We start from the raw sequence: 55,242 nt of genomic DNA, 5'->3' as shown, positions 1-55,242 counted from the left end.
TCGACACGTACGTCGAGCCGTTCTTGGGCGGCGGAGCGGTTCTTTTTTCTTTGGCGCCCACCCGCGCCCGGGTCAATGACCTCAACACCGAGCTCATCACCGTCTATGAAGTCGTCCGCGACGATGTGGACGAGCTCATCGCCCTGCTCAAGGGCTATCCGAATGAGTCGGATTTCTTCTACGAGATGCGCGCCCGCGACCGTTCGCCGGAGTTTGCGCACTTGAGCCCCGTTGAACGTGCTGCGCGCACGATTTACCTCAACAAGACCTGCTACAACGGCCTGTACCGCGTGAATAACGCCGGCCAGTTCAACGCCCCGTTTGGCCGCTACGCTAATCCCACGATTTGTGATGAGCCCAACCTGCGGGCGGTGTCGGCGTACCTTAACGCCAATGACGTGGTTTTTTCCAACGGGGATTATGCCGCGTTGGAGGCGAACGAGGGGGATTTCGTTTACTTCGACCCGCCCTATGATCCGGTGAACCCGACGAGTAATTTCACCGGTTACCAGTCCGGAGGGTTCGGCCGCGCGGACCAAATACGCCTCAAGGAGACCTGCGATGCGCTGGATGCACGCGGGGTGAAGTTCCTGCTCTCGAATTCTGCGACGGATTTCATCAAGGAGCTCTACGCGGATTATCGCATCGAGATTGTGGGGGCTACACGCGCGGTGAATTCCGTGGCGTCGAAGCGCGGCAAGGTCGATGAGGTGCTCGTGCGCAATTATGCTTAATGACACCGCCTGGGACCTCGTCTTCCCCCACCTCGAGACCGAACTGGCCACGTTTGGCTACGCCATCCTCGAGGCCCCACGGCTCAAAGCGCTGTCCGGGCGCGAGCCGCGGCTCATGGCTAAGCACGATTTCTCGGCCGCTCGCCCGGCGGTCTTTCGCGAGCATGGTTTGTCGATGCTACCCATTCGCCGCGACGCGTACTTCATCGGCCACTTCGACCTGTATCAGCCTTTCCCGGACGACGCAGGGCCACTGACGTCGGTGCCAGTGCCGGAGGATATTGAGTCGATCGATTTTGAGAATGTGACCTCGGAAAGCGCGGCGCTCACGACGGCGCATTTGAGCGGCATGCTCCGTGATTTTCTCGGCGACGAGCTCGTGCCGACGGTGAGCGGGCGGATGTCCACGCAGCGCCTGCCTATGAAGGTGGGCGGCCAGGACATCGTGGTGGATCGCGCGCAGATGGAAATTGATGCGGGCTTCGAATCTGCGGAGCACCTCGTGCTCGTTGAGGCGAAGAACCACCTCTCCCCCGACTTCAACATCCGCCAGCTCTACTTTCCTTTCCGCCGTTTTTCGCTGGCGCTTAAGAAGGAGGTGGTGCCGGTGTATCTGGTGTATTCCAACGGCGTGTACCACTTCTATCGCTACGCGTTTAAGGACCCGGCGGACTTTCGGAGCATTGAGCTTATCGACGCCCACCGCTACACCCTCGGCCCCTCCACCCTCACCCCGGCCTTGGTAGCGGGTGTCCTCGCACGCACCCGCGTGGAGCGTCCAGAGATTCCCTTCCCCCAGGCGGATTCTTTTGCGCGCGTCATCAGCTTGCTGGAGAACCCCGTGGCGAAGGCAGACATGCCGGAAACCTTTGGTTTTAGCCCGCGGCAGGCGGATTATTACACCAACGCCGCCCGGTATCTGGGACTGGAGGAGCTGCGCGGCAACCGCGATGAGCGCAACCTCACGCTCGTGGAGGCGCTGGCCGCCCGGCCAGTGTTCCGGGAGATGCTGGAGAGCGTGGCGCAGTCGGAGCGCGCGCTGACGGTGGATGAGGCGATGGCGCTCATGCGCGCGGCCGAGCTAGGGCTGGGCGATAGCACCCTGCGACGCCGAGCCGGGACCGTCGTGGCATGGTCGCAGTGGGTCGCGGAACTTATCGCGCACAGCGCAGGCTAAGCAGCCTGGATGCCGGCCCACGCCAAGGCACAGCCGGCCACGACAAAGAAGACACCGGAACCGATGTCGATCCACGGTCCCGCGGCCAGGAGGCGGCGGCGAATCGGGCGGGTAGAAATCACCGTTGAGAGCACCACAAAGAGCACGTAGCTCGACAGTGACAGGCTCAGCACCAGCACCAACGACAGCCACAGCGGCGGGTGCGGCGGCAGCAGCGGGGCAACCATGGCCGCGAGGAAGAGCACGATCTTGGGGTTGGACAGGTTGGTGGCCAGTCCGGTGCGAAAGACTTTGCCCACCGACCCCAGTCGGGCCGCTGCGTCGTCCTCATCCTGCGGCGGCTGCGTGCGCAATTCCAGGCCGGACCGAACGGAAAGCACGCCCATGAAGACCAAGAAGCAGCCGCCGACGACCTGAATCAGGGACATGATCCCCGGAAAAGCCGTGAGCAGAGCGGCCGCGCCAAAGACGGTGAGCGAGCACCAGAAGAGCACGCCCACCTGAATTCCGGTGGCTGCAGCGATGGCATGGCGGCGCGAGCGCGTGGCATAACGCGTGATCAGCACGATGTCGGGGCCGGGCGCGGACGCCCCCACGAGGTTCATGAGAATAATGGCCGCAAACGCGGACCAGCTCATGACAGTCGCTCGAGCAGATCCTCACGGCCGAACATGCGGGCCGAGTCAACGGCGTTGGGGTGGCCCGCGGTTGGGTCGGCGCCGGCGTCCAGGAGGGCGTCAATAACCGCGTCCTCCTTTTTGAAGATGGCCCCGGCCAGCGGGGATTGGCCGCGGTCGTTGAGGAGGTTGACGTCGGCGCCGGCGGCGGCCAGCAGGCGCACCAGCTCGGCATGCCCGTGGTAGGCGGCAAGCATGATGAAGGACTGGCCGTCCTGGTTCACCATGTCCACGTTGACGCCTTGGGAGATGTACTCAAGGAGGGTGGCGTCGCCGTCGCGGGCGAGGTCAAAAAGCTTGGTTGCGAAGTCCTGGATCTCATCCATGGTGGGATAGTTTAGCGTGCTAACTCCGCCACCCGGCGCACGGCGGCCTCAATGGCAAACTCCTCTTCGCCGCCCTGGCCTTTGACTGCGCCGTCGAGCTCCGCCATGAGAATGACGGCCTTGGTGATATTCTCCCCCGACCAGCGGCGCGCCACCGGCTGGGTGAGCTTGACCGCATACGGTGCCATGCCGGCTTGGGAGGCCAGCGAATACTGGTCACCGCGTGCGGAGTACAGGCGTGCGATGTTGCCCACTTTGTTGGCCAAGGCCGCGGCAATCGCCACGGGGCTCGCGCCGAGTTGTAGGGCGCGGCGGCACGTCGAAACCGCCGCCTCCACGCGCCCAGCCACGGCGGCGTCCGCGATATCCCAGTTGGCCACCTCAGCCACGCCGACGTAGTACGCGTGGACGGCCTCGCGGGTAACCTTGCCGCCGGTATCGAAGACAAGCTGGGAGATGGCAGAGGCGAGTTCGCGGAGGTCGGAGCCGACGCCGTCGAGAAGCGCCTGCACCACATCCGGGGTCGGCCGCACGCCGTGGGAGGCGAACTCACGCGTGGCCCAGGGGCCCAGCTCGTTGGAGTACAGGGAGAAGACCTCGTGGACCTCACCGGTCTTGCGCAGGGCGGCGACGATTTCCGGCGGCTTCTTCTTTTTCTTCAGTGTTTTGGCCGTGATGGAGTAGATGAGTACCAGGGTGATGCCGGGCATGGGGTTGGCGGCGGCGTCGAGAAGAATGCGCGTGACCTCTTTGCCGGCCTTCTCGACATCACTGATGACGATGCAGCGCTCATCACCGAACAGGGAGGGGCTGGTGGCCTCGAGGATTTCGCCTTCGCTGACCTCGGAGGCCTTGAGTTTGGTGACATCGCCCTGTTGGACGGAGAGGCGGGCGCGCTCGGCAAGGAACTCGTCATCGCCGAGGATGAGGTGCACGGACATGCCTGTCATCTTAGCAACGCGGCGATGAGCCACCCGCCGAGGAGCAGCACGGCAATGGGCCCAGCTTCCACCGTGGTCAGAGGCATGGCAGCGGCGACGGCGTGGATCCAGTCTGCGAGGGGTTCGATGAGGATGACAAGCGGGCGGCCGAGGCCTATTTGGGCGAGTGCGGCGGCGATGAGCCCCACAACGGTGATGATGGGCACCACGGGTGCTGCCAGCACGTTAGCGATGACGGAGACCACCGAGACGCGCCCGGTCATGAGCGCAATGAGTGGCATGGTGACGATATCCGCGGCGATGGCCACCGCAACCGCACGCGCAATGATGCCGGTTCCCAACACGCGCAGCAGCAGCGGGGTCAGCGCCACAATGCCCGCGGTGGCGGCGACGGACAAGGCGAAGCCGTAGCTGACTGCGAGGTCGCTATCGCAGGCCAGCAGGAACAGCACGCCGAGGGAGAGCGCGTGGAGCGGTTCCATCTTGGAGGAATTGAGCACGGCGAGCAGCCCAGCCACGCCGGCGACGGTGGCGCGCTGGACGGAGGGCTCCCATCCCACCAGCGCCACAAACAACGCCAACGCGCTTGCCGACGCCCCCACCCTCACCCTCTGCCCCTTCACCAGCAACGCTGCCGCGGCACACACGATGGCGACGTTCGACCCGGAGACCGCGCTGAGGTGTGAGAGCCCAGTGTCGATGTAGAGCTGCTTGTCTTCAGGGCTTTGCAGGCTGGTGTCTCCCAGCACCATTCCGGGGATGAGCCCGTTGTCACAGATGGCACGAAAGTTCGCCGCCACAGCGGCGGTCCAGCTGTGGGTATGGGCGGTGAGATCGCCGCTGAAAACGGTCTGGCCTACCCCGACGCGGTTGGCCGGGCCAGGCTGGCCGTGAATCGTGACGAGCGAGCCGGACCAGGCCTCGGGTTGTTCGCTAAGGAAAACCGGAAGCTGGGCCGGGTATCCGGGAACGGACAGGCGCACCATCCACCCCGAGGCGGTCTGGATGGGATCCGCAGTGAGGCGTCCGGTAACCTCGGCGCCGAAGCGGAACTGCCCGGCGCGGTGCATGCGCACAGCGGCCACCGTGGCGAAGAGGGCACCGCTGGCGGTGCAGAGGATGGCCTGCCCAGGCGCGCGCTGGCGCACAAGGACAAAGGCGACAAGCCCCACCAACAACCACGGCTGGCCGAAGAGCACCGCGAGAGTGGCCAACCACGCCACCGCCGCCGCAGGCACGAGCCGCAGCTCCCTCACGGACGCACCTTGTCCTTGAGCTGCGCGAACTTTGCCGGACCGATACCGGAGACGTCCATGAGTTGGTCCACCGAGGAGAAGTGTCCAGCCTCCTCGCGGTGCGCGATAATGGCCGCGGCGGTGGCCGGGCCTATTCCTGGCAGGGCTGTGAGCTCCTCGGCGGTAGCGGAGTTAAGGGAAACGGTACCGTCACCAGCTCCCGCCGCGCCGCCGTCGTCGCCGGGAGGAGCGCCGACGGTGATCTGTTCGCCGTCGTTAAGCTTCTGCGCCAAGTTGAGGTTATCCGTGGGCACCTTCGGCCCCGCGACCGCCAGCGCATCGTTGACGCGCGCGCCCGGAGCCAGGGTGACCAGGCCGGGCGAATCCACCTCCCCGACCACCGACACCACGATGTCCGCCGGCACCTCGCTGCTGAGCGCGGGCACCTCATAAGGATTAGTGGACTCGCGGGAGGTGCCCAGCCACGCGAGCAGACCCACCGCAGCCAGCCCCGCCGCCACGAGCGCCAGTCGCGGGGGCACGCGTAGCCGTGGGCGCGGGTAGTCAACGTTGAGCAGCTCTTCTTCCCCGGTCGGCCGGGTGAGGTCACGAAGACGGTCAGCAATCGCAGTCATGCCCGCGACGCTACGCAGCCCCTCCCTACCCGTCGAGTGCTTGCGCCGCTGCCTGTGGATAACTTGTTGAAGGCGTCAACAGCTAACTGAACACGACGGAGACGCCGATGGCGCCAGGGCCGACGTGGACAGAGAGGACGTCGGTAAGCGCAACGCGCATAAACGAAGACTCCGGCAGCGCCAGACGCAACAGATCCTCCAGGCGGCGTGCGGCGGCCTCATTGTCGTTGTACTGCACGGCAACGAAGGCCGGCTTGCCCTCAGCGCGGGAGGCCACAAGGTCCACAAGCTTCGTAAAAGCCTTAGTCTGCGTGCGGGTCTTGCCCACCATTTCGAGCTTTCCGGCCTGCACAGCCATGATGGGCTTCGTGGCCAGCAGGGCTGTGGATAACATCGCCGTCGCCGCGGACATGCGCCCAGAGCGGCGAAGATCCTCCGTAGAGTTGAGATAGACCCATGTGTGGCTGCGCTCTAGGGTGTCGCGGGCGCCGTCATAGCATTCCTTCAGCGACGCGCCTTCTTGGGCCAGCTTCGCAGCGGTCATTGCGGCCGCGCCCATCACCATGCCGGCGGTGCCCGAGTCGATGACGCGCACGGTATCGGGAAACACGCCCGATGCCGTGACCGCCGCCGACCACGTCGACGACAACTCCTTGGACAGGTGGATGGCCAGCACGCCGTCATCACCGGAGCGTTCCATCTCGCGGCCATACAGCGCCGCGAGCTCCAGCGCAGTCAGCCCCGATGTGGACAGCTCTGCGCCGTCCTTGCCGTGGCTTTCCATGACGTGGAGGTCCACCACGCTAATGCCGAGCTCCTCCACGATGTCCGCAGGCAGACCCGCGGCGGAGTCGGTGACGACGCGAATCACTAGACGTCCGCCCCCGCGCCGCCAACGACGGCACCGCCCATGTTCCAGCCGTCGAAGTACCACTGGGCACTATCCACGTTGTCGGGCGTGAATTCCAGCGGAGACAGCGGCTGGGAGGCATCGAATTCGGGGCGGGCGGTCAGCTGCGACCAATGCGTGTTTTTCAGCCCGGAGAGGATGCCGTATTGGTGGTGCTCCAGGCCCAACAGGTGGCAGGTCAGCGCGGAAATAGCGCCGCCGTGCGCAACGACGAGCACCGCGCCTTCATCCCAGTCAGGCAGCTCGCGCATAAGCTCATCGATCACTGGGCGGGCACGGCGGGCCACGTCAACGCGGCTTTCGCCCTGCGGCGGGGCCCACGTGGGATCGTGGCGCCACAGAGCGCGCGCACCGGGGTACTGTTCATCGACTTCGGCGGAGGTCATGCCCTGCCAGTCACCGAGGTGGGTCTCACGCAGGCGCTTATCGACGCCCACCTCAATCCCCAACTGCCGCCCGATTACGTCCGCGGTATCGAGGGCGCGGATGAGGTCGGAGGCCACGATGGCCGTAATCTCTTTGTCCTCGAGCAGCTCGGCGGCGGCCCGGGCTTGGGCATAGCCAACTTCAGACAGCTCGGTGTCGAGGTGCCCCTGCATCCGGCCGGTGGCGTTGTAGGTGGTTTGACCGTGGCGGATGAGGAGGAGGCGGCGGGTCATAATTCGTCGTCTTCCGGCTCCGGCTGGGCCAGCGGAATCTCATCAATGGACTCGACCTCGCGGGGGTTGACCTCGGTGGCCCACTCGCCGGGGCGCTCCGGGGCCTCAATGCCCGGGATCTCGATGAGCGGGCAGTCGTGGTAGAGGCGGTCGAGTCCGTAGAATTCGCGCTGATCATTGCGCTGAACGTGGACGACGATGGGGCCATAATCGAGCAACACCCAGCGGTTTTCGCGGTTGCCCTCACGACGCTTGGGCTCGAAGCCCTTCTTGGTGAGCTCGTCCTCTACCTCTTCGACGATGGACGCCACCTGGCGCTCGGTATCGGCGGAGGCCAACACAAAGACCTCGGTGATGGCGAGCACGTCGGAGACATCGATGGCGGCGATGTTGGTGGCCAACTTTTCATCCGCAGCCAAGGCGGCGGTTTCCGCCATGAGGCGTGCTTCATCAGTAATCGACATGACTATCCCTACACAACGCGTACAGTACTAAGACCTCTAGTCTTACACGTCGGGGGCGTGATTTCCTAGTTAGGTGCATCCCAGCGCAAGAATCCTACAGCGGCTTTTCCGGACGCGGGCCATACAGGTGATTCTTGGCGATGTACTGCACGACCCCATCCGGCACCAGGTACCACACCGGCTGGCCTTGTTCGGCGCGGGCGCGACAGTCGGTGGAGGAAATAGCCATGGCAGGGATCTCGATGAGCTCGATGGATTCTTGAGACTCCTGCGGCAGCATGTCCTTGCTGAGCTCGTAGCCGGGGCGGGTCACGCCGACGAAGTGCGCCATTTCCAGCATCTCTTCCCAGTCCCGCCAGCTCATGATGGAGGCGAGCGAGTCTGCGCCGGTGATGAAGTAGAGCTCCGCGTCGAGGAAGACGGCGCGCAAATCCCGCAACGTGTCGATGGTGTAGGTAGGTCCCTCGCGGTCAATGTCCACGCGGGAGACGGTGAAGCGCGGGTTCGACGCTGTGGCCACCATCGTCATGAGATAGCGGTGTTCTGCGGCGGTGACCTGTTTGCCGGCCTTGTGCCAGGGCTGGCCGGTGGGCACGAAGACCACTGTATCGAGGCGGAAGCGGTGGGCTACCTCGCTGGCGGCCACGAGGTGGCCGTTGTGGATGGGATCAAACGTGCCACCCATGATTCCGATGCGTTGCGGACTAGTCATGGGTGGTGAGTATACCGGCCACGGCGTCGATGACCTGCACGTCCTGCCCGGAGAGTTCCCCTAAGAAATAGGACGCATGACGCTGCGCCTTGGTGGCCAAGGCATCGCCGGCGGCACCGAGGGAGAAATCGCAGGCAAAGTCACCGGGGAGGCAGTAATCCACGTATCGGTCCGCGGGAAGTCCAGCGCGGTTGCGCACCCCCGGCAGCTGGTGCAGCGGGTTGCCCATTGTGATGACTCCGTGGAGGCGCCCGCTCTTGGCGAGGTGAGCCTCCACACTCGTGGTCACCACAGCTCCCTGCGAGTAACCGGCCACAACCCAGCGCGGGTGGCAGCCGGTGGAGTCCTCATAGTCTGCCACCACCTTCGGGGCGTTGGTGATGCCCGTACGCACGCTCTGGATGGCGCCCCACGTGACTGAGCGGACCAAATCCCCGACTGGGTACTCCTGCACTATCTCAGCCACGCGCAGCAGCATGTGGCGCGGGCTGAGCTCCTCCCCCTCGCGCGCGAGGGGTGGGAGGTTCATGGTGGCGGGATAGGAGACATCATCAAGCGCGAGCACAAAGACATCATCCATTGTGCCGGGATGCCGGCGCTCCACGTGGTGGAAGAGTGCTGCGAAATTTCGCCCCTCGAAGCCGGTGGACGCCGGTGCATGCTCGGCGTAGCGCTGCGGACCAACGTGTTCGCCGTGGGCCTCGTTCTGGTCCGATCCGCGCGCGACAAGCACCACGGTGCCTGGGCAGGTGTCGATACCACCTGCTGCAGCAGGCGGGTTCGCCGTCACGGCCAGTGCTGCGCTGAACAGCGCAAGGAGCGAGAGAAAAGGCTTCACTCTTTCTTGTTTAGCGGAAACGAACCCCATCCACCATGCGGCCGATAGAATCGTAGACCTGATTATCCCACTGGTGGGGGGCGAAGAAGTACTGACCATGAGAGCCACCAGTGGGCTCTGCGGCGTACAGGGTGCCTACGGAAAGGTCGCATACGGCATCGAGCGGCAGGCAGTAATCAACGCGGTTACCGGTAGCGCGCGGGTAGGGCATGAAGCCCATCGGGCCGCCAGCACCCTGGGTATTGCCCACCACAGAGGGATCGTTCTTGCGGGTCAGCGGGTTGCCAAAGGTAACCACACCAGCGAGTTGGCCGCGGTTGGCCAGTTCCTTCTCATGGCTAGCGATGACCATCGCACCCTGGGAGTAGCCGGACAAGATGTACTGCGGGTGGCAGCCAGTAGCACCTTCGTAGTCGTTGATGGCGCTCATGACGCCGCGCTTGCCGGTCTGCACGGAGTGCGAGAACTGATCCAGGGCCGAGACAGCAGTGTTCACGACCGGCTTAGCGTACTGCAGAACCACGCCTAGCGCCTGCGCCGCAGTGGTGGGCAGCCCCACGTTCGGCACGGTGTACTCCGGGTACGTCGCCGGGTAGTACTTGGGTTCCAGACCGAGGACGTAGACGTCCTTCATCATCGAGTTACCACCGTGCGTGGCCTGGTAGTGCGATTCGGCGTTGCGCAACATGGCGCGCATGGATTCACCTTCCCACCCATTGGAGGCACGGCCTCCCTGGTTGGAATACTGCGTCGGGTAGATCTGGCCGTTTTGCCCGGAGCCACGAGCGGCCACGAAGACCACTGCGGGGCAGTGCTCATCGGCGCTGGCAGCGGGCGCGGACACGGTATGAGGGACGATGAGGGCGGACACGGCCATGACGGCGGCGGCCATAGCGGAAGCAAAGCGGGACAACACTAGACACCTATCAGGTTGGATTTATTATCGCGCTTCAGATTACCTAGTACTGCCCCAGCGCGCAGCACGCCCCCCCCGGGGCAAAGGAGGGCATCCTACTCGAAAACTTTTCGAGTAGGATGTTTTGCGCAGGTCAGACTCGAAAATTTCCTTTCGAGTAGCTTTCGAGTAGCTTTTCTAGCTCTACTCAGCTCATCCAAAAGGCCTCTCAACAAACCACACTGCCCGTGGATCACGCGGGCCATTACCCCTCCATTTCACAAGCCCCTTGTCACGCATGACTTGCAATGCACGACGCACTGACGGAATTGACACACCAAGAGCTTCCGCCACTTCCCCCGTAGACATTGGACGTGTGCTCGTTTCCAACGCCGCCAACGCCCCTTCGGCATGTCGGGGCAAGTCCTTCAGAACGTGCTCGTTCAATCGTTGAATTGCCTTCAATGTCAGAACAACGCTGCCGCTCGTCTGCGCATAAGAGGGATCAGCAAATCCGACACGACGCATACCAGCGAACATGCGGCGGATCCCCTCTCCCAGTTCTTGGCCGATGCGAAGCTCAGCAGTAACGCGTGCAATGAGGGGATTGCGCGCGAAACGTGCTATCGATTCAGGCTTAGCAGGATCAACAAGACCTGGAAACCGTCCGGGGCTAGAAATCTCAATCCGATTGGGGTACACCTCGAATCGAATATGGTCACCAGACATGCTGTATGAACGGTGCACAACTGCGTTAACTAGTCCTTCTAACCACACATCATGTGGAATGAGGTTTTCCTCCTCAAATAACCCCGCCCCAGACAGTCTACGAACTGTCGGTAGCATCCTGCCGATTGCCTCTTGTGCTGCACGAATCTGCTCCGGCACAGGACCATCAAAGCGACAATCTTCCATCAACTGTTGTTGCTGGCCTGGCAGGCGCTCGTTCTCCGCGAAGCGAAGTACCCGGATGTGAGCATTCGGGAAAAACTCCTGCGGATTCTTTCCAAACAGCAAGAGCGCAGCGGCCCGCGGCCTCCCCTGACGGTCAATCAGATTTCGCGCTCGGAGTGAATCCACACCGGAGGCCGAACCAATAGTGTCAGCATAATCTTCGACTAAGGACATATCGAGGTCCTCCGGACAAGCCTGCGCCAGCACAGTAGCGTCGTACTGCTGCTCGCCCTTGGTATATCGAAGCTCAAGGATGTCATCGGCCTTGAGATGCCTAGACTCGTCACCGACCCGCAGGTAACACTCCCCTGACTTTAAATAGTGGACCCGCTCGCTGGGTAGGACATGAAAGAGGTACACCTCGATATCCCCGTCAATGTCAAGCGTTTCGATGCGAACTCTAACGGTCGGATCCGTGTGATCCAACGCGGTCTGCCGCAGATCGTTGCCCTGCCCTGCTGTGGGACGGCCATCAAAACCACGATCAGTAATCCCCACGGCAACAACACCCCCCTCGGCATTTGCCATTCCGACGATTGTCTTGGCCAAATCCTTGGGTTTGATTCGGAACGATTTACGATCGAACCACTGATCTTCGGGCACGCTCAAGAGCAGCTGCGGCTCTTCGTGAAAGTTTCGCTGTACGCTCACAGAGCAACATCCTACTCGAAAAGTTTTCGAGTAGGATGTTTTGCGCAGGTCAGACTCGAAAATTTCCTTTCGAGTAGCTTTCGAGTAGCTTTTCTAGCTGTCCTTAGGGGCGGGTCTGGCCGGTGCCCTGAAGGATCCACTTGGTGGAAGTCAGCTCCGGCAACGCCATCGGGCCGCGCGCATGTAGCTTCTGGGTGGAGATGCCGATTTCGGCGCCCATGCCGTAGACCTCACCATCGGTAAACGCGGTGGAGGCGTTGAGCATCACGGCGGCTGCGTCGACCTCGTTGGCAAAGGTCAGGAGCACATCGGCGTCCTGGGCAGCGATGGCCTCTGTGTGGCCGGTGGTGTACTCGGCGATGTGTGCGATGGCCCCGTCGACGCCCTCAACGACCTTGGCGCAGATATCCATGGAGAGGAATTCCTCGCGCCACTCTTCATCAGTAGCCTCCACGGCGTCCTTGACGCCGAAGGCCTCGAGTTCCTTCACATCGCCGTGGATGGTGACCCCCGCCTCCTGGAGGGAGGTGATGATGCGGCGCTTGGCATCGTCGGCAAGCGCGGCGTCGATGAGCACGCACTCGGTGGAGTTACACACGGAGGTACGCCGGGTCTTGCCGTTGATGACCATGTCGATCGCTTTGTCCAGGTCCGCGGAAGCATCGACGTAGAAGTGGCAGTTACCGGTTCCGGTCTCGATAGCAGGAACGGTGGCGTTTTCCACCACCGCGTTGATGAGACGGGCGCCGCCACGCGGGATGACCAAGTCCACAAGCCCACGGGCGGTGATGAGGTCCTGAACGGAATCATGGGTCTCGCACGGCAGCAGCTGCACGCCTTCGCGCGGCAAATCAAACTCCATCAAGGTGTCCTGGAGCAGCTCCACGAGCTTGGCGTTGGAATTCTTCGCGGACTTCGAGCCGCGCAGCAGCGGCACATTGCCAGACTTCAGCGCTAGGCCGAAAGCATCGACGGTGACGTTCGGGCGGGCCTCGTAGACCATGCCCATGACACCGAGCGGCACGCGCACCTGCTTCATCTGGATGCCGTTATCCATGGTGCGGCCCTGCAGGATCTCCCCCACCGGGTCCTGGAGGGAGGCTACCTGGCGCAAGCCCCCGGCAATGCCCTCGATGCGGGCGGCGTCAAGCGAAAGGCGATCGATGAGGGACTCAGACATGCCGTTAGCACGGCCGGCCTCAATATCGCGCTGGTTGGCGGCGAGGATGTCCTCAGTGTGCGCGATGAGATTCTCCGCCGCACGGTTGAGGATCTCATTCTTGCGCGGGGTAGGCAGCTGCGCGAACTGGGGTGCTACCGCCTTGGCGGCGCGGGCTTGGGACAAAACTTCTTCACGTTCGGTAGTGCTCATGCCATACCAGCGTACGGAAGAAGCGCGAGCCCGTCAGGGTTTTCTTGTGAAATAGACCAAGGATCCTACCAGCGCGAAGACAGGAAAGACGAGCCACGCCTGCGACCAGTGCGCAAGAGAGTCGAGCAGGAGGAATGCAAGGACCGCAAGGATGCCGACGATGACGAAGATATTACCGTTTCTTTTATTCATAAAATGGAATATACAACGATTTATTACTATGCGCAGCGCACGAGGGGTTTAGACCCCATGGTCGCGGCGGTGCTCGGCGCCAGCTTGGAGAAGATTAGAACACGTGACCGATTCCTCGGTCCGGAACGAATATCTAATATCCGGCGTGCGGATCCACGAGGGTGGGCAGCTGCTTCCCCGCCGCAAAAGCCGTAGCCACCTTAATAGTGTGCGCTCCGATCTTTTCGCGCACTGATCGCTGCGTATTAGCAATGTGCGGGGTGATGACCACGCGCTTATCCTGCCACAGCGGGTGATCGTCTGGGAGCGGCTCTGGGTCGGTGACGTCGAGCGCAGCACCAGCAATCTCCCCGGAGTCCAAAGCAGCAACGAGGTCCTCGGTATTGATGAGCGGGCCACGGCCGACGTTGACCACCACGGCATGTGCTGGCATCTGCTTGAAGGCTTCCCTATCCACCATGTGGTGGGTTTCCGGGGTCAGCGGCGCAATGAGGACGAAGTAGTCCGCTTTCGGCCAGACTTTCTCCACCTCGGCGATGGGGTAGGTTTCGTCCGCGCCCTCAACCGCGTTGCCGGAACGGTTGACCGCGATGATGTGCGGACCAAAACCGGACAGCATGGTAATAAGCCGCTTGCCAATGCCACCGGCACCAATAATGGCCACCGTTTTATCGTCATAGAGGTACGAGGTGTGGGCCTCCATGTCGGCATAAGAGTCGAAGGTGCCGTTGACGCGGCGGTGCGCATGCAGCTGCGCAAGCAACAACGCGATGGTGGATTCCGCCACCGTGTTGTCATAGACCCCAGCCGCATTCGACCACGGCACCGTGCTGTCCTTCATCACGTCAAGGACATGGTCCACGCCCGCTGATGGAATCTGGACGAAGCCGATGTTCTCCGGGAGTGGGTCCGGGAAGTCGGTGCCGTCGCCGGTGTAGATGAGGAAGGAGGCGTCGGAAAGCGCGGCGCGTTCAAACCCCGCAGCGTCCAACACCGCCATGGTCTCCTCCCACGGCTTCGGTTCAATGGCGTACTTCATGAAAGGTCCTCCCTTAGTATCCGGCATCCGGGTCCACGCGCGTGGGCATGGGCTCGCCGTGCTCCCACGCAGCGGCATTGGCATTGAAGATAGCACCCATGTGGTGCTGGGCCACCTGGAAAGACGCCCCCATGTGCGGGGTCATTGTGGCATTCGGAAGATCATAGAGCGGGTGGCCATCCGGCAGCGGCTCCGGGTCCACGACCTCCAGGCCCGCGCCGGCAATCTGGCCTGTGCGCAGGGCCTCCACGAGGTCATCGGTGACGACCGTGCTGCCGCGGCCGACGTTAATAAAGAGCGCCGAGTCCTTCATGGCACGGAAAACTGAGGCATCGAAGAAGTGCTCCGTCTGCGCCGTCGCCGGCAGAATACTCACCACGAAATCCGCGTCGCCCCACACCTCATCGACGCGCTCGATGGGGATGGTGGCATCAGCGCCGTCAACCACGCGCCCCGAACGGTTAACCGCGGTAATACGCACACCGAAAGGCTTCAAGTACGCAATGAGCTGCTTCCCGATGCCTCCCGCTCCCACAATCAGCACATGCTTCGGCCCCTGCTGGTCATAGAGCCAGGCCTGGGACTCATCAAGCTCTTTCGACACCGACCACGATTTCGCCAGCGCGAAGGCTTTGTGGTGATGTGCTTGGGAGAGCAGAAGTCCTAACGCGGACTCCGCCACCGGCTTGGCAAAGGCCCCTGCCGAGTTGCACCACGGCACTCCACCGTCCCGGATGATGCCGGCCTCGATGAGGTGGTTAACCCCCGTGAAGCAGTACTGCACCCACTGGATATTCTCCGGCAGGTCCGGAACCTCCGACGCATCGGAAGAGGTGTTGATGAAGACCTCGGCCTCAGCAAGGCTCTCCACACGCTCATGTCCGGCAGCGTCAATGTCCCGAACTGTGGACTCCCACACGTCCGGCCCCATGTAATAACGCATCAGATTCGGGAGGCGAAGTTGGACAGGTAATCTGCGTGCACCACGGGGCGGCGCAGTTCCTCAGGAAGTTCGTCCGTGTGCTTGCCCATGAGTCCGCGCAGCGTCGTCGAGTCATAGCCCACCTCGCCGCGGCCAATGACCTGGCCCTTCGGGCCCATGATGTCGACGATCTCGCCTGCGTTAAACTCGCCCTTGATATCGGTCAGGCCCACAGCCAAGAGGGAATTGCCGCCGCGCACCACGGCCTCCATCGCGCCTTCATCGAGACGCAGGGATCCGCCCGCATCGGCACAGTAGAGCGCCCAGAACTTCCAGGCGGACAGACGGCGCTCCTCACGGGTGTGGAAGACGGTGCCCACGGAGGCGTCGTCAAGCGCCTGGCCGATGTTGTCCGTCGACGTCAGCAGCACCGGAATGCCGCCGCGGGTGGCCAGGCGAGCAGCGGACACCTTGGTGGCCATACCGCCGGTACCGACCTTGCCGCCGTCACCGGCCACAACTGCCTTGAGGTCCTTACCGGTGCGCACCTCTTCCACGAACTTGGCGTCCGGCTCCGCCGGGTTCTTGTCATAGAGGCCATCCACGTCGGAGAACAAGAAAAGCGCATCGGCGCTCACGAGATTGGCCACGAGCGCAGACAGGCGGTCATTATCACCAAAGTGCATCTCGGAGGTCGCCACGGTGTCATTCTCGTTGACGATGGGCACCGTGCGCATCTGGCGCAGGCGGTCAATGGTGCGCTGGGCGTTGCGGGCACGATCGCGCTTGCCGACGTCCGACGCCGTCAACAGCACCTGTCCAATGGTGCGGTTGTAGCGTGCAAAAGACACGCCCCACTCGTACGCGAGGTGGACCTGGCCGACTGCCGCCGCTGCCTGCTTGGTGGCGAGGTCAGTTGGGCGCTGTGTCAGGCCCAAGGGGCCCATGCCGGCGGCCACAGCACCGGAGGAGACAATGATGATGTCAGAGACATTCATGCGGGCACACACAGCATCCACGATCTTGTCGATTTTCTCCGTGGAGGTGACGAAGTCATCGCGCGTGAGCGAGGAGGAACCGATCTTGATGACGATGCGCTTGGCTTTCGAAATCTGTTCACGCAGCGGAGAGGAGAAGCCACTGGATTTATCCGAGAGCGTGGGAGTCTCCGGATAATCCACGTCCGGAGTCGGCCCCTCGAAAGGTTCGAGAGGGAGAGGATAGTCGAGCTGGTTGTCTGGTTCAGTTGACATAAAAGCTCAGTATACCGGCCTAACCCTGCCAGCGATCGCGGTTCGCGGACTCGCGCGTGACCTCCTCATCCGTGCCGTAATCGAACTCATCCACCAAACCACGGCGCGCCTGGGAAGCGCGCTTGCGCTCTGCGGCCGAGACGCGCTCGGTGCCCATGAGGCGACCATCCTGGCCGCGGCCGGCATCCGTGGCACGGCCGCCCGCCATCGGCTCGTACTCGAAGGTGATATCCCCGATGGTCACCGGGCAGCCTTCCTCCGCGCCCATCTTGTGCAGCTCCGCCTCCACGCCGGCCTTGGCCAGGCGGTCGGCGAGGTAGCCCACGGCCTCGTCGTTCTCGAAGTCCGTCTGGCGGATCCAGCGGTCGATCTTCTCGCCCTCAACGATGAAGCCGCCCTCCACCTCTGGGTCCTTGGTGATGGTGAAGTCGGCGAAGCGTCCCTTCTTCTTGCCCACGGACTTCGGCTGGATGATGGTGTGGTTCTTATCTGCCTTAGCCTTCGGCTGGGCCTTGCGGTGCTCGTTGACCATCTCCATGAGCTTGTACTTGAGCGGGTCCAATCCCTTGCGCGCCACCGCGGAGATAATGAAGACCGGCCAGCCGAATTTTTCCTCAAGGTCGTCCTTGACAAACTCCGCCAATTCCTCTGCTTCGGGGACATCGGCCTTATTGAGGATGATGACGCGCGGGCGCTCACGCAGGTCACCGAGGCCGTTGTCTTCCTCCAGCAGCTCCTGGTACTTGGCCAGCTCGTTCTCGAGAGCCTCAATATCGGAGACGGGGTCGCGGCCAGGCTCAATCGACGCGGTGTCCACCACGTGCGCCAGCACCGCGGTGCGCTCAATGTGGCGGAGGAAGTCCAGGCCTAGGCCCTTGCCTTCGGCTGCGCCTGGAATAAGCCCCGGCACATCGGCCATGGTGAAGGACTCGTTTCCCATGTCCACCACGCCCAGGTTGGGTTGGAGGGTGGTAAAGGGATAATCACCAATCTTGGGCTTTGCCGCCGAGAGCACCGAAATCAGCGAGGACTTACCTGCCGAGGGGAAGCCCACGAGTCCCACGTCCGCCATGGATTTCAGCTCGAGGACCAACTCGCGGACCTCACCCGGTTCGCCCTGCAGTGCAAACCCCGGGGCCTTGCGCGCGGCTGACGCCAGCGCCGCGTTGCCCAGACCGCCATAGCCGCCCTCGGCTGCAACAAATCGGGTACCGGGAACAGTGAGGTCCGCGAGCATCTCGCCGTCCTCGGTGTACACGACGGTGCCGGCTGGCACCTCGAGGATCAGATCCTTACCGCGTGCTCCGTTGCGCATGTCACCGGCGCCGTTGCCGCCGCGCTCCGACTTGATGTGCGGGCGGTAGTGAAAATCCATGAGGGTGTGGATCTGGGTAGAGACCTCGAGGAGAATGTCTCCGCCATGACCGCCGTTGCCGCCATCGGGGCCGCCGAGCGGCTTGAACTTCTCGCGGTGGACGGACGCGCAGCCGTGGCCGCCGTCGCCTGCCTGCAGGTGCAATACCACTCGGTCAATGAATCGTGCCATGCCCGCTAGTGTAATGGTTCCAACCATGCCAGCCTAGTCGGCCTCCTCCACCGAGCGGCGGAAAACGCGACAATCCCGAGCCCCCTCTATCGGGATGCTCGGGATTGAAACTAAAAGCTCTTAAGCGGTGGCCTCTGCAGCGACCTCTTCGGCCGGCACGATGTTAACCATGCGGCGGCCGCGCTTGGTGCCAAACTCAACGGAGCCGGCAGCGAGAGCGAACAGGGTATCGTCGCCGCCGCGACCAACGTTCTCACCCGGGTGGAACTTGGTGCCGCGCTGACGCACGATGATCTCGCCGGCCTTAACCTGCTGACCACCGAAGCGCTTGACGCCGAGGCGCTTGGACTCGGAATCGCGACCGTTGCTGGAGCTGGAAGCACCCTTCTTGTGTGCCATGTGGTTTCCCTCCTTCAGGGATGGATTAGAGCCGGTTAAGGCTTACTTGATACCGGTGATCTTCAGCGTGGTCACCGGCTGACGGTGGCCCTGACGCTTCTTGTAACCAGTCTTGTTCTTGTACTTGAGGATGTCGATCTTCGGGCCCTTGCCCTGCTCGACAATTTCTGCGGAGACAGAGACCTTCTCCAGGTCAGCTGCCTTCGACTTGACGGTTGCGCCATCGACGAGCAGAACCGGGGTGAGAGCAACGGAGGAACCCGGCTCACCCTCGATCTTCTCGACCTTGACGAGGTCACCTTCAGCAACCTTGTACTGCTTGCCGCCGGTCTTGACGATCGCGTACATAGAGGGCTACCCCTTATCTAAACTCGGCTCGTCAGTAGCTGGGTGATGCCACCGACGAATGGACATTGGACAATTGCGTTCAGACCACAAGCCGCGAGAGACGCGCGAAAACCGCATTCGTCCCGTCCAGCGCATTCATGGTCTAAACAGCGACTGTCAAAGACTACCCCGTCAGGTGCCGAAAAGGCAAAACGCTCCTTTCTAGCGCGAGCTGCGGCGGGTGACACGGCGCCTACCACGCCCACCCCTGCGGCTTGCCGACGCCCCCTTGGCCCCACCTTGCTTCTCCCGCGCGGTGGTCTCATCGCGCTGCTGGAACTTCGGCGCCTGTGCTGTCTTCTCCACGACAACCGGCTGTTGGGATTTCATCGAGCGACGCACCGCACGACGACGACCACGCCCGCGCGAGCTGCGCGCCGTTGTGTGTTCGCCCTGTCCAGATTTCTGGGACTTGGCAGCTTCCTTGGCCGGGGCGGTGCTGCTGCCCTGCTCGTCTGCTGCCTTCGAGGTGTGCGGCTCGTGCTCGAAGTCTTCACGCTTCGGGCGGACGTCAGAACGCGAGTTGCCGCGTGTGCGACGCTTGCGGCGCGGTGACTTCTCGAATTCCTCGACGGCCTCCTCGTAGGTCTGGCGTGAGCGCTGCTTCGGCTGCTCTTCGTGCGACGTGCTCTGCGCCTCGGCCTTCTTCTCGGACCTGCGTGAGGTGCGCGTTGCCCGGCGCGGCTTGCGGGAGCGCTTCGATTTCTTCGGCGCCATGTTCTCTGCCACGGCGTAGCCGATGGACGCGCTGTCCGGTGTGCCGGCGTCGACCTCATCACCACCGTCGCGGCCATCGCGGCCGGGGGCTTCGTCGTCTGAGTCGACGACCACCACGTTGGCCACAAGATCCTCGAGCGCAGAATCCTTATCGTCTACTGCATCCACGTCATCTGCGTCGACACCAGCAGTGTTCTCGTAATCATCATGACGATGCATTCGTACCGCAGCCGGGTGCTGCTTCGGATCACGGTGTGGCGCGCGGCGCTCCTTGCGGCCTCGGCGCTGCGGCTTGGAGTTCTCCTCCTCCGGTTCCTCATCCACTGGGTACTCATGGATGATAATGCCGCGGCCGTTGCAGGCTTCGCACTCGGTCGAGAAGGTCTCAACCAGGCCGGTTCCCACGCGCTTGCGAGTCATCTGCACCAGGCCCAGCGAGGTCACCTCGGAAACCTGGTGGCGAGTGCGGTCGCGCCCCAGAGCTTCCTTGAGTCGACGCAGGACGAGGTCCTGGTTTTCCGGCAGAACCATGTCGATGAAGTCCACGACGATCATGCCGCCCATATCGCGCAGGCGCATCTGGCGCACGATCTCCTCGGCCGCCTCGAGGTTGTTGCGCGTGACAGTTTCCTCAAGGTTGCCACCGGAGCCCGTGAACTTACCGGTGTTGACGTCAATAACCGTCATGGCCTCGGTGCGCTCAATAATGAGGGTGCCGCCGGAGGGCAGCCAGACCTTGCGGCTGAGCGCCTTGTGCAGCTGCTCGTCGATGCGGTAGGTGCTGAAAGCATCCTCGCCATCGTGTTCACGGGCGTCGTAGCGCACGACGCGATCCGCCAGGTCGTGCGCCATGGAATCCACGTAGGCGCTCACTGTGTTATAAGAACGTTTGCCGTCGACGACAAGGGTGCTGAAGTCCTCGTTGAAGAGGTCACGCACGACCTTGATGAGCAGATCCGGCTCCTCATACATCGTCACCGGTTTGGCACCCTTGGTGGCTTTCTCATGTGCCGCGCGGGCGCTGATGTCCTCCCACAGGGAGTGCAGACGGTTGACGTCGGTAGCAATGTCTTCTTCCGGAACATTCTCTGCCGCCGTACGGATGATGGCGCCGCCATCGCCCGGAATGACGCGCTCCAGAATGCCCTTGAGGCGCTTGCGCTCTGGGGCCGGGAGCTTTCGGGAAATACCTGCGCTGCGCCCGCCCGGAACATAAACCAGGAAGCGACCAGCCAGGGAAATCTGGGTAGTCAGACGTGCGCCCTTGTGGCCGATCGGGTCCTTGGCCACCTGGACCAGAATCTGATCACCGGACTTCAGGGCGTTTTCAATCTTGCGGCCACGCCCACCAATGCCGAGCGCGCGCCAATCGACGTCTCCCGCATACAGCACACCATTTCGCCCCTGTCCGATATCAACAAAGGCGGCCTCCATCGAGGGCAGGACGTTCTGCACACGGCCGAGGTAGATGTTGCCAATCTGGGAGGGGTGCGATTCGGTCGTGACAAAGTGCTCGACAAGGAGGTCATCCTCCAAGACACCGACCTGGGTAATAATTCCGGCACCGTCGGTGCGCTGCTTGTCACGCACCACCATCGTGCGCTCCACCGATTCCCGGCGAGCCAAGAACTCCGCTTGGGACACGATGTGCTGGCGCTCGCGACCCTTCTCGCGCAGCTCAGCGCGGCGGCGGCGCTGGGCTTCGATGCGGGTCGAGCCCTTGATGGCCTTGGGTTCGTCGATAAGCTCAGCCCCACGGCTGTCACCACTGTGTCCCTCGGCACCGCGCCCACGCGAAGTACCGCGACTGCCTCGGCGGCGACCACGCTGCCGCGTCGACGGTGCCGCGTCCTCACCAGAATCATCGGCGTCATCCAGGTCCTCAGGCTTCTGACGCTTCGGCTTCGGGGTGACCTTCGGCGCCATGAACACTGGTGCGTACTCGTAGACCTCCGGTTCCTCCTCCGGCATCGGCGTAATCAGCGGAGTGAGGTCATCCTCGTCGAAATCATCGCCGGATTCGGCGAGTGCCTCGTGCAGCATCTCAGCGTCAACCTTGTCCACGATCTGGGAGATTTCATTGTCAACGTTCTTGCGCACGCGTTCGCGCAGCTTTTCCTCGTCCTCGCTCAGCTGCTCGGGCTGCTCGGGCTGCTGTGGCTGTTCCGCAACGTTATCCGCGGAGTCCTCCGGCTGGCTGAACAACTCCTCCTTCGCGGGCTCCTGCTTCTGCGGCTTATCCTTTTGAGGCTTATCCTTCTGGGGCTTTGCGGTCTCAGCTTCTTTCGCTGCATTCTCCGTCTTGTCGGCCTTGGCAACGCGCTTCGCCGCGCGCTTGGCCCGCTTCTTCGGGGCAGTCTTCGCTGGCTTTTCCTCGGCCGATGACTCTGTGGCTGCGACCTCTTCGTCGGTGACAGTCTCAGCCTTGGTGTCGGTGGTGGGGGCGAGGGACTCGATGAGTTGGCCAATCTCCTCTGGTGAGGCGGAGGACTGCGCGGACTTCTTAAGACCCAGCTCCGCAAACTGCGCCACCAACTCCTTGGAGGCCACGCCTATTTGCTTGGCCAAAGCGTAGACCCGCGTTTTGGGGGCGAGCGCTTCGCGGTCAATCCCCGCTACCGCCGCTGCCAAAGCTGATTCACTGCGTACTTCTTCTTTTTTCTTGGATGCCATTAGTGGCTTAACTCCCGACGTCTGCTCACCCCGGGCGCAGGTTGCCGCCACACGGTGGTGAGACTTTTTAAAAACTCTTTGCTTCCGTATTCAGTTATATGAGTATCTGTGCCTTCCATTCTGGCACAGGTTTCAGTGTAAGCCACATGTTAGTATCGCCGCTATGTCCGAACTGGAGCACGCTAACACACCCGCTACCCCAGCACAGCGTGAATTAGCGCCGCGCACGGTGGCTCAAGCACGCGCCCGCAATGAGATTGCAATGCGGGATATCGTCACCGTGGCCGTGCCGGCCGGCATCGCGTCCGGCCTTCGCGCCGTTGACTTCCCCTACCCCTATGCAGTTCCGGTTTACGCAGTGTTGTGGATCGCCATGATTTACGGTGCCTTTCGCATCATCCGCAGCAAGCCGAAGTTCGTCCAAGCCGGGCAAGGAGAGTTCCGGGCGGGCGACTACCCCCTGCTCGCCTACTTTCTGCCGGTGATCGCTGTCTTCTCCCCGATGATCACCGCGGGAATCGAGTCGACCGGAATGTTTGACACTGTGTCCCTCAACCCCATCCTTGTCGCCGCCGGCCATACTGCCTTCGCCATCCCGGCGTTTATCATTGGCGGCCGTGCGTTCGGCACGACCGCGTTTCGCGTTGGCAGGCGGCGCATCAAGGCCATCACCGAACAAGGAAGCCTCGAGGGTGTCACTCAAGAGAGCATCGCAGCGGTTCAGAACCATCCGGAGGTGCTGAGCGGCCTCGTGGCCGCCGGCGCCGTCACGGGCAATACAACGACTATCCCAGCGCTGGGTAAGTTGCTCGGCTATGACGAGGGGCTCGAGGAGGAACTGCGCGAGCTCGAGAAGGCCGGCGTGGTGAAGCTGCCTGGTCTCATCCAGTGGAGTGGTGAGCGGACCTTTAACATCACTCTGACCGAAGCTGGCGTGCGCAGCATCGACGCCGCACGCACGCGCTAGCGCGGAAGAGTGGCATCTCCCGGGAAGAGTTTCGGCCCAATCCACAGCATGAAATAGACCAGACCAACGAGGACTGGGATCTCAACAAGGGGACCAATCGTTCCGGCAAGGGCTTGAGCAGACACCGCTCCGAAGGTGCCGATGGATACTGCAATGGCAAGTTCAAAGCTATTTCCTGCTGCGGTAAACGCCACGCTGGCAGACTGCGCATAGTTCATACCAACAGCCTTTGCCACGCCCAGCGACAGCACAAACATGCCCACGAAGTAGATCACCAGCGGCACGGCCACGCGTACTACCGCTACTGGCTGCTCCACAATGTGCTCGCCCTGCAGGGAAAATAGCAACACAATTGTGTACAGCAGACCAATCATGGCCAGTGGTGATACGGCCGGGAGGAAGCGGTTCTCAAACCATTCCCGTCCTTTTACCTTTTCGCCCCATACGCGAGACAGCACACCCAACAGGAGCGGGATGCCCAAGAAGACGAGCACGGACTTAACAATGGCCCAGAAGGAAAAGTCAACACTTGTAACATCCAGTCCCAACCAGCCGGGGAGGACGCGAAGGTAGAACCAGCCCAGAACACCGAACATGGCGACCTGGAAGATGGAGTTGAGGGCGACAAGCACAGCCGTTGCTTCGCGGTCAGCGCACGAGAGGTCCGACCACACAAGCACCATGGCAATACAGCGCGCAAGGCCCACAATGATGAGGCCGGTACGCAGCTCCGGCTGGTCTGCCAAGAACAGCCACGCCAGGGTAAACATTAACGCCGGCCCCACCAGCCAGTTGAGGACAAGCGATACCGCCATGAGGCGGCCATCCGTGGCAATTTCCTTGGTCTTCTCGTAGCGGACCTTGGCCAAGGGCGGATACATCATGACGAGGAGGCCAATGGCGATCGGGATGGAAATCCCGTCCACTTCAACGGCCCCTAGGGCTTGGCCAATTCCGGGAATGAAGTGGCCAATGAGCAGTCCGGCGGCCATCGCCAGAATAATCCACACGGGTAAAAATCGGTCAAGAAAAGACAACTTCGGGCGCTGCGCCACAGCCATGTCTCTCCCTCCTTCGACGTCGAACAAAGCACAATACGAACACGCAATCTACAGCACATATTGATGGGCGTCAATATAACGTAGGGAGGCAAGGATAGTCCCTATACTGATCACATGGCTTCCTCTTCCACGCCCGAGACCAGTGTGCCCGGCACTGAGTGCTGCTCCTTAAGCATGGGCCCACTCAGCGACGCCGAGGCGATGCATTTTTCGCAGCAATTCAAAGTCCTCGCAGACCCAGCCCGCCTTCGTCTGCTGTCCATTTTGTGCGAGGAAGGCTGCGGTCCAATGAGCGTCACGGAGCTCACCGAGCTCACTGCGCTGAGCCAGCCCACGGTCTCCCACCACTTAGCACGTCTGCGGGAGGCCGGCCTGTTATCCAAACAGCAACGCGGCCGCACCGTCACCCACCAGGTGCACAAAGACGCTTTTGCGGCCTTGCGCACGCTGCTGTCGTTCGACTAACCGGTGCCCGACCTGTTCTGCGCTCTTGCACGCAGGGAGTGTTCAGTAGCAGAAATGACAAAAGCCCGAGCGATACGCTCGGGCTTTGGTGCGCGCTAGACGCGGTGAACTTCTTTAGAGGTTCGGGAACCAGATGGAGATCTCGCGCTCAGCGGACTCCGGGGAGTCGGAACCGTGGACGACGTTCTCGCCGACGGTCAGAGCGAAGTCACCGCGGATGGTGCCCGGGGTGGCCTTCTCTACTGGGTGGGTGCCACCGGCAAGCTGGCGCCATGCGGCGATAGCGGACTCGCCCTCGACGATGCCAGCAACCAGCGGTGCGGAGGTGATGAAGTCAACGAGCTCGCCGAAGAACGGCTTGTCCTCGTGCTCGGCGTAGTGCTTCTTGGCGGTCTCCTCGTCGGCGACGCGCAGATCCATGGCGACGAGCTTCAGGCCCTTGCGCTCAATGCGGGAGATGATCTCGCCCACGTGGCCGTTCTTCACGCCGTCCGGCTTGATGAGAATGAGTGTACGTTCAGTCATACGGCACATAGTACAGGTAAGCCGTGCTCGCGTCCGCGCAGAGGGCTATTAAGTGAGGCGTCGCACGATTTCTTCGGCGCGCTCATGGCTGGTGCCGCGGAACCACATCTGAACCTGGCGCACGGCGGTGCCGAACTGACCGTTATCAAGCAGGCCCTGTAACTCGTCGCGGTGCCAGCCCTCGAGATCCTCAAACTGCACAGGGCGCTGTTCGCTCTGATGCTTAAGCATTCCGACGACAAGGAAAATGAAAGCTGGGACGAGCAAAGCGAGCGGGAGTGCAAAGCCGCCATAGAAAATCTTGGCCCCGACTGCCGCGAGACAAAGAAGTGCAGAGAGACCGTAGAGAAGGTAGCGCATGCCCGCTAGTCTAGCGCGTCGAGCGTCGAGGACAGCCACATCCGGGAGCTCATGAGCAGGTGTTTTGCTGCAGCCGTATGCGGGGCCCAGAGTTCAAAAGCGTGAACGCCACCTTCGACGACCTCGCACTGCGTAGGCACGCCAGCTGCCTCAAGGCGCTCGGCATAATCCAGAATTTCGCCGTAGAAGAGCTCGCTGTGGCCGGCGTAGAGCCACGCGGGCGGAAGGCCGGTGAGGTCCTCACGGCGGCCGGGCACAGCATAGGGCGCGTTCGGGTCATCCTGGACGTAATAGCGCCAGGCCTGCGCATTGGAATCCGCATCCCAGATGACGTTGCGCTCATCGGACGCGGCGCGGTCATCGAGCATCGGGCAGAAAAGCCACTGCCCCACTGGCTGGATCCCGCCCTCGTCATACAGCCGCTGGCACAGGGCAGCAGCGAGACCACCGCCAGCACTTTGACCGCCAATGACGATGCGGCCGGGGCGCACCCCAAGCTCGTCGGCATGGGTGAGGAGCCAGCGGTGGGCCGAGTGGACGTCGTCAAGCGCGGCGGGGTACGGATGTTCCGGGGCGAAGCGATAATGCGGCGCGACCACCGTCACGCCCAGCTGCGCGGCGGTGTCCTTGAGGTGCTTCACATCCTGGCGGGGGTGACCCATGAGCAGACCACCGCCGTGAATCCACAGCACCACGGCGCGGGGATTCTCCGGCTCGTAGATGGTGGCACGGATGTCGCGGCTTTTCACGCGGCGAGTCCGCACACCGTAGATGTAGGGCGCAGGCCACAGCGCCGGAACGACGCGGCCAGCGCGGCGGATGAGCGGATTCGTCGGATCGAACAATGACATAACTGCCGCACCCGCGCGCAGCTCCGGCCGGATATACACCGTGTTCGCCCCCTACTTTTCGTTGAGGTGCTGCGTGGTGAGGTAACCGCGCTCCATGCGCGCCACAATAACGGAGCGCATATAGGCCGCCAGCGCCCAGAGAAGGGCAAAGATGATGAAGATGGTGGCTACCGACCAGTGGATCATAAAGCCCAGCACGATGCCGATGATGTGGAGAACAATCTGCGCGCCCACAATCCACGGCTTGTTCATGAACGGGAAGGACGCCAGCAGAAGCACCATGAAGCCGATGACCACACCGTAGTTGAACGGGGTCCACAGGGTGCCGTCATAAAGCTTGTACAGCATGGGCAGAGCGAGGACGAGTGTGAGCAGCTCCAACGTGAGGGAGCTGGCTACGACCATGCCGCCGAATTGCTTGAGCGGGTCCTTCGTGGGGGCTTGGCCAAGGCCGAGTGGGCCGATCTCATTCTCGGGGACGGGTTTGCGGGGGCTCATGCGGGCTCCTTTCCAAAGAGTGCGCGGGCATCGCCGGCGGTAACGACGGAGCCGGTGATGATGATGCCGGAACCGGACTGGACGTCGGCGTCCTCGGCCAGCTCGACAGCCTGGGCATAGGCGCTGGGCAGATCGGGGTCGACGAAGACGCGTTCCTCACCGAAGATATCGCGGGCGAGCTCCGCTAGCTCATAGGCGTCGCGGGCGCGTGGCGAGGCATTCTGCGTGATGACGACCTCCGTGAGCACGGATTCTAAGGCGGTGAGGATGCCAGCAGCATCCTTGTCCGTGAAGATGGACACCACGCCGATAAGGCGCGCGAAATCAAAGTCGCGGTCGAGCGCCGCGGCCAGCGCCTTCGCGCCGTGCGGGTTGTGGCAGGCATCGAGGAAGGTCGTCGGGCTCGTGCGCACACGCTCCAGGCGGCCAGGCGACATGGCCTTGGCAAAGCCGGTGCGCACGGACGCGATGTCGATGGGGTTGCCTGATGACGCCCCGAAGAACGCCTCCACCGCCGCCAGTGCCACGGCCGCGTTCTTGGCCTGGTGCTCGCCGTGTAGGGGCAGGAAAATGTCCTCATAGAGGCCACCCAATCCCTGGATGGTGAGCTGCTGGCCGCCCACCGCAATGCGGGATTCCAGCGCGGCGAACTCGGAGCCCGCGCGGGCCACGCCCGCGCCAACGTCGACGGTGCGCTGCAACAGCACACGCATAGCCTCGGGTTCTTGTTCGGCGATGATGGCGATGTTCTCCCCCGGCGTGAGGACGTCGTCCGCATCGTGCTCACGGGCCTTGATGATGCCGGCCTTCTCACCGGCAATCTCCGTGATGGTGTCGCCCAGGTAGTCAGTGTGGTCCAAGCCCACTGGCATGACTACGGCAACTTCGGCGTTGACCACGTTCGTGGCATCCCACGTGCCGCCGAGGCCTACCTCAACCACGGCGACGTCGATAGGCGCATCAGCAAACGCCGCATAGGAAATACCCACGAGTACCTCGAAGGTGGACATGGGAATATCCGAGCGCGCATCGACCATCTCGACATAAGGCTTGATTTCGCGCCAGATACGCACGAAATCGCGCGGGTGGATGGGGTGACCATCGATGCCGATGCGCTCGGTCACCAACTGCAGGTGCGGGCTAGTCACCAGGCCGACGCGGCGGTGGAAAGAACGCAGGAGCGAGTCGATCATGCGCGCGGTCGAGGACTTGCCGTTGGTGCCTGCGACCTGGATGACGTGGAAGGAGCGCTCCGGGTGGCCCAGGAGATCCATGAGCATCTCGATGCGCTCCAGGCTCGGCTCAATGATGGTCTCCGGGGCGCGGGAGTTGAGCTCCGCGGTGACCTGGGCCAGCTCGGCGAGTTCCTCTGGGGAGGCTTGCTCCGGGGCAGCTTCCTCGTAGTCCTCTTCTCCGCCGAGGTTGAGGGTCAGGCCGGAGTCGGTGATTTCGACCGGCCCGCCGTCGGTGCCCTCCGCGAGGGCATCGACAATTTCGTACTCCTCGCGGTTGTTGTCCTCCGCCACTACTTGAGTCCCTCCAGACGTGCGGTGATACGCTCGACCTCTTCTTGGGCCACCTGCTGACGGGTGCGGATCTTCTCCACCACGGCCTCCGGGGCCTTGGACAGGAAGGCCTCGTTGCCCAGCTTCTTACCGGTCTGATCCAGCTCCTTCTGTGCCTTGGCCAGGTCCTTCTCCAGGCGCTTGCGCTCGGCTTCCACGTCCACGGCACCGGACGTATCCAGGGTGACCTCCACGGTGGCCTGGGACAGGCGCACCTCGATGGAGGCAGAGGCGGTAAAGTCCTCGCCCGGCTCGGTGGTGTTGGCCAGGTTGCGGATGAGGCCCTCTTGGTTCTGCAGATCAGCGGCAGCAAAGTCGAGGCGGCCCGGAACCTTCTGGGAAGGCTTCACGCCCTGGTCGGAACGGAAGCGGCGTAGCTCAGTGATGAGCTTGTCGGCATCTTCGATGCGGCGCGCGGCTACCTCGTCCTTCTCCGCGCCACCATTGGTGTGCTCCTGCGTCGGCCACTGGGCGGTGACGATGGTCTCCCCACCGGTGAGCGCCTTCCACAGAACCTCGGTGACGAACGGCATGGTCGGGTGCAGCAGGCGCAGCACAAGGTCGAGAACGCGGCCCAGGACGATCTGGGTGGTGCGGCCGCGAGCGCGCTGCTCGTCGCTCGCCTCAGCCTCGTCGCGCGGGATCTGGGTCTTAGCAATCTCTAGGTACCAGTCACACAGCTCATCCCATACGTAGTGGTAGAGCAGCTCATTGGCCTTGGCAAACTGGTAGTCATCCAGGTAGGCGTCTACCTTGACGCGGACTTCTTCGGCGCGGTCGAGGATCCAGCGGTCGGCGTCGGAAAGCTCCTCGCGTGCCGGAAGCTCTGCCACGCCTGCGCCGTTCATGAGCGCAAACTTGGTGGCGTTAAACAGCTTGGTGGCGAAGTTGCGGCCAGCGGCAGCAGCATCGACGGCCAGCGGCAGGTCCACGCCCGGGTTAGCACCACGGGCCAGGGTAAAGCGCAGGGCGTCCGCGCCATAATCGCGCACCCAATCCATCGGGTCAATGCCGTTGCCCAGGGACTTCGACATCTTGCGGCCCTGCTCATCGCGGACCAGGCCGTGGAGGTAAATGTCCTTAAAAGGAACCTGCGGGCGGCCGTCCTTTCCTTCACCGAGCAGCTCCGGGGTGTGGGCGCCGGCGAAGGTGCCGAACATCATCATGCGTGCCACCCAGAAGAACAGGATGTCGTAGGCCGTGACCAGCACGTTGGTGGGGAAGAACTTCTCCAGGTCGGCGGTCTTCTCCGGCCAGCCCATGGTGGAGAATGGCCACAGGGCGGAGGAGAACCACGTGTCGAGCACGTCCGGGTCCTGCACATAGCCCTCCGGGGCCTCCTCATCGGGGCCGAGGCAGATGATGTCTCGTTCACCGTCTTCGCCCTCCGGCCCGTACCAGATCGGAATGCGGTGACCCCACCACAGCTGGCGGGAGATGCACCAATCGTGCATGTCATCGACCCACTCGAAGTAGCGCGGCTCGAGGGACTTCGGGTGAATGGTGGTATCGCCTTCGCGCACAGCATCGCCGGACATCTTCGCCATCTTTTCCACGGCCACGAACCACTGCAGGCTGAGGCGCGGTTCAATCGGCTCGCCGGAGCGCTCCGAGTGGCCCACGGAGTGCACGTAGGGGCGGATTTCCTTCACAATGCGGCCCTGCTCGCGCAGCGCCTCACGGATCTCCACGCGGGCTTCCTCGCGGGTCAGACCGTCAAACTGCGTGCCTGTGTTCGCGATGTGGCCGGTAGTGTCCATGATGGTGGGCATGTCCAGGTTATGGCGCTGGCCCATGGCATAGTCATTGGGGTCGTGCGCCGGGGTGATCTTCACCGCACCGGTACCGAATTCCATATCCACGTAGTCATCGGCAATGATCTTCAGGCTAAGGTCATCGCGGAAGGGGTGCGGTAGCTCGGTACCAACAAGGTGAGCGTAGCGTTCGTCATCGGGGTGGACGGCGATGGCGACGTCACCAAGCATCGTTTCGACACGGGTGGTCGCCACGATGAGGTGCGGCTCGGCGTCGTCCAGCGAGCCATAGCGAATGGACACGAGCTCGCCCTCGACGTCCTTGTACACCACCTCAATATCGGAAACAGCGGTCTCCAGCACCGGGGACCAGTTAACCAAGCGGTTAGCCTGGTAAATCATTCCCTCGTCGTAGAGGGTCTTGAAAATGGTCTGCACGGCACGGGAGAGGCCATCATCCAGCGTGAAGCGCTCGCGGGACCAGTCCACGGAGTCACCGATGGCGCGCATCTGGTTCTGGATAGTTCCGCCGAACTCTTCCTTCCATTCCCAGACCTTCTGGATGAATTCCTCACGCTCATAATCCCAGCGCTTCTTACCTTCCTGCTCGCGCAGGCGGGACTCAACCTTGGTCTGGGTAGCAATGCCGGCGTGGTCAGCACCTGGCAGCCACAGGGTGGCGTAACCCTGCATGCGCTTGCGGCGAATGATGGAGTCGATCAGAGTGTGGTCCAGGGCGTGGCCCATGTGCAGCTGGCCGGTGACATTCGGCGGCGGCAAGACGATGGAATAAGATTCCGCCTCCGAGGACGCGTCCGGGGTGAAGTAACCAGCGCTTACCCAGCCTTCATAAAGGTCCTTCTCTACTGCCTGCGGCTCCCAGGACTTGGGAAGCTGGTCCGCGCGGTTGGTGCCAACGAGTTGCTCTTTATTCTGATCAGTCACCTGGCCAACTTTACCCTGTGCGTCAACTGGCACCTGCCCCTGGCTAGAGTAAGGGCATGTCTCACATATCTCGGCTTCGTACTCGTCATTTTGCCCGCGCCAAGCAGGAATCCCAGGCCTTCGCCTGCATGACCAGTTATGACTGCATGACCGCCGAAATCTTTGATGAAGCCGGGGTGGATCTGCTGCTCGTGGGAGATTCCTTGGCCAACGTTGTGCTGGGTCGAGAGACCACCCTGTCGCTCACCCTCGATGAGATCATTCCGTTGGCCCGCGCAGTGGTCACAGCCACGTCCCGCGCTTTCGTTGTGGTGGACCTGCCCTTCGGCACCTATGAAGCCGGCCCTGCCCAAGCCTTGGAGTCAGCGGTGCGCATCATGAAGGAGACGGGCGCGCAGGCAGTGAAGCTGGAGGGCGGTGCGGAGCGCGCCCCGATTATCGCCGCGCTTGTCGACGCCGGCATTCCCGTCTGCGCCCACATCGGCTTCACGCCCCAGCAAGTTCATGCCCTGGGCGGCTTCGTGGTCCAAGGCCGCGGCGCGGGCGCGGAGAAGCTTTCAGCTGATGCCCGCGCGCTTGCCGATGCCGGCGCCTTCGCCGTCGTTCTCGAGATGGTCCCCGCCGCCCTCGCGGAAGAGGTCACTCGAGAGCTTCCCATTCCCACCATCGGCATTGGCGCCGGTGCACAGACTGACGGCCAGATTCTCGTGTGGACCGATGCTTTTGGCCTAGGCGGTTCCAAGGCACCGCGCTTTGTGCGCCGCTATGCAGACCTGCGCGGGGCTTTGCTCAGCGGCGCAAAGGAGTACGTGGCCGATGTCAGCGCCCGCTCCTTCCCTAACTCCGAGGAATCCTTCGAGGACTAGGCTTTATCTTCATGAAGATTCTTCGTACAAAAGCCGAACTCCGCGCCTTCCGTTCTTCCTTGTCGGGCTCGGTAGGCTTCGTGCCGACGATGGGCGCCCTCCACGAGGGCCACGGCTCCCTGGTACGTCGCGCCCGAGAGGACAATGACCACGTTGTGTGCTCGGTCTTTGTCAACCCCCTTCAGTTCACTGACCTTGGTGACTGCGAGGACTACCACGCCTATCCGCGTGACCTTGACGCCGATGCCGCGTTCCTTGACTCCCTAGGTGCAGCAGCCGTCTTCGCCCCCAGCGTGGAGGAGATGTACCCCGGCGGAACTCCGCGCGTATGGGTGCGCACGGGTGAGATGGGCTCAGTACTGGAAGGTACATCGCGCCCGGGCCACTTCGATGGCGTGGCCACAGTCGTTACCAAGCTCTTGAGCCTGGTGTGTCCTGACCACGCTTACTTTGGCCAGAAGGATGCCCAGCAGGTGGCGATCCTGCGCCGCGTGGTCTCCGATCTCGATCTTCCGGTGGACATCGTCAGTGCCCCGATCGTCCGTGCAGCAGACGGCGTGGCCGAGTCCAGCCGCAATGCCCGCCTGAGCTCTACTGAGCGCGAACAAGCCGTCGCATTGTCACAGTCACTCTTCGCGCTGCGAGATGGCACCTCGCTGGAGGCTGCGCGCGCCCAGCTCGCCTCCTCCCCCGGCGTCACCGTGGACTACCTCACCGTGGTGGACCCCGCCACCCTGGAGCCGGTTGATGCACAACACCGGCCCGCCCTGGCGCTGGTGGCAGCGCAGGTGGGGCCGGTGCGGCTCATCGATAATCTCGTGCTAGACGCTTAGTCCTTGAGCAGGTGCGCGACAGCCTCGCGCTCCTCACGCAGCTCCTGCACGGAGGCCTCGATGCGTTCCTTCTGGAAGTCATTGAGCTCAAGCCCCTGGACGATTTCCCACTTGCCATCACGAGCCACCGTGGGGAATCCGGCGACGAGGCCCTCGTCCACGCCGTAAGAGCCATCGGAGACGACGGCCGCCGTACGCCAATCTTCGGTGCCGTGGATCCAATCGTGCATGTGGTCCACCGCGGCAGACGCAGCGGAAGCTGCCGAAGACTTGCCGCGCACTGCGATGATCTCGGCGCCACGCTTAGCCACCTTTGGAATCATCTCCTCCTTGTACCAGTCCTCATCCACCTCAGCGTTGGAGAAGGTCAGATCCGGGAACTGGGAGGCGGAGTGGTTGCCCCACACAGCCACCTTAGTGAGCTCCGCGGTGGGCGTGCCGGTCTTGAGGGAAACCTGGCTCTGCGTGCGGTTGTGGTCCAGACGCATGAGTGCGGTGAACTGGCTCGGGTCCAGGTCCGGAGCGCTCTGGGCAGCGATGTAGGCGTTGGTGTTGGCCGGGTTGCCTACAACGAGGACGCGGACGTCGCGCGCGGCAACGTCATTCAGTGCCTTGCCCTGCACAGTGAAGATAGCGCCGTTGGCCTCCAGCAGGTCAGCACGCTCCATGCCCTTGCTGCGCGGGCGGGAGCCAACGAGGAAGGCAGCCTTGGTGTCCTTGAAAGCCACGTTCGGATCATCGGTAACGGTGATGCCGCGCACCAACGGGAAGGCAGAGTCATTGAGCTCCATGGCCACGCCCTCAGCCGCGCCGACGGCCTGCGGGATCTCCAGCAGTGCCAGCTCCACTGGGGTGTCCTTGCCATAGACATCACCGGCGGCGATACGCCACAGGAGGGAGTAAGCAATGTTGCCGGCGGCGCCGGTCACGGTGATCTTCACGGGTTGCGATGCAGTCATGTGTGACATCCTTTCGACGGGGTACTCACCTTCCCACCCTAGTCCCGTCTGCCTCCGCCATGGGGTGTGATTTCACCCCCGAAATACCCAAGATCTCTGTACTTGAACTCCGCCTACGTAGTTTTTCGGCATAGTGGTAAGGAGCTGGCATAACCAGCCACCATTTCCTATGCGCACAAGGACGGGACTTTCATGACCACTGAAACCTCATCGGTCAACTCCGGCTCTGTCGAGCGCGTTATCGATGTTGCGATCGCGGAGTTTTCGGAGCACGGCTTTGCCGAGACCAAGCTAGAGTCCGTATCGAAGCTGTCTGGCATGTCCAAGCGCATGATCCACTACCACTTCGGCGACAAGAAGGGCCTCTACCAGCAGGCCCTCGCCGCCGCCGCCAAGCGCCTCAACCCGCCGGAGGGCAGCCTCGCCGTTGATTCTGCAGTCCCCGTGGAAGGCGTGCGCACGCTCGTGGAGTGGATGTTTACCCAACACGTAGCGAACCCCGAAGCCATCAAAATGATGACCATGGAGTCCTCACATAGTGTGCTGGACTCCTCGCAGGCGGTTATTGATGTCTCCGAGATTTCCCTCCACCTGGACAAACTCCTCCTCTTGGGCCAAGATTCAGGTGCCTTCCGCCCGGGGATTACCGCCAATGACATCTTCACGTTGATTGCGGCGTTGACGATGTATCGTGTGACCAATCACTCGATGATGAACAACCTGCTGGACATCGACATGCAAAGCCCCACCAACACCGAGGGCATGCACCGCATGGCGGTCGACGCTGTCTTGGCCTTTCTCACCGCCAACATCCCCGACTCGGGCCACCAGTCCTATCTCACACAGACCGAGGCCGAAGTCGGTACCGAGGCCACCCCGCAGGACATCTACTCAACCGAGGCGGACGATAACCTCAACGTCTCCGCCGGGCTTTATGAGGACTAGCACCCCATCAGGGCCACAGTAAAGAGATCCTCTGTGCTCAGCTTGTCCTAAAACACCAGGCAGCCACCCAACCTTGCGTACATAGAGCCCTACTACTCTGGTCTCTTTACGCAAAGGGAGTCGGCATCGCTTAGATGGCATCCGCCAAAGGGCACTTTCAAGCGTGAAAACGCCCTCTAGAGAGGATAAAAGGCATCTTCACGGCTGAAGATGCCTTGTAGAAGATGCCCTGTGGCAGATGAGCGCCTAAGCGGATTCCTTCGCCTCATCCGAGTAGACGAACTCCGGCTCTCCCTCGCCCTTCACACAAGCCTCGGTGATGTGAACGCTGGAGATGTCCTCGCGGTCAGGCAAGTCATACATGACCGGAACCAGCAGCTCCTCCATGATGGCGCGCAGGCCACGAGCACCGGTCTTGCGCTCCAGTGCAAGCTCGGCGATGGCCTCCAACGCCTCGTCCTCGAAGTGCAGGTCCGCGCCATCCATGCTGAACAGACGCTGGTACTGCTTGACCAGGGAATTCTTGGGCTCCACGAGTACCTTGACCAGGGACTCGCGGTCCAGGTTATCCACCGTGGCCACGACGGGAAGGCGGCCGATGAACTCCGGGATGAGGCCGAACTTGACCAAATCTTCCGGGCGTACCTGGGAGAAGAAGTCCACGGATTCCTTTTCATCCTTGGTTTCCAGCTTGGCCCCAAAGCCCACGCCCTTCTTACCCACGCGCTCTGAAATCACCTTGTCCAAACCAGCGAAGGCGCCAGCAACGATGAACAGAATGTTGGAGGTATCCAGCTGAATGAACTCCTGGTTCGGATGCTTACGGCCGCCCTGCGGCGGGATGGCCGCTACGGTGCCCTCAAGAATCTTGAGCAGCGCCTGCTGCACGCCCTCACCGGATACGTCGCGTGTGATGGATGGATTCTCCGACTTGCGGGAAATCTTGTCCACCTCATCGACGTAAATGATGCCGTGCTGGGCGCGCTCCACGTCGAAGTCTGCTGCTTGGAGCAGCTTGAGGAGGATGTTCTCAACATCCTCGCCGACATAGCCAGCCTCGGTCAGGCTCGTGGCATCGGCGATGGCGAAGGGGACATCGAGAAGCCGTGCCAGGGTCTGCGCCAGGTAGGTCTTACCGGAGCCAGTCGGGCCCAGCATGAGGATGTTGGACTTGGCAATCTCGACGTCTTCATCCTGTGCCTTCTTACGGCGACTGTCCAAGCCCGCAGCTTCCTCCGCCTTGATGCGCTTGTAGTGGTTGTACACCGCCACGGACAGCACTCGCTTGGCCTGATCCTGGCCAATGACGTACTTGTCCAAGAAGGCAGAAATTTCTGAGGGACGCGGCAGGCGCATCTCCTTCTCACTATCCGCCTCGGCCTGAGCTGCGCCGAGCTCCTCCTCAATAATCTCGTTGCAGAGCTCGATGCATTCGTCACAAATGTAGACGCCGCCGCCGGCGATAAGCTTCTTCACTTGCTTCTGGCTCTTTCCACAGAAGGAACACTTGAGCAGGTCAGCGCTTTCTTGCATACGTGCCATGAAGGCCTTTCAACTGTTTTTCTCTGGGGTGTGTGCGGGTGGCAATTTTACTCCATCTCCCCGCAGCCTTTGTTCCACTCTAGTAAACCACTCGGACCCCGGCTTCATTCCCAGCGGGACGGCGCGCCATTGAATTTAAACCCCCAGTTAATAGACATAGACAGAGCGGTTCATTAACTTACTTCGGGATTCCCCAACACCAGAAAGTTTTACATGGACATCCGCGAACTTATTGACCACTCCCCCATGAGCGCACTCCAATGGTTCATCATTGCCATCGCGCTCTACCTCAATGCCCTCGACGGCTACGACATGGTGGCGATGGCCTTCGGCGCAGGGTCTGTCGCGCAGGACTTTGCGCTGTCTGATTCCGCGCTGGGCTGGCTTCTCTCCTTTGCACTCATCGGCATCGGCCTGGGCTCCCTGTTTCTCGCTCCGCTTGCTGACCGCCTTGGCCGCACCAAGCTCATCACCGTCTCCCTCATCATTGATCTCGCAGGTCTCGTCCTCACCGCTCTCGCACCTACCTTTGGCCTGCTCATCCTCTTCCGCCTCATCACCGGTATTGGCGTCGGCGGCGTACTCGTTTGCGTGACCGTGTTGGTCAGCGAATACTCCAACAATCGATTCCGCGGCCTCGCCGTCGCCATCTACGCCTCCGGATACGGCCTCGGCGCCTCTTTCTGCGGCGTTATCGCCTCCTCCTTCGACACCTGGCAACCCATCTTCTGGGTCGGTGCAGCGCTCACTGTCCTTGCGCTGGTTCTCACCATCGCTGCGGTTCCGGAATCCGCGGATTTCCTCGCCGCTCGCGGCCGCATGGACAAGGTGCGTAGCATCGCCGCTGCCCTCGGCCTTCGGGGCGACGTCAGCGTGCGCCCGCACGCTGAGCACACGACTTCCTACAAGGAGCTGGTGTCGCCGCAGTTCCTCCGCACGTCCATCAAGCTGTGGCTGGCGTTTAGTCTTATCATGTTTGCGTTCAATTTCACCTCGCAGTGGACCCCGAAGCTGCTCACGGCTGAAGGGCTCACCGCACAGCAGGGCATCCTGGGCGGCATCATGCTCTCCTTCGGCGGTGCCATCGGCGCCGTTATCTATGGCCTTTTCACCACGCGCATCGACGCCCGTCCCCTCCTCATCGCATTCTGCGTCGTCTCCTCCGGTGTACTCGTAGGATTCATTTATTCCTCTTCCGCTCCTTCCCTCATGTTTGCCCTCGGCGTGGGCGTAGGCCTGACCCTCAATGCCTGCATTTCCGGCCTCTACACTGTCGCCCCGGAGGCTTATCCTTCGGCGCTGCGCACCACTGGAACCGGTGCTGCCATCGGCATCGCCCGTGTGGGCGCTACCCTCGCACCCATCCTGGCCGGCTACCTGCTCGAAAGCGGCTGGACCCCAACCGGGCTGTACACCTTGGCCGGCGTCACAGCGCTCCTCGCGGCAGTCTCGCTCATCGGCGTGCGCGCCTACACGGGCTCCGCTACAGCAACTGCACCCCAGCCTGTCGCTGCCTAGACTGGGAGGTAGATTCCGTACCCACCTCATAGGAGCAGCACCATGTTTGACCTTCAGGATCAGGTAGCCATCGTCACCGGCGGCGCGGCCGGCATTGGCCGGGGGATTGTCAGCGCGCTGCGTGAGGCGGGCGCCACCGTTGTCATCGCGGACCTCAACCTCGAGGCCGCACAGAAAACTGCTGAGGACTTGGGTGCGGACGCCCTGCTTGCCGACGTCACCTCGCGCGACTCCATCCGCGCCCTCTACCGGGACGTCGTCAAGCGCTATGGCCGCATCGACATCGTCTGTTCTAACGCCGGTGTCTTCCCCAACTGCCCGCTCGAGGATATGACGGATGAACAGTGGGATGCCATGTTCGCCATCAACACGCACGGCACCTTCACCGTGGTACAGGAGGCGCTGCCGTACATGAAGAAGGCCGGATACGGGCGCATCGTCATCACGACCTCCATTACCGGCTCCCACACCGGCTACCCTGGCTGGGCTCACTACGGCGCCTCAAAGGCCGCGCAGCAAGGCTTTATGCGCTCGGCCGCCCTCGAGGTGGCCCGCGATGGCATCACCATCAACGGCGTGCTACCCGGCAATATCCTCACCGAAGGCCTTGAGGACCAAGGCCAGGACTACCTCGACCAGATGTCGCGCTCGGTCCCCATGCACCGTCTGGGCTCCCCGCGCGACATCGGTAACGCCGCGGCCTTCCTCGCCTCCCGCGAGGCCGGCTACATCACTGGTCAAACGCTCATCATCGACGGCGGCCAAATCCTCCCCGAATCTCCCGAGGCTATCCTGCCGCCCTACGAGGACTAAGCCTCCCTGCACGACGAAGCCCCGCCCCCGGAATCCTCCGGAAGGCGGGGCTTAGCGCTGGGGATTAGGCGTTGAGCTTGCGGTAATCAAAGACGGTGTCGATAAGACCGTACTCCACTGCCTCCTGGGCGGTGAGGATCTTGTCACGGTCGGTATCGAGGCGGACCTGCTCTGCGGTCTTACCGGTGTGCTCAGCCAAGGTCTGCTCCATAAGACGGCGCATACGCTCGATCTCGTTAGCCTCGATCTCAAGGTCCGAGACCTGGCCTTGGGTGCCCTGCGTGCGCGGCTGGTGAATCAGCACGCGAGAGTTCGGAAGGGCAGCACGCTTGCCCGGAGCACCAGCGGCCAGCAACACTGCCGCAGCCGAGGCCGCCTGGCCCAGGCACACGGTCTGCACGTCCGGGCGAACGTAGCGCATGGTGTCATAGATGGCCATGAGGGCGGTGAAAGAACCACCCGGGGAATTGATGTACATCGTGATGTCGCGGTCCGGGTCCTGAGACTCCAGAACCAGCAGCTGCGCCATGATGTCGTTGGCGGAGGTGTCATCAACCTGGGTGCCCAGGAAGATGATGCGCTCCTCAAACAACTTGGAGTACGGGTTGGTGGTCTTGGATCCCTGCGCGTTCTGCTCAATAAACTCCGGCAGAACGTAGCGGGAAGAAGGCATCTGAAGGTTAGACATTGTAATAAGGCTCCTTGTTCCCTAGTTGCTGATAGGACCGTTGACGGACTCGATGACGTGGTCGACGATTCCATACTCCTTGGCCTGCTGGGCGGTGAACCAGCGGTCACGGTCAGAGTCCTTGGTGATCTGCTCGAAGGTCTGGCCGGTGTGCTCAGCGATGAGCTCAGCCATCTCACGCTTGGTCTGCGCGAACTGCTCAGCCTGGATGGCGATGTCAGCTGCGGTACCACCGACACCAGCGGAAGGCTGGTGCATCATGATGCGCGCGTGCGGCAGAGCGTAGCGCTTGCCCTTGGTGCCGCCGGAGAGAAGGAACTGACCCATGGAGGCAGCCAGGCCCATGCCATACGTAGCCACATCGCACGGCGAGTACTTCATCGTGTCGTAGATGGCCATGCCCGCAGTGACAGAGCCACCCGGCGAATTGATATAAAGCGAAATGTCGCGAGTGGGGTCCTCGGCAGACAGCAGGAGGATCTGGGCGCAAAGCTTGTTCGCAATCTCATCATCGACCTGGGTTCCCAGGAAGATAATGCGCTCGCGCAACAGCCGCTCGTACACGCTATCGCTCAGATTCATACCCGTAGACGACGAGTTCATTGAAATCTTCTCAGACATTAGTGGTTCTCCTTCAAGTGAAGAATGCTTTAACTGGCCCCACCTTACCGGCATTCCTCTCAAACTTGGCCTCTGTTCGCTATGAGCGTTGGGGCACAGCGCCAAAGGCACATACGGAAGCTGGGTTAACATTTACTCATGTCTGTTTCTGAGCTGTCCACCAGTACCCAGAACTATTTGAAAGCTATCTGGGGGCTAAAGGAATGGTCATCCGAGCCCGTTACCGCCACACTTATAGCGAAACAGCTGGGACTCAAGCTCTCCTCGGTTTCCGATGCAGTGCGCAAAATGGCGAAGCAAGGGCTCGTGTCACACACGCCCTATGGCTCTGTGGAGTTAACCGAACTTGGCAGGCAGTACGCATTGGTCATGGTGCGCCGTCACCGATTGCTTGAGTCTTTTTTGGTTCAAGCATTGGGCTACACCTGGGACGAAGTCCATGATGAAGCCGAAAATCTCGAACACGCGGTGTCTGACATGCTCATAGAACGTGTGGATAAGTTCCTTGATTACCCCACTAGGGATCCGCACGGCGATCCTATCCCTACGGTTGACGGACAGATCACAATCCCCAGTGCGCATCGCCTCACCGACAGCGGTGCACAATCGCAGGTGACCGTGGAACGCATTTCTGATTCCGACCCACAACTGCTGAAGTTCCTTGAAGAGCGCGGCATTGTCACTGGGGCTGTTCTTAGCACGCGCGAGGGAGCGCCCTTTTCAGATTCTCTCGAAATACAGGTGGCCGGCAGCACTCAGTGGGTAGTACTTGGACGCCCAGCTACCGACGCAGTGTTTGTAGCACACCACAACCTTTAGACCTTCCCCTTTGCATTAATCCTGCTCTCACCTGCCCTTTTCAAAACTACGTTAGACCGTAGTTGCAACTACGGCATTGCGTAGTTAGTCTTTTCGAATATCACCTATCCCACTTATGGCTAAGGCCAGGATGAGCAGGATTGCCATGTCAGACTCACCAGATTTGGTGTACTTTTCCAGCGTTTCAGAAAACACGAAAAGATTCGTCGAACGCTTAGATAGACCCGCGGTGCGCATTCCACTGCGCCCCAAGAAAACCGGGATGATCCAGGTATCACACCCGTACGTACTCATCGTTCCCACCTACGGCGGCGGCTCGCTCAAACGCGCAGTCCCCAAACAGGTCATCGACTTCCTCAATGACCCAATCAACCGCTCCTTTATCCGGGGCGTTATTACCTCAGGGAATACCAACTTCGGAAGTGCTTACTGCGTCGCCGGACGCATCATTTCCGCCAAGTGCCACGTACCGGAGCTGTATCACTTCGAGCTTCTCGGCACCCAGAGAGACATTGCCGCCGTAAAGCAGGGCCTTCAAAAGTTTTGGGAGCAGCAAAAGCAGCTAACGATGACACCCCATTAATCCCCCACAAGATGAAGAACACATCCGCATCACACAGATTGGAAAACACAATGTGGCCTCTCGATGCCACCCCCACACAGACTAATGGCGCTACGCCCCGCACCGCTTCAGCAGACAATGCCGGCGGTGTCGGCAAGCGCAAGAGCTACCACGCACTCAACGCGCAGCTGAACTTGTTCGACGCTTCTGGAAAAATCCAGTTTGACAAGGACATTCAGGCAGCACAAGACTATGTCACGCACCATGTCGCTCCCCGCATGCATCAGTTCGATTCCACCAAGCAACGCTTGGAATGGTTGGTTGATAATGAGTACTACGAGCGGGATTTCCTTGAGCCTTATGATGACGCCTTTCTGTGCGCCATGTATGACAGAGCTCATCGAGCTAAGCACCAGTTCCGCACCTTCCTCGGCGCATTTAAGTTCTTCACTTCATATGCACTGAAAACCTTTGATGGCTCCCGATTCCTAGAAGGCTACGAAGAACGCGTCGCCACCACAGCTTTATACCTTGCACAGGGCGACGAAGAGCTCGCAGAAAAGCTGGTGGATGACATCATGACCGGACGCTTCCAGCCCGCCACCCCTACTTTTCTCAACGCAGGCAAAGCCCAGCGCGGCGAAATGGTCTCCTGCTTCCTCCTGCGAATCGAAGACAATTTGGAGAGCATTGGCCGCTGCGTGAACTCTGCACTGCAACTATCAAAGCGCGGTGGTGGAGTGGCCCTGTTGCTGAGCAATCTGCGCGAATCCGGAGCCCCGATCAAAAAGATTGAGAACCAGGCTTCCGGCGTAGTCCCAGTCATGAAGATTCTCGAAGATAGCTTCAGCTATGCCAACCAATTGGGCGCCCGGCAGGGCGCTGGAGCCGTCTACCTGCATGCGCACCATCCAGATGTTCTTCGCTTCCTGGATACTAAGCGGGAAAATGCCGATGAGAAAGTCCGCATCAAGACTCTTTCGCTGGGGGTTGTTATTCCAGATATAACCTTCCGGCTGGCCAAAGAAAACAAGGATATGCATCTTTTTAGCCCGTATGACATCGCTCGCGAGTACGGCGTAGCCATGTCTGACATGTCCATCACCGAGTACTACGACGAGCTGGTTGCCAATCCGCGAATCTCTCACACGACCATTAAGGCCCGCGAGTTTTTTACCACGCTGGCTGAGCTTCAGTTTGAATCCGGATACCCCTACATCCTCTTTGAAGATACGGTCAACCGCGCTAATCCCCTCAAAGGACATATCAATATGTCCAACCTGTGTAGCGAAATCCTCCAGGTCAACACGCCATCGACCTACGGAGCTTCGGGTGACTACACCACCGTTGGCCAGGATATTTCCTGCAATCTAGGTTCGCTTAACATTGCGAAGGCTTTTGAATCGCCGGACTTCGGGGAGACCGTCGAAACCGCAGTGCGTGCCCTCACGAAGGTGTCAGACCTGACGAATATCGAAGCTGTTCCCTCCATCGCTCACGGAAATGCTTCCATGCATGCCATTGGTCTGGGCCAAATGAATCTCCACGGCTTTCTTGCTTCACAGCGTATTCCTTATGGCTGCGCCGAGGCACTGGACTTTACAAATATCTATTTCCTCACGGTGACCTACCATGCGCTCCGCGCATCCCATGCACTCGCGGTTGAAAAAGGTCAACGATTCACAGGCTTTGAAGAATCCACCTATGCCACTGGCGCCTACTTTGACAAATACATCGACCAAGACTGGGCGCCAGCCACTGAACACGTAAAACAGCTCTTCCATGAAGCAGGCGTGCAGATTCCTCAACGCGAGGATTGGCTACGGCTCAAGAATCAAGTGATGCGCGACGGCATCTACAACGCCTACTTGCAGGCAGTTCCACCCACTGGATCAATTTCCTACATCAATGACTCCACCGCGTCCATCCACCCAATTGCCTCCAAAATTGAAATACGCAAGGAGGGCCGCTTGGGGCGCGTGTACTACCCCGCGCCGGAAATGACCAACGACAACCTGGAGTATTTCGATGACTCCTACGCCGTGGGATACGAAAAAATCATCGACACCTACGCCATGGCCACCCAACACGTGGACCAAGGGCTTTCCCTGACCTTGTTCTTTACCGCTGATACCACCACGCGGGACATCAACAAGGCACAAATCTATGCCTGGAAAGCCGGAATCAAGACCCTCTACTACATCCGTTTACGCCAATCCGCGCTCGAAGGAACCGAGGTCGAAGGCTGCGTCTCCTGTGCTTTGTAGGAGCACGGTCCTCCCCCTTGTCCACAACCATTCACTCAGAAAGAAAGAAGCTATGTCTTCAACATCGAATAGTGCTGAACTAACTAGCATTTCAGTTACTCCGCCGAGCTACCGGCATGATCCTTCAGCCCGCATCCGCGCCATCAATTGGAACCGCGTGAGCGATGACAAGGATCTTGAAGTGTGGAACCGTCTCACCGCCAACTTTTGGTTGCCAGAGAAGGTCCCGCTTTCTAATGATCTCCCGGCGTGGCAGAAGATGACACCCGAGGAACGCAACCTCACCATGCGGGTGTTCACGGGACTCACCACCCTGGATACTGTCCAGGCCACCGTGGGTGAAATCTGTCAGATTCAAGATGCCCGCACCGAACACGAGGAGGCCGTGTATACCAATATCGCCTTCATGCAGTCAGTCCATGCCCGTTCATACTCTTCAGTGTTTTCTACCCTGAGCAGTACAAAGGAAATTGATGAAGCATACCGCTGGGCGGTGAATAACGACCTTCTCCAGGCACGCGCCAAGAAAGTTCTCGCGCACTATTTTGGGCCGGATCCACTCAAACGCAAGGTGTCATCGACGCTGCTTTCCTCGCTGCTTCTCTACGCGGGTTTCTATCTTCCCTTGCACTTTTCTGTCCACGCCACCCTGACAAATACGGCAGACATGATTCGCCTCATTCTGCGTGACAAGGCAGTGCACGGCTACTACTCGGGTTACAAATATCAGCGCGGTCTGGAATCCACGACCCCGCTACGGCAGAAGGAGATGCATGATTTCACCATTTCTTTGCTCGAAGAGCTTTATGCACTAGAGCTGGACTATTCCGGCGAGCTATATGAGCCTTTGGGACTCATGGATGATGTAGCCGTGTTCGTTCGCTATAACGCCAATAAGGCACTCATGAATTTGGGCTACCCGGATTATTTCCCGCCCGAAGAAACGGAAGTGAACCCAGAAATCCTCGCGGCCCTAGCCCCCGGAGCAGATGAGAACCATGACTTCTTCTCCGGATCTGGTTCCTCCTATGTCATTGGTACTGCTGAAGAAACGAGTGATGATGACTGGGATTTCTAAACCTTTTCCGCGACCAGACCAAGGAAGCTGGCTTGAGACCATCGCGCTTTTTGAAGCCATCCGCGAAGGAAACCAACCCGCAGCCATGCGGCTGTTGAATACATCCGCCGCACGAGAGGCCGTCCTCGGGGGGCTTCTAGGACTCATCGAACTGTACTTCCGCCATGAAGAAGGAGACAAAGTAGATGGCTTCCTCACCGCCGCCCACGCTGCCGGCCCACCACCGGCCTTTGGCTGCAAGCCTTTTCTCCCTTGACCACGTCTCCCTACACCCAACTAAGAAAGAAGGTTTACCATGACCACCCCACGTATCAGCGTTATCGTCGGCAGCCTGCGCCGAGAGTCATTTGCACGCAAGATTGCACACGAGGTGCTCACGATGATCCCTGAAGGCTACGAGGCAAACATCGTGGAAATCCGTGACTTGCCGCTCTATGACTTCGACTACGATGACCCCGCCGTCACGGACAAGCCCACTCCGGCTGAGTACACCACCTTTCGCGAGACCATCAAGAACTCGAGCGGGATCCTCTTCATTACGCCAGAGAACAACCGCACTATCCCTGCCTGTCTCAAAAACGCAGTGGACATCGGCTCTAAGCCCAACTCAGATGTGGCGTGGAAGAACCTTCCCGCAGGTATCATTAGCCACTCTGTAGGCCGCATGGGCGGCTACAGTTCACAGAAGAACCTTCGCCTCGCCCTGTCCTACTTCGATATGCCGCTCCCTGGTCAGCCCGAAGTATTTCTGGGCCAATCCCCCACCCTTTTCGAAGAGTCCGGACATCTCAATCAACGTACCGCAGACTTTGTCAAGGATTACGTTATGCGCTTCCTGCAGTTGACCGACGAGGCCTTTAGAGCCAAGAACGGCTAGCGGTATCCCCAGCCAACACACATCACGCCCTCTACGAAGTACTCAAAGACTCCTAGAGGGCGTTCACAATGACACAAACCCCGGATTCAGGCTCATCCTTGAGTTACCTGAATCCGGGGTTTCATGCGCGCTCGCCACCACACATGTGGCAGCAGCGCGTTACAAGCGGGAGATTACTTCTCCTCGGAAGCTTCTGCAGCGTCCTCTTCTTCGATTTCACCGAAGTACTGGTCAACGTCAACCTTGTTGCCCTCTTCATCGGTGACCTCGGCACGGCAGATGGCCATAGCCAGGGCCTTGCCGCGGCGAACGTCAGAGAACAGGTTGCCCAGCTGGTTGCTGGACTGCAGCTGCTGGATGAACTGGTTCGGGTCCATGCCGTAGGACTGGGCGGTGAACAGGATGTGGTCGGTCAGCTCCTGCTGGGACACCTCCGGCTCCTCAACCTCAGCCAGGGAGTCGAGGAAGAGCTGAGTACGCACGGACTCTTCAGCGGACTTGCGGGCCTCAGCGTCAAACTCCTCACGGGTGGTGCCCTGTGCCTCGAGCAGCTGTGCCAGAGCCTTCTCGTCGTGCGCCATCTGGCCCATGACCTGGTGCAGCTGGGCGTGGACCTGCTCATCAACGATAGAGCTCGGCAGCTCGAAGGACACCTCGTCGAGAGCGGCCTTCAGAACCTCATCGCGGATGTTGGCAGCCTGCTCGGACTTCTTGGTCTCCTCGACGCGAGTCTTGGTGTTCTCACGCAGCTCGTCCATGGTGTCGAACTCGGACGCCATCTGAGCGAACTCGTCATCGAGCTCCGGCAGCTTGCGCTCCTTGGTCTGCTGGACGTGGACCTTGACGGTGGCCTCGTCGCCCTCGTGCTCACCGGACTGGATGGTGGTGGTGAACTCGTTGTCCTCATCGGTCTTCATGCCGCGCAGAGCGGTGTCGAGGCCCTTGATGAGGTTGTCATCACCGATGCGGTAGGTCATGCCCTCGTGGGATGCTTCCTCCAGCTTGGTGCCGTCAACCTCGGTGGTGATGTCGATGACAGCGAAGTCACCGGTCTTCATCTTGCGCTTGGTGTCCTTGAGCTCACCGAAGCGCTCAGCAAGATCCTCGAGCGCCTTGTCGACGTCCTCATCGGAGATCTCGAGGGCCGGAACCTTTACAGCAATCTTGGAGAAGTCCGGAACCTCAAACTCCGGACGAACGTCTACCTCAGCGGTGAACTCGACGAAGTCGTTGTCCTCCAGCTTGGCGATGTCAATTTCCGGCTGACCGATAACCTTGAGGTCATTTTCCTCAACGGCCTGCTCGTAGCGGGAGGGCAGCATGTCGTTGACAACCTGCTCGAGGATGGGGCCGCGGCCGAAGCGGGCGTCGATAAGCTGGCGCGGCGCCTTGCCCTTACGGAAACCAGGGATGGAAACCTGCTGCGCGATCGCCGCGTAGGCCTGTGCAATTTCCTTGTCCAGCTCAGCGAACGGAACGTTGACGGTGAGCTTGACGCGGGTATCGCTCAGCTTGTCTACGGTGGTCTTCACGAGAAACTCTCCTGATTGTGAATCGTCTAAAAATGTAATTAAGGGGCCTGGATGTATGTCCAGGCCCCCATACGTCGGGGCGACAGGATTTGAACCTGCGACCCCCTGCTCCCAAAGCAGGTGCGCTACCAAGCTGCGCCACGCCCCGTATGGAAAGCCTCTGCGTCCGAAAGTTCCGCACGCAGCTGCGCTTCATACTGGGGCTAGTGTACCGATAGGCGCTTTACTATCCCAACACCGGCCCCAATTTAACTGCATTCCACCAGTTCAGAGGGCACTTTCATGTTAGAAGTCGAAGTCGAAATCAAACATGCCACCATCTCCCCCATCGCCGCCAAAGAGGCCATCAAAGAGACCACCGTCGTCGCCGCCGGCATCCCCCATGTCGCCGCCGGCATCGGCCATGTCGCCGCCAACATCCCCCATGTCGCCGCCAGCATCCCCCATGTCGCCACCCCAGTCGCCACTTTCGGCCGCCGCTGCGGAGTAACCCACGCCGGCCATGCCGGCGAACATGGCGTTGAACATCATGGAGTAGCCCACCATCCACACGCCGGTGGTCAGCGCGTCAGCCCACCACGGGCGCGAGTACCAGCCGGCCGGAACCGGGCGTCCCGCTACGACACCGCCTGGGTAGTAGTTCGGAGTCTGCGCCGATGCGCTTGGCGACGCCGTCAGCGTCTCCCCATTTGCCTCCACCGTCCGAGTCTCCGTCACCTTGCCTGCCTGGCGCTGGCCTTCCAGCGGTGGCAGCTCGGGGCCCGGATCCATGCCCATGATTTCGCGCGCGGCCGCCACATAGTACAGGCCTTCCAGCGCGGATTCGCGTGCCAGATGCGCCTGTTTTGCGGTAGTGGCCTGAGAAATCGCGGAGTTTGCGGCAGTAAAGCGCTCCGATGCATCCGCCATAGCTTGCTGAGAAGCGGTATCCGTTCCGCTTACGTTCATCACCTGGCCGCCGAGGCGCTCAGTCCAGCGGCGCGCATCGGCTATCGCGTCCTCAAAGCGCTGGGATTCTCGCAGCTCCTGCTGTTTCTTTCCGTTTCGCGAGGACAGGAACCAGGCACCGCCACCGACGACGATGATGAGGAGCAACAAGGGGCTCACGTGTGCATCACTTCCATCACAAAATAGAGTTGTAGTCTCACCCACGTTAACGTCTCAGCCCCAGCTCTAGTTCCCGTTTTCGCATACTGGCGGGTGTGCGCTAAAGTAGACCGCACGCCGATTCATGCGCCTAGCGCGCAGAGGTTTCGGGGTTGTGGGAATGTCGTATAGTGGCTAATACCTCAGCCTTCCAAGCTGAAGACGCGGGTTCGATTCCCGTCATTCCCTCCAAGTGTCATTCCCTCCAAGAAAAAGCCGCACCGATCACCTAGTCTAGGTAGCCGGTGCGGCTTTAATCGATTTCATTCGCATGCGACTGGTCGCCCGTCTGGATGACCGCGTGGTGTGAATTTACTCCATCCGGTGTGTCAATGGAGGTGGTGCTAAAACGAAGAAACTCCCCAACGCTTCTCAAAAAAGGGAGCCGAAGCTACGCTTCTAGTTCTTGCCCCCTTTACGGCGTTGAAAGAAAAAGAACACGATTCCTACTATTACCAATAGAATAATTAGTGGCAATAGCTCAATTATGCCGAAGCTCATTTTCCCTCCTATGGTTTCATCTCAATACACGCCCAGGGAGAAGTTTCCCCGTTTATGGTGTACCTACCACAAACATCCGTGTTCGCCTTAAAGGTGTCATTGTTCAAATCGAACGAAATATAGTGGCCCGGAATATTAAACTGTGGGGGAATGGTGCAGTTTGGCGAGTTTCCATGACGTTCTTGGTGATGCCCTTGCGCATCCGTCCACTGAATGTCAAAAGAACCATTGCAGACGTTCGGGGGCCAAGGAGATTTTGGATCAAAATAGCCACGCCACCCTACCTGCGCGTAATTTGCATGTAAGCCGGTTCCGTTGACGTAGATAAATGCCCGGGAACCCACAATGCCCCCAGGGCCCGGCGTCTCCCCTAACGCGCTGTAATTTCCAAAACTGTCACCGGAAGGCACTTCCGCATACCGTCCATCAGTGCCGCTTTGCTCCCCCTTTGGGACATAACGATAGCTTTCGGGAGTTACGGAAGCTACATCACCCGCTGACGCCAAGGCAGGAAATTCGGCAGCACAGATAGCACTTACAGAAAAAGTCACCGCCGACAAAAGTGCGACCGTTAACGCTTTAGACCTCAAGATAGTTCTCTCCTTATCGTCGAACGCATCAAGCAACGTTTACTTGATACTAATTTGCAATAGTAGCCGGGCGATCTAGCTCTCACTGCAAAACATTAAAAAATATTGATGCGCACCCCTATATAGGTGGTGCGCATCACAAAGCCCACCACCCTTCCAGTATCTATCGGGTCCCGTCCTGCGAATTAGACACACTTTTGCCTATTACCTCTGATTCTCTACTTCTGCACGGATGACCAAGCCCTGCGTAGAGTGGGCCGCATGACTGTACCCAATATCGAACTCAACGACGGCAACGCTATCCCCCAGCTCGGCTACGGTGTCTTCAAGGTTGACCCCGAGAAGACCGAAGAGCTGGTTGCGGAGGCACTGAAGGTGGGCTACCGGCACATCGATACCGCCGCCATCTACGGCAACGAGGAAGGTGTAGGCCGCGCGATTGCCAACTCCGGCATCCCGCGCGAGGAGCTGTTCATCACCACGAAGCTATGGAATGACCGCCAGACCGATGCGGCAGCAGCCCTCGACGAATCTCTAGAGAAGCTCGGCCTCGACTACGTGGATCTCTACCTCATCCACTGGCCGTGCCCAGAAAATGACACCTACGTGGAGGCGTGGAAGCAGCTCATCGAGTTGAAGAAGGCTGGCAAGACTAAGTCCATTGGTGTTTCCAACTTCGAACTTGAGCACCTAGAAAAGCTGGAAACCCAAACAGATGAAACCCCCGTGGTTAACCAGGTGGAGCTGCACCCCTACCTGCAGCGTTGGCGCGAGCTCGACGCCTTCCGCGCTCACAAGGTGAAGATCGAGGCGTGGGGCCCGCTGGGCCAGGGCAAGACCGACCTATTTGAGCTGCCGGAAATCACCGATCCCGCCGAGAAGTACGGCGTCTCCCCCGCTCAGGTGATTATCCGCTGGCACCTGCAAAATGACGTCATCGTGTTCCCGAAGTCCGAAAACCCGGATCGCATTGCGCAAAACTTCGACGTTTTCGGCTTCGAGCTTGATGAATCCGAGATGGCTGCCATCACCGATCTCGACCTCGGGGAAGAGGGCCGCGGCGGCAGCCACCCCAAGGAAATGAACTACTAAGCCTCCGGCAGCTCCGGCGGAATGTTGGTGCGCTCGTACTCGGCAAGAATGTCGATGCGGCGCTGGTGGCGCTCGGCGCGGGACCACTCCTGATCCAGGAAGGCATCCACAATCGCCAGCGCCTCCTCCTCGGAGTGCATGCGGCCACCAATGCCGATGAGCTGAGCATTATTGTGCTCGCGGGCTAGACGGGCGGTCTCGGGGGACCAGGCCAGGGCACAGCGCGCGCCCTTCACCTTGTTCGCGGCGATCTGCTCGCCGTTTCCGGAGCCGCCGAGCACGATGCCGAGAGATCCCGGATCGTTGACGGTCCGCAGGGCGGCCTCGATGCAGAATGCCGGGTAGTCATCCTCGGCGTCATACTCGTGGGCTCCGCAGTCAATGACGTCGTGGCCCTGCTTCTTCAGGTGTTCGGCAATGACGTTCTTCGTCTCGAACCCTGCGTGGTCTGCTCCTAAATAAACGCGCATGGCCCACATCCTACCGGTCGGCGAACACACCCGCCGACCCGTTTTAGCAATAACTCAAAATTGATATGGTGGGGCACGTCTACTCCCAAGGAAGGACCCCACTATGTCCATGAACACTCGTGTTTGTGTCCTTTACGTCGGCGCAATCCTTGTCGGCGCCGGTTTGTTCGCCGCAGGTTTCTTCACGGAACGCGGCTTCCTCCGGGCCCTGGTCATGGCGGTCGTGATGACCGTGGCTCACCTCGGGGTGGGCGCTTGGTGGATAGCCCAGAAGCCACACCGTGCGGCTGGGATCACCGCCGGTGTGCTTGCACTCCTCGCAGGCGCTTCATGGGCTACGTGGGTAGCCGCCGAGTGGGAGGAATACCAGGCGCAGAGCTATCTGCCCATCATTAACATCGCGGGACTTCCTGCTTTCGTGCTCACCCCCATCGTCCTCGGCTGCGTCATCGCGGCGGCAATGCGCAACCGCACACGTTAAACCTGCGGAGCTTCGGTGCGGGAGCGCTTGAGCTCGAAGAAGTACGGGAACTGGGCGAGGCGCACGGAGGCGTCGAAAAGCTCGCCGGCTTCCTCGCCGGTGGGAACACGGGTGATGACTGGGCCGAAGAAAGCGGTGTCACCGAACTTCACCACTGGGGTACCCACTTCATCGCCGACCTCGGAGATACCACGGTTGTGGAACTCGCTAAGCTTCTCATCCATCTCTTCTGTGTTGGCCACGGAGGCGAAGGCGGCGGGGAGGGAGGCGTCGGAAAGCGCCTGCTCAATGATGGAGTCGTAGGCACCGTAACCCTTCTTGCCACCCTGGCCTTCGGTGTGGATACGGGTGCCCATCGCGGTGTAGAAGGCATCGATCTTCTCTGGGGCTTCCATGGCAATCTTGGCCGCCACGCGCGCCGGGCCCCAGTTCGCCTCCATCATCTTCATGTACTCCGGATCGAGGTCACGGCCCTTGTTGAGCACAGACAAGGACATCGGCTCGAAGGTCACCTCAATATCGCGAACTTTCTCCACTTCCTTAATCCAACGCGAGGTCAGCCACGCGAAGGGACAGGAGCAGTCGAACCAGAACGTTACGGATTGAGCCACAATAATTCTCCTTTGCTTGTGCGGTCTGTGGCACCCCACTCTAGGCGCGTGACTACGCTGGTGCAGAGACTTAACCATCGACAAAGGGGAGTAACCTTCATGACCTCGATTAACCTCACCCGCGAGGAAGCCCAGCAGCGCTCGGCCATGCTGGAGGTAAGCCACTACGACGTCGCACTCGACCTCACCGGGGAAGAGTTTTTCACCTCCACGACCGTGGTGAAGTTCCGAGTGAAGGAAGCCGGCTCAACGTTCATTGACCTGCGCGGCGATGAGCTTCTCGAGGTCCGCCTCAATGGCGCTCCCCTGCCCACCAACGCTTATGACCCGACCTACGGTGTCCCGCTATCGGGCTTGCAGGTCGCGGACTATGAGCTCAAGGTCGTGGCGAAAATTCGCTACTCCCGCACCGGCGAGGGCCTGCACCGCTTCGTCGACCCGGTAGACGGTGAGACTTACCTTTACACCCAGTTTGAAACTGCCGATGCCAAGCGCGTCTTTGCCTGCTTTGACCAGCCGGATCTGAAGGCCACCTACTCATTGTCCTTCGACGTCCCGGAGCACTGGACGGTGATCACCAACTCCCCCATCACGCGTGAGGGCAACACCGTGCGCGCTACGGTGGACTACCCGCTTTCTACCTACCTGATTGCACTGTGCGCGGGCCCCTACGTCGGCGTGACGGACACGTGGACCGGCACGCTGGCGGAGCACCCAGAGGGTTCGCCTGCTACATCCGTGGAGGTGCCGCTGGGTATTTACTGCCGCCCGTCGCTGTTGGACTCCCTCGACGCCGAGCGCATCTTCACCGAAACCAAGCAGGGCTTTGATTTCTACCACCGCAACTTCGGATTTGCCTACCCCTTTGGCAAGTATGACCAAATTTTCGTGCCGGAGTTCAACGCGGGTGCGATGGAAAACGCCGGCTGCGTGACTATCCGCGATGAGTATGTGTTTACATCCAAGGCTTCGCACTACAAGTACGAGCGCCGCGCGGACACCATCCTCCACGAGCTGGCACACATGTGGTTCGGCGACCTGGTCACCATGCAGTGGTGGGATGACCTGTGGCTCAACGAGTCCTTCGCCACGTGGTCCGCGGCCATCTCCCAGGCCGAGGAAACCGAATACGACACCGCGTGGGTGACCTTTGCCAACGTAGAGAAAGCCTGGGCGTATCAGCAGGATCAGCTGCCCACCACGCACCCGATTTCCACGGATGCCTCCGATATTGAGACCGTGGAGCAGAACTTCGACGGCATCACTTACGCCAAGGGTGCGTCGGTACTTAAGCAGCTGCAGGCCTATGTGGGCCGCGAGAACTTCTTCGCCGGGGTTCGCCGCCACTTCCAGGAGCACCAGTGGTCGAATGCCACCTTTGAGGATTTGCTGCGCCACTTGGAGGAGGCCTCTGGGCGTGACCTGTCCTTCTGGGCGCAGCAGTGGCTCAAGACCTCAGGCGTGAACACGCTCAGCGTGGCGTTGGAGACGGATGAGTCCGGGACCATCACGCAGGCCCACCTCACCCAGTCAGGCGATACTCTGCGTACCCACCGCGTCGCTGTTGGCGTCTACGCTCTACAGGGTGAGAAGGTGGTGCGCACCGAGCGCATCGAGATGGATATCGATGGCGCCTCCACCGAGATTCCGGAGCTTGTGGGCCGCGCGCTTTGCGACGTCCCCTTCGTCCTTCCCAACGACGATGACCTAACCTACTGCCTCATCGATTTGGATGCGGGTTCTTTGCAGTTCTTGCTGGAGAATATCGAGAAGTTCGAGGACCCCATGGCCCGCACCTTGTGCTGGTCCACGGCATGGGAGATGACCCGTGCAGGTTCGATGCGCGCCCGCGATTTCGTCGCGCTCGTCGCGCGCGGTGCGGAGGCCGAGACCGAGCTCGCCGTGCTCGAGCGCATCCTCGCCCAGGCAGCAACGGCCCAGACCACCTACGCCGACCCGGAGTGGGCCAAGGAGGACACGCAGCTTGCTCGCGCTCTCCTGGCAGGCGCCCACACTGACGATGCGGAGCGTTCCATCGTCTTCACCCAGGCACTGGCGGGCATTGCGCTTGACGACGCCTCCCGCACCTTCTTCCAGGACCTCCTTCAGACCTCCACGGATGCGGGCCTGCGCTGGAAGGCGCTCACCGCACTGATTGCGGATGGCTCGCTTGCCAGCGCCACCGGCCCCGAGCACGCCGGCGCCGCCATGACAGCTGTAGCCGAGGAGCTTCAGCGCGATAACACCGCGACGGGCTACCAGGCTTCGCTCAAGGCGCTGGCAGCCGTGAACACCGAGGACAACAAGCGCGCGGTATGGGACGAAATCGTCGCTGGTGAGTTGGGTAACCGCGACTTGGAATCGAAACTAGCCGGCCTGACCTTTGTCGGCTCCGACGAGCTCCTGCCGAGTGCCGAATTCTTCGATGTAGCGGAGAAGATCTGGTCCGCACAGTCCAACGAGATTGCCCTGACCACGGTGACTGGGCTGTTCCCGCGCTGGGATGTCAGCCAGGAGACCCTCGACCGCGCCGATGAGTTCCTCTCCCGCGACCTACCGGGCGGCCTGCGCCGCGCCGTGATGGAGCAACGCGACCGCACCGCCCGCGCCCTGCGCAACCGCGCCGTCGACCGCGGCTAAGCATGTTCACCCCGCAACCAGGAACTTTCTTCCTCCGGTTGCGGGGTTGCGGGTGCTGTTTTAGTCTCTGTGTCCATGGGGGATATTGAGACCTACATCCACCTTCGCAATTCGGGGATTGCGCTGGTGGAAAACACACCTAGCTCACCCGACGAGCTCCGCGCGCTCGGCGCCGACGCGTCTGACGCCGCAGAACTAGCCCACCTGCACCGCACCTACTTCGGCCCCACCCGCTTTAGCGGCAAACAACGCAAAGCCCGCACCGCCGCACTAGCCCACAACCACGGGCTTGCCACCCTCACACTCATCGAGTCCTACACCGCCAAAGTCAAAAAAGACCTCGACGCCTGGAACCTCCGCATCAAACTCGCCGGCACACCCGCACACAAAATCCGCGACATCGCGGTCAAAAGACTCAAAGAACTACGCAACAAACGCGAAGCCAAACCCGGAGTCCGGTTCACCTACCGCTCCACCGGACCCAACTCCATG

At 60.9% G+C, this 55,242-nt stretch carries 55 protein-coding genes, 2 tRNA genes and 1 pseudogene (1 of these 58 only partly in view); 20 read left to right on the top strand and 38 right to left on the bottom strand.

Annotated elements, in window-relative coordinates:
* Together HMPREF3149_RS11520 and HMPREF3149_RS11515 are read left to right on the top strand one after the other, a co-directional pair.
* Positions 1–734 carry the 3' portion of a DNA adenine methylase gene (locus HMPREF3149_RS11520; protein ID WP_070538292.1) on the top strand. 76 nt of this gene lie to the left of the window's left edge, so only the last 734 of its 810 coding nucleotides appear in the window; its start codon lies off the left edge, out of view; it ends in the stop codon at positions 732–734.
* On the top strand, positions 727–1,911 hold the full coding sequence (locus HMPREF3149_RS11515; protein WP_246820006.1) for a type II restriction enzyme: 1,185 nt from the start codon (positions 727–729) through the stop codon (positions 1,909–1,911). Before HMPREF3149_RS11520 ends, HMPREF3149_RS11515 begins: the two co-directional genes overlap by 8 nt.
* Here HMPREF3149_RS11515 and HMPREF3149_RS11510 read toward each other — a convergent pair.
* From HMPREF3149_RS11510 to HMPREF3149_RS11415, 21 genes are all read right to left on the bottom strand, one after another.
* The gene (locus HMPREF3149_RS11510; RefSeq protein ID WP_070538288.1) at positions 1,908–2,549 is read right to left on the bottom strand and encodes a LysE family translocator; all 642 of its coding nucleotides are present in this window, start codon (positions 2,547–2,549) and stop codon (positions 1,908–1,910) included. The two genes, HMPREF3149_RS11515 and HMPREF3149_RS11510, sit on opposite strands and share 4 nt — an antisense overlap.
* A complete protein-coding gene (locus HMPREF3149_RS11505) occupies positions 2,546–2,914 on the bottom strand; it encodes an ankyrin repeat domain-containing protein (RefSeq protein ID WP_070538286.1) in 369 nt (122 codons plus the stop codon). The genes HMPREF3149_RS11510 and HMPREF3149_RS11505 overlap by 4 nt, the downstream gene beginning before the upstream one ends.
* Before the next feature lie 11 nt (positions 2,915–2,925).
* Entirely contained in the window at positions 2,926–3,864 is a 939-nt protein-coding gene (gene holA / locus HMPREF3149_RS11500; RefSeq protein WP_070538311.1) for a DNA polymerase III subunit delta, read from the bottom strand.
* Positions 3,861–5,111 carry a ComEC/Rec2 family competence protein gene (locus HMPREF3149_RS11495; RefSeq protein ID WP_070538284.1) on the bottom strand — a complete coding sequence of 417 codons (1,251 nt, stop codon included), beginning with the start codon at positions 5,109–5,111 and terminating at the stop codon, positions 3,861–3,863. The genes holA and HMPREF3149_RS11495 overlap by 4 nt, the downstream gene beginning before the upstream one ends.
* Positions 5,108–5,725, bottom strand: coding sequence for a helix-hairpin-helix domain-containing protein (locus HMPREF3149_RS11490; protein WP_070538282.1), 618 nt, complete (start codon positions 5,723–5,725; stop codon positions 5,108–5,110). Before HMPREF3149_RS11490 ends, HMPREF3149_RS11495 begins: the two co-directional genes overlap by 4 nt.
* An 82-nt stretch (positions 5,726–5,807) precedes the next feature.
* Positions 5,808–6,596 (bottom strand): DegV family protein, encoded by a 789-nt coding sequence (locus HMPREF3149_RS11485; protein WP_070538280.1) that lies wholly within the window; start codon positions 6,594–6,596, stop codon positions 5,808–5,810.
* Positions 6,596–7,294: a histidine phosphatase family protein gene (locus HMPREF3149_RS11480; protein WP_070538278.1), complete on the bottom strand. Its 699-nt coding sequence runs from the start codon at positions 7,292–7,294 to the stop codon at positions 6,596–6,598. Before HMPREF3149_RS11480 ends, HMPREF3149_RS11485 begins: the two co-directional genes overlap by 1 nt.
* Positions 7,291–7,758, bottom strand: coding sequence for a ribosome silencing factor (gene rsfS, locus HMPREF3149_RS11475; RefSeq protein WP_042531948.1), 468 nt, complete (start codon positions 7,756–7,758; stop codon positions 7,291–7,293). The genes HMPREF3149_RS11480 and rsfS overlap by 4 nt, the downstream gene beginning before the upstream one ends.
* Positions 7,759–7,852: 94 nt before the next feature.
* Complete coding sequence (nadD, locus tag HMPREF3149_RS11470; protein ID WP_070538276.1) at positions 7,853–8,470, bottom strand: nicotinate-nucleotide adenylyltransferase; 618 nt, start codon at positions 8,468–8,470, stop codon at positions 7,853–7,855.
* A complete protein-coding gene (locus HMPREF3149_RS11465; protein WP_246820005.1) occupies positions 8,463–9,308 on the bottom strand; it encodes a cutinase family protein in 846 nt (281 codons plus the stop codon). The genes nadD and HMPREF3149_RS11465 overlap by 8 nt, the downstream gene beginning before the upstream one ends.
* A gap of 10 nt (positions 9,309–9,318) precedes the next feature.
* Positions 9,319–10,224 carry a cutinase family protein gene (locus HMPREF3149_RS11460; RefSeq protein WP_239179411.1) on the bottom strand — a complete coding sequence of 302 codons (906 nt, stop codon included), beginning with the start codon at positions 10,222–10,224 and terminating at the stop codon, positions 9,319–9,321.
* Between the two features lie 192 nt (positions 10,225–10,416).
* A complete protein-coding gene (locus HMPREF3149_RS11455) occupies positions 10,417–11,808 on the bottom strand; it encodes an ATP-binding protein (RefSeq protein ID WP_070538273.1) in 1,392 nt (463 codons plus the stop codon).
* Positions 11,809–11,911: 103 nt separating this feature from the next.
* Positions 11,912–13,180, bottom strand: a complete 1,269-nt coding sequence (locus HMPREF3149_RS11450; RefSeq protein ID WP_070538271.1) for a glutamate-5-semialdehyde dehydrogenase — start codon at positions 13,178–13,180, stop codon at positions 11,912–11,914.
* Positions 13,181–13,213: 33 nt separating this feature from the next.
* On the bottom strand, positions 13,214–13,372 hold the full coding sequence (locus HMPREF3149_RS13690) for a hypothetical protein (protein WP_168162218.1): 159 nt from the start codon (positions 13,370–13,372) through the stop codon (positions 13,214–13,216).
* A 133-nt stretch (positions 13,373–13,505) separates the two neighbouring features.
* Positions 13,506–14,411 carry a D-isomer specific 2-hydroxyacid dehydrogenase family protein gene (locus HMPREF3149_RS11445; RefSeq protein ID WP_070538269.1) on the bottom strand — a complete coding sequence of 302 codons (906 nt, stop codon included), beginning with the start codon at positions 14,409–14,411 and terminating at the stop codon, positions 13,506–13,508.
* A 13-nt stretch (positions 14,412–14,424) separates the two neighbouring features.
* Positions 14,425–15,354: a D-isomer specific 2-hydroxyacid dehydrogenase family protein gene (locus HMPREF3149_RS11440; RefSeq protein WP_070538267.1), complete on the bottom strand. Its 930-nt coding sequence runs from the start codon at positions 15,352–15,354 to the stop codon at positions 14,425–14,427.
* The gene (gene proB, locus HMPREF3149_RS11435) at positions 15,354–16,586 is read right to left on the bottom strand and encodes a glutamate 5-kinase (RefSeq protein ID WP_070538265.1); all 1,233 of its coding nucleotides are present in this window, start codon (positions 16,584–16,586) and stop codon (positions 15,354–15,356) included. The genes HMPREF3149_RS11440 and proB overlap by 1 nt, the downstream gene beginning before the upstream one ends.
* Positions 16,587–16,605: 19 nt before the next feature.
* A complete protein-coding gene (gene obgE, locus HMPREF3149_RS11430) occupies positions 16,606–18,132 on the bottom strand; it encodes a GTPase ObgE (RefSeq protein ID WP_070538307.1) in 1,527 nt (508 codons plus the stop codon).
* A gap of 120 nt (positions 18,133–18,252) precedes the next feature.
* Complete coding sequence (gene rpmA / locus HMPREF3149_RS11425) at positions 18,253–18,531, bottom strand: 50S ribosomal protein L27 (protein ID WP_042531960.1); 279 nt, start codon at positions 18,529–18,531, stop codon at positions 18,253–18,255.
* 42 nt (positions 18,532–18,573) lie between these two features.
* Complete coding sequence (gene rplU / locus HMPREF3149_RS11420; RefSeq protein WP_042531962.1) at positions 18,574–18,879, bottom strand: 50S ribosomal protein L21; 306 nt, start codon at positions 18,877–18,879, stop codon at positions 18,574–18,576.
* A 201-nt stretch (positions 18,880–19,080) separates the two neighbouring features.
* Positions 19,081–22,308, bottom strand: coding sequence for a translation initiation factor IF-2 N-terminal domain-containing protein (locus HMPREF3149_RS11415; RefSeq protein ID WP_070538263.1), 3,228 nt, complete (start codon positions 22,306–22,308; stop codon positions 19,081–19,083).
* Between the two features lie 163 nt (positions 22,309–22,471).
* Here HMPREF3149_RS11415 and HMPREF3149_RS11410 point away from each other — a divergent pair, with 163 nt between their 5' ends.
* Positions 22,472–23,275, top strand: a complete 804-nt coding sequence (locus HMPREF3149_RS11410; protein ID WP_239179395.1) for a hypothetical protein — start codon at positions 22,472–22,474, stop codon at positions 23,273–23,275.
* On the opposite strand, the gene arsB is transcribed toward HMPREF3149_RS11410, so the two are convergent.
* Positions 23,272–24,336, bottom strand: coding sequence for an ACR3 family arsenite efflux transporter (gene arsB, locus HMPREF3149_RS11405; RefSeq protein ID WP_070538261.1), 1,065 nt, complete (start codon positions 24,334–24,336; stop codon positions 23,272–23,274). The genes HMPREF3149_RS11410 and arsB overlap by 4 nt on opposite strands.
* A 114-nt stretch (positions 24,337–24,450) precedes the next feature.
* Between arsB and HMPREF3149_RS11400 the strand changes: the two genes are divergently transcribed.
* A complete protein-coding gene (locus tag HMPREF3149_RS11400; RefSeq protein WP_070538260.1) occupies positions 24,451–24,801 on the top strand; it encodes an ArsR/SmtB family transcription factor in 351 nt (116 codons plus the stop codon).
* A 114-nt stretch (positions 24,802–24,915) separates the two neighbouring features.
* Here the strand turns inward: HMPREF3149_RS11400 and ndk are convergent, their stop codons facing one another.
* The 6 genes from ndk to HMPREF3149_RS11370 are packed head-to-tail and all read right to left on the bottom strand — an operon-like array spanning position 24,916 to position 31,299.
* Complete coding sequence (ndk, locus tag HMPREF3149_RS11395; RefSeq protein WP_039676402.1) at positions 24,916–25,326, bottom strand: nucleoside-diphosphate kinase; 411 nt, start codon at positions 25,324–25,326, stop codon at positions 24,916–24,918.
* A gap of 48 nt (positions 25,327–25,374) precedes the next feature.
* Positions 25,375–25,686 (bottom strand): hypothetical protein, encoded by a 312-nt coding sequence (locus HMPREF3149_RS11390; protein ID WP_070538258.1) that lies wholly within the window; start codon positions 25,684–25,686, stop codon positions 25,375–25,377.
* Between the two features lie 5 nt (positions 25,687–25,691).
* Positions 25,692–26,537 carry an alpha/beta hydrolase gene (locus HMPREF3149_RS11385; protein WP_070538303.1) on the bottom strand — a complete coding sequence of 282 codons (846 nt, stop codon included), beginning with the start codon at positions 26,535–26,537 and terminating at the stop codon, positions 25,692–25,694.
* A gap of 51 nt (positions 26,538–26,588) precedes the next feature.
* Positions 26,589–27,035: a DUF4233 domain-containing protein gene (locus HMPREF3149_RS11380; RefSeq protein WP_070538256.1), complete on the bottom strand. Its 447-nt coding sequence runs from the start codon at positions 27,033–27,035 to the stop codon at positions 26,589–26,591.
* Positions 27,032–28,561, bottom strand: a complete 1,530-nt coding sequence (locus HMPREF3149_RS11375; RefSeq protein WP_070538254.1) for a bifunctional tetrahydrofolate synthase/dihydrofolate synthase — start codon at positions 28,559–28,561, stop codon at positions 27,032–27,034. The genes HMPREF3149_RS11380 and HMPREF3149_RS11375 overlap by 4 nt, the downstream gene beginning before the upstream one ends.
* Positions 28,561–31,299: a valine--tRNA ligase gene (locus HMPREF3149_RS11370; RefSeq protein WP_070538252.1), complete on the bottom strand. Its 2,739-nt coding sequence runs from the start codon at positions 31,297–31,299 to the stop codon at positions 28,561–28,563. Before HMPREF3149_RS11370 ends, HMPREF3149_RS11375 begins: the two co-directional genes overlap by 1 nt.
* Before the next feature lie 56 nt (positions 31,300–31,355).
* Here HMPREF3149_RS11370 and panB point away from each other — a divergent pair, with 56 nt between their 5' ends.
* On the top strand, positions 31,356–32,165 hold the full coding sequence (gene panB, locus HMPREF3149_RS11365) for a 3-methyl-2-oxobutanoate hydroxymethyltransferase (protein WP_070538250.1): 810 nt from the start codon (positions 31,356–31,358) through the stop codon (positions 32,163–32,165).
* Positions 32,166–32,176: 11 nt separating this feature from the next.
* Positions 32,177–32,998 (top strand): pantoate--beta-alanine ligase, encoded by an 822-nt coding sequence (panC, locus tag HMPREF3149_RS11360; protein ID WP_070538248.1) that lies wholly within the window; start codon positions 32,177–32,179, stop codon positions 32,996–32,998.
* On the opposite strand, the gene HMPREF3149_RS11355 is transcribed toward panC, so the two are convergent.
* Positions 32,995–33,957, bottom strand: coding sequence for a malate dehydrogenase (locus HMPREF3149_RS11355; RefSeq protein ID WP_070538246.1), 963 nt, complete (start codon positions 33,955–33,957; stop codon positions 32,995–32,997). The genes panC and HMPREF3149_RS11355 overlap by 4 nt on opposite strands.
* Positions 33,958–34,149: 192 nt before the next feature.
* Between HMPREF3149_RS11355 and HMPREF3149_RS11350 the strand changes: the two genes are divergently transcribed.
* The gene (locus HMPREF3149_RS11350) at positions 34,150–34,902 is read left to right on the top strand and encodes a TetR/AcrR family transcriptional regulator (RefSeq protein ID WP_070538244.1); all 753 of its coding nucleotides are present in this window, start codon (positions 34,150–34,152) and stop codon (positions 34,900–34,902) included.
* Positions 34,903–35,148: 246 nt separating this feature from the next.
* Here the strand turns inward: HMPREF3149_RS11350 and clpX are convergent, their stop codons facing one another.
* The gene (gene clpX, locus HMPREF3149_RS11345; RefSeq protein WP_042531987.1) at positions 35,149–36,444 is read right to left on the bottom strand and encodes an ATP-dependent Clp protease ATP-binding subunit ClpX; all 1,296 of its coding nucleotides are present in this window, start codon (positions 36,442–36,444) and stop codon (positions 35,149–35,151) included.
* A gap of 213 nt (positions 36,445–36,657) precedes the next feature.
* Here clpX and HMPREF3149_RS11340 point away from each other — a divergent pair, with 213 nt between their 5' ends.
* Together HMPREF3149_RS11340 and fabG are read left to right on the top strand one after the other, a co-directional pair.
* Complete coding sequence (locus HMPREF3149_RS11340) at positions 36,658–37,962, top strand: MFS transporter (protein ID WP_070538242.1); 1,305 nt, start codon at positions 36,658–36,660, stop codon at positions 37,960–37,962.
* Positions 37,963–38,004: 42 nt separating this feature from the next.
* Positions 38,005–38,775 carry a 3-oxoacyl-ACP reductase FabG gene (gene fabG, locus HMPREF3149_RS11335; RefSeq protein WP_042531991.1) on the top strand — a complete coding sequence of 257 codons (771 nt, stop codon included), beginning with the start codon at positions 38,005–38,007 and terminating at the stop codon, positions 38,773–38,775.
* 64 nt (positions 38,776–38,839) lie between these two features.
* On the opposite strand, the gene HMPREF3149_RS11330 is transcribed toward fabG, so the two are convergent.
* Together HMPREF3149_RS11330 and HMPREF3149_RS11325 are read right to left on the bottom strand one after the other, a co-directional pair.
* The gene (locus HMPREF3149_RS11330) at positions 38,840–39,463 is read right to left on the bottom strand and encodes an ATP-dependent Clp protease proteolytic subunit (RefSeq protein ID WP_042531993.1); all 624 of its coding nucleotides are present in this window, start codon (positions 39,461–39,463) and stop codon (positions 38,840–38,842) included.
* 21 nt (positions 39,464–39,484) lie between these two features.
* Positions 39,485–40,084, bottom strand: a complete 600-nt coding sequence (locus tag HMPREF3149_RS11325; protein ID WP_042531994.1) for an ATP-dependent Clp protease proteolytic subunit — start codon at positions 40,082–40,084, stop codon at positions 39,485–39,487.
* Between the two features lie 138 nt (positions 40,085–40,222).
* Here HMPREF3149_RS11325 and HMPREF3149_RS11320 point away from each other — a divergent pair, with 138 nt between their 5' ends.
* The 6 genes from HMPREF3149_RS11320 to HMPREF3149_RS11300 all read left to right on the top strand — a co-directional run bounded on the left by HMPREF3149_RS11320 (position 40,223) and on the right by HMPREF3149_RS11300 (position 45,687).
* Positions 40,223–40,903: a metal-dependent transcriptional regulator gene (locus HMPREF3149_RS11320; protein ID WP_042531996.1), complete on the top strand. Its 681-nt coding sequence runs from the start codon at positions 40,223–40,225 to the stop codon at positions 40,901–40,903.
* Positions 40,904–41,018: 115 nt separating this feature from the next.
* Positions 41,019–41,486, top strand: a complete 468-nt coding sequence (gene nrdI / locus HMPREF3149_RS11315; RefSeq protein WP_039676421.1) for a class Ib ribonucleoside-diphosphate reductase assembly flavoprotein NrdI — start codon at positions 41,019–41,021, stop codon at positions 41,484–41,486.
* 50 nt (positions 41,487–41,536) lie between these two features.
* Positions 41,537–43,732 carry a class 1b ribonucleoside-diphosphate reductase subunit alpha gene (nrdE, locus tag HMPREF3149_RS11310; RefSeq protein ID WP_070538240.1) on the top strand — a complete coding sequence of 732 codons (2,196 nt, stop codon included), beginning with the start codon at positions 41,537–41,539 and terminating at the stop codon, positions 43,730–43,732.
* Positions 43,733–43,784: 52 nt separating this feature from the next.
* Positions 43,785–44,810, top strand: coding sequence for a class 1b ribonucleoside-diphosphate reductase subunit beta (gene nrdF, locus HMPREF3149_RS11305; RefSeq protein WP_023020918.1), 1,026 nt, complete (start codon positions 43,785–43,787; stop codon positions 44,808–44,810).
* Positions 44,794–45,066 (top strand): hypothetical protein, encoded by a 273-nt coding sequence (locus HMPREF3149_RS13475; RefSeq protein ID WP_034655492.1) that lies wholly within the window; start codon positions 44,794–44,796, stop codon positions 45,064–45,066. The genes nrdF and HMPREF3149_RS13475 overlap by 17 nt, the downstream gene beginning before the upstream one ends.
* A gap of 39 nt (positions 45,067–45,105) precedes the next feature.
* A complete protein-coding gene (locus HMPREF3149_RS11300; RefSeq protein ID WP_005324045.1) occupies positions 45,106–45,687 on the top strand; it encodes an NADPH-dependent FMN reductase in 582 nt (193 codons plus the stop codon).
* A 173-nt stretch (positions 45,688–45,860) separates the two neighbouring features.
* Here HMPREF3149_RS11300 and tig read toward each other — a convergent pair whose 3' ends face one another.
* The 3 genes from tig to HMPREF3149_RS11285 all read right to left on the bottom strand — a co-directional run bounded on the left by tig (position 45,861) and on the right by HMPREF3149_RS11285 (position 48,326).
* On the bottom strand, positions 45,861–47,219 hold the full coding sequence (gene tig / locus HMPREF3149_RS11295; RefSeq protein ID WP_070538238.1) for a trigger factor: 1,359 nt from the start codon (positions 47,217–47,219) through the stop codon (positions 45,861–45,863).
* A 74-nt stretch (positions 47,220–47,293) separates the two neighbouring features.
* A tRNA-Pro gene (locus tag HMPREF3149_RS11290) sits at positions 47,294–47,367 on the bottom strand.
* Positions 47,368–47,504: 137 nt separating this feature from the next.
* On the bottom strand, positions 47,505–48,326 hold the full coding sequence (locus HMPREF3149_RS11285; protein ID WP_070538236.1) for a hypothetical protein: 822 nt from the start codon (positions 48,324–48,326) through the stop codon (positions 47,505–47,507).
* A 156-nt stretch (positions 48,327–48,482) separates the two neighbouring features.
* On the opposite strand from HMPREF3149_RS11285, the gene HMPREF3149_RS11280 reads away from it, so the two are divergent.
* Positions 48,483–48,557 (top strand) — tRNA-Gly (locus HMPREF3149_RS11280).
* A 317-nt stretch (positions 48,558–48,874) separates the two neighbouring features.
* Here the strand turns inward: HMPREF3149_RS11280 and HMPREF3149_RS13470 are convergent.
* Positions 48,875–49,456 (bottom strand): hypothetical protein, encoded by a 582-nt coding sequence (locus tag HMPREF3149_RS13470; RefSeq protein ID WP_141741524.1) that lies wholly within the window; start codon positions 49,454–49,456, stop codon positions 48,875–48,877.
* A gap of 261 nt (positions 49,457–49,717) precedes the next feature.
* Here HMPREF3149_RS13470 and HMPREF3149_RS11275 point away from each other — a divergent pair, with 261 nt between their 5' ends.
* Positions 49,718–50,548, top strand: a complete 831-nt coding sequence (locus HMPREF3149_RS11275) for an aldo/keto reductase (RefSeq protein ID WP_042532004.1) — start codon at positions 49,718–49,720, stop codon at positions 50,546–50,548.
* Here HMPREF3149_RS11275 and HMPREF3149_RS11270 read toward each other — a convergent pair.
* Complete coding sequence (locus HMPREF3149_RS11270) at positions 50,545–51,018, bottom strand: ribose-5-phosphate isomerase (RefSeq protein ID WP_010191143.1); 474 nt, start codon at positions 51,016–51,018, stop codon at positions 50,545–50,547. The two genes, HMPREF3149_RS11275 and HMPREF3149_RS11270, sit on opposite strands and share 4 nt — an antisense overlap.
* Before the next feature lie 103 nt (positions 51,019–51,121).
* Here HMPREF3149_RS11270 and HMPREF3149_RS11265 point away from each other — a divergent pair, with 103 nt between their 5' ends.
* The gene (locus HMPREF3149_RS11265; protein ID WP_201773950.1) at positions 51,122–51,499 is read left to right on the top strand and encodes a hypothetical protein; all 378 of its coding nucleotides are present in this window, start codon (positions 51,122–51,124) and stop codon (positions 51,497–51,499) included.
* On the opposite strand, the gene HMPREF3149_RS11260 is transcribed toward HMPREF3149_RS11265, so the two are convergent.
* The gene (locus tag HMPREF3149_RS11260) at positions 51,496–52,110 is read right to left on the bottom strand and encodes a mycothiol-dependent nitroreductase Rv2466c family protein (protein ID WP_070538234.1); all 615 of its coding nucleotides are present in this window, start codon (positions 52,108–52,110) and stop codon (positions 51,496–51,498) included. The genes HMPREF3149_RS11265 and HMPREF3149_RS11260 overlap by 4 nt on opposite strands.
* A gap of 99 nt (positions 52,111–52,209) precedes the next feature.
* Here HMPREF3149_RS11260 and pepN point away from each other — a divergent pair, with 99 nt between their 5' ends.
* Together pepN and HMPREF3149_RS11250 are read left to right on the top strand one after the other, a co-directional pair.
* On the top strand, positions 52,210–54,750 hold the full coding sequence (gene pepN / locus HMPREF3149_RS11255; RefSeq protein ID WP_070538231.1) for an aminopeptidase N: 2,541 nt from the start codon (positions 52,210–52,212) through the stop codon (positions 54,748–54,750).
* A 75-nt stretch (positions 54,751–54,825) separates the two neighbouring features.
* Positions 54,826–55,242, top strand: a pseudogene (locus tag HMPREF3149_RS11250) (HNH endonuclease); the annotation flags it as partial.

This window comes from Corynebacterium sp. HMSC05E07 (assembly GCF_001807225.1).
Classification (GTDB): domain Bacteria; phylum Actinomycetota; class Actinomycetes; order Mycobacteriales; family Mycobacteriaceae; genus Corynebacterium; species Corynebacterium singulare.
The sequence above is the reverse complement of the archived record's forward strand: the minus strand, read 5'-3'. Positions and strand labels throughout refer to the sequence as shown.

What these genes read in the sequence shown, in the direction of transcription:
- HMPREF3149_RS11340 (WP_070538242.1), top strand. Translation starts at nt 36,658, where the DNA reads ATGGACATCCGCGAACTTATTGACCACTCCCCCATGAGCGCACTCCAA.
- HMPREF3149_RS11400 (WP_070538260.1), top strand. Translation starts at nt 24,451, where the DNA reads ATGGCTTCCTCTTCCACGCCCGAGACCAGTGTGCCCGGCACTGAGTGC.
- HMPREF3149_RS11380 (WP_070538256.1), bottom strand. Translation starts at nt 27,035, where the DNA reads ATGAGCCCCCGCAAACCCGTCCCCGAGAATGAGATCGGCCCACTCGGC.
- HMPREF3149_RS11265 (WP_201773950.1), top strand. Translation starts at nt 51,122, where the DNA reads ATGTCCATGAACACTCGTGTTTGTGTCCTTTACGTCGGCGCAATCCTT.
- rsfS (WP_042531948.1), bottom strand. Translation starts at nt 7,758, where the DNA reads ATGTCGATTACTGATGAAGCACGCCTCATGGCGGAAACCGCCGCCTTG.
- rpmA (WP_042531960.1), bottom strand. Translation starts at nt 18,531, where the DNA reads ATGGCACACAAGAAGGGTGCTTCCAGCTCCAGCAACGGTCGCGATTCC.
- HMPREF3149_RS11480 (WP_070538278.1), bottom strand. Translation starts at nt 7,294, where the DNA reads ATGACCCGCCGCCTCCTCCTCATCCGCCACGGTCAAACCACCTACAAC.
- HMPREF3149_RS11410 (WP_239179395.1), top strand. Translation starts at nt 22,472, where the DNA reads ATGTCCGAACTGGAGCACGCTAACACACCCGCTACCCCAGCACAGCGT.
- nrdF (WP_023020918.1), top strand. Translation starts at nt 43,785, where the DNA reads ATGTCTTCAACATCGAATAGTGCTGAACTAACTAGCATTTCAGTTACT.
- proB (WP_070538265.1), bottom strand. Translation starts at nt 16,586, where the DNA reads ATGTCAACTGAACCAGACAACCAGCTCGACTATCCTCTCCCTCTCGAA.
- HMPREF3149_RS11450 (WP_070538271.1), bottom strand. Translation starts at nt 13,180, where the DNA reads ATGAGCACTACCGAACGTGAAGAAGTTTTGTCCCAAGCCCGCGCCGCC.
- HMPREF3149_RS11490 (WP_070538282.1), bottom strand. Translation starts at nt 5,725, where the DNA reads ATGACTGCGATTGCTGACCGTCTTCGTGACCTCACCCGGCCGACCGGG.
- HMPREF3149_RS11445 (WP_070538269.1), bottom strand. Translation starts at nt 14,411, where the DNA reads ATGAAGTACGCCATTGAACCGAAGCCGTGGGAGGAGACCATGGCGGTG.
- HMPREF3149_RS11330 (WP_042531993.1), bottom strand. Translation starts at nt 39,463, where the DNA reads ATGTCTAACCTTCAGATGCCTTCTTCCCGCTACGTTCTGCCGGAGTTT.
- HMPREF3149_RS11300 (WP_005324045.1), top strand. Translation starts at nt 45,106, where the DNA reads ATGACCACCCCACGTATCAGCGTTATCGTCGGCAGCCTGCGCCGAGAG.
- fabG (WP_042531991.1), top strand. Translation starts at nt 38,005, where the DNA reads ATGTTTGACCTTCAGGATCAGGTAGCCATCGTCACCGGCGGCGCGGCC.
- HMPREF3149_RS11385 (WP_070538303.1), bottom strand. Translation starts at nt 26,537, where the DNA reads ATGTCATTGTTCGATCCGACGAATCCGCTCATCCGCCGCGCTGGCCGC.
- nadD (WP_070538276.1), bottom strand. Translation starts at nt 8,470, where the DNA reads ATGACTAGTCCGCAACGCATCGGAATCATGGGTGGCACGTTTGATCCC.
- HMPREF3149_RS11320 (WP_042531996.1), top strand. Translation starts at nt 40,223, where the DNA reads ATGTCTGTTTCTGAGCTGTCCACCAGTACCCAGAACTATTTGAAAGCT.
- holA (WP_070538311.1), bottom strand. Translation starts at nt 3,864, where the DNA reads ATGACAGGCATGTCCGTGCACCTCATCCTCGGCGATGACGAGTTCCTT.
- HMPREF3149_RS13690 (WP_168162218.1), bottom strand. Translation starts at nt 13,372, where the DNA reads ATGAATAAAAGAAACGGTAATATCTTCGTCATCGTCGGCATCCTTGCG.
- HMPREF3149_RS11275 (WP_042532004.1), top strand. Translation starts at nt 49,718, where the DNA reads ATGACTGTACCCAATATCGAACTCAACGACGGCAACGCTATCCCCCAG.
- HMPREF3149_RS11440 (WP_070538267.1), bottom strand. Translation starts at nt 15,354, where the DNA reads ATGCGTTATTACATGGGGCCGGACGTGTGGGAGTCCACAGTTCGGGAC.
- HMPREF3149_RS11270 (WP_010191143.1), bottom strand. Translation starts at nt 51,018, where the DNA reads ATGCGCGTTTATTTAGGAGCAGACCACGCAGGGTTCGAGACGAAGAAC.
- panC (WP_070538248.1), top strand. Translation starts at nt 32,177, where the DNA reads ATGAAGATTCTTCGTACAAAAGCCGAACTCCGCGCCTTCCGTTCTTCC.
- HMPREF3149_RS11350 (WP_070538244.1), top strand. Translation starts at nt 34,150, where the DNA reads ATGACCACTGAAACCTCATCGGTCAACTCCGGCTCTGTCGAGCGCGTT.
- clpX (WP_042531987.1), bottom strand. Translation starts at nt 36,444, where the DNA reads ATGGCACGTATGCAAGAAAGCGCTGACCTGCTCAAGTGTTCCTTCTGT.
- HMPREF3149_RS11415 (WP_070538263.1), bottom strand. Translation starts at nt 22,308, where the DNA reads ATGGCATCCAAGAAAAAAGAAGAAGTACGCAGTGAATCAGCTTTGGCA.
- HMPREF3149_RS11515 (WP_246820006.1), top strand. Translation starts at nt 727, where the DNA reads ATGCTTAATGACACCGCCTGGGACCTCGTCTTCCCCCACCTCGAGACC.
- rplU (WP_042531962.1), bottom strand. Translation starts at nt 18,879, where the DNA reads ATGTACGCGATCGTCAAGACCGGCGGCAAGCAGTACAAGGTTGCTGAA.
- HMPREF3149_RS11325 (WP_042531994.1), bottom strand. Translation starts at nt 40,084, where the DNA reads ATGTCTGAGAAGATTTCAATGAACTCGTCGTCTACGGGTATGAATCTG.
- HMPREF3149_RS11510 (WP_070538288.1), bottom strand. Translation starts at nt 2,549, where the DNA reads ATGAGCTGGTCCGCGTTTGCGGCCATTATTCTCATGAACCTCGTGGGG.
- pepN (WP_070538231.1), top strand. Translation starts at nt 52,210, where the DNA reads ATGACCTCGATTAACCTCACCCGCGAGGAAGCCCAGCAGCGCTCGGCC.
- HMPREF3149_RS11390 (WP_070538258.1), bottom strand. Translation starts at nt 25,686, where the DNA reads ATGCGCTACCTTCTCTACGGTCTCTCTGCACTTCTTTGTCTCGCGGCA.
- ndk (WP_039676402.1), bottom strand. Translation starts at nt 25,326, where the DNA reads ATGACTGAACGTACACTCATTCTCATCAAGCCGGACGGCGTGAAGAAC.
- panB (WP_070538250.1), top strand. Translation starts at nt 31,356, where the DNA reads ATGTCTCACATATCTCGGCTTCGTACTCGTCATTTTGCCCGCGCCAAG.
- nrdE (WP_070538240.1), top strand. Translation starts at nt 41,537, where the DNA reads ATGTGGCCTCTCGATGCCACCCCCACACAGACTAATGGCGCTACGCCC.
- obgE (WP_070538307.1), bottom strand. Translation starts at nt 18,132, where the DNA reads ATGGCACGATTCATTGACCGAGTGGTATTGCACCTGCAGGCAGGCGAC.
- HMPREF3149_RS11355 (WP_070538246.1), bottom strand. Translation starts at nt 33,957, where the DNA reads ATGACTGCATCGCAACCCGTGAAGATCACCGTGACCGGCGCCGCCGGC.
- arsB (WP_070538261.1), bottom strand. Translation starts at nt 24,336, where the DNA reads ATGGCTGTGGCGCAGCGCCCGAAGTTGTCTTTTCTTGACCGATTTTTA.
- HMPREF3149_RS13475 (WP_034655492.1), top strand. Translation starts at nt 44,794, where the DNA reads ATGACTGGGATTTCTAAACCTTTTCCGCGACCAGACCAAGGAAGCTGG.
- HMPREF3149_RS11505 (WP_070538286.1), bottom strand. Translation starts at nt 2,914, where the DNA reads ATGGATGAGATCCAGGACTTCGCAACCAAGCTTTTTGACCTCGCCCGC.
- nrdI (WP_039676421.1), top strand. Translation starts at nt 41,019, where the DNA reads ATGGCTAAGGCCAGGATGAGCAGGATTGCCATGTCAGACTCACCAGAT.